Here is a 51,252-nt window from a genome sequence, read left to right as displayed (position 1 = left end):
GGTCAAAAGTGATCGCCGTGACGACGACAGGCTTTTTGCGGAAATGTGTCATGGTTTGCTTTCGGTGGCGCCAGCTACCGGCTGGCTCGGTTTCTTGGGCCAGGCCTGCTGCATCAGTCGAGCATCAGCCGCGTGCCCTTCAGCTTGTCGCGCGATTGCTGCACCACCTTCTGCCAGTCTTCCACCTGCAGCTGCCAGGTCCTCGAAGGCGGCTGTGCAGGCTGTGACGTACTCAGCTCGGGCGGCGCTGGAAGCTCGCTCGAGCCGGGCCGGCAGGTCGGCAAAGTCGCCCCGCAGCCCTGCAGTAGTGCCGCGCAGATCGCGAAGGCTGCGGTCCAGGTCTTGCTGCGCCGCAGCGTTGCGCTTCCCGGTGGCTTGGAAATTGGCGAGTGCATCGTTCAGTCCTTTCTGGAAACTGGCCATGTCTTTCACGGCCTGTCGTTCGCCGACCAGCTCTTCGGTGGTGGCTTTGTGCTTGAGGGTTTCGATCTGCAGGCCGTAGCGCTGGGCCTGCACGTAGGCCGCGCCAGACGCGCCGATGGCCAAGGCGGTGCCGGCCGCGATGAGGTGGGTGTAGATGGATGGGATCACAGCTTCATCCTTTGGCAACGAGTGAGATGACCGCCCCAAGCACGGAAAGCACGAACACGGTTTCCAGCAGCACGCGAGCTGAGCAGGCCTGCACCAGGATGCACAGCACCGCCAGAATCAAGAACGCCGTGCTCACGGCAGAGCCCTCCAGGTTCGGCAGATTTCGTCGTTGGAGTCGCCGCGGATCTGCAGGCCGGGCAGTACCGTGGATATGCCCTTGACGGTGCCGCGGTTCCAGCGGGGGTTCTCGCGGCATGCGCCTTCGAGGTCTCCCGCGTTCGCTCTGCGCAGCATGGTGCTGGAGGCCAGATTCGCCGCGCCCTTGTTCCAGGTGAAGTCGATGAACGTGCCTTGGACGAACGGGTCGTAGGTGCTCCAGCGCACCAGCAGTCGAGATGCATCGCGCTCGGCCTGGATGTACCGAGCCCTCTCCAGCCTGTAGCAGTCCCCCGGGCCGTACCACTTACCCGGCACCACCTCTGGGCCCGTGACGCCGTTGCAGACGGTCAGCGGCTCACCCTTCCCGTTGCGGTCGATGTAGGGCGTGCCGATGTGTTTGCCGCTGCTCTCGTAGTAGCTGCCCATGACCATGGCCACTTTGACCCCGGCGCTGGTCTCGGGGTCCGCTGCCACGGTCTGGACATACTCGTCCCGTTGGGCCGCCTCGGTGGCCTTGCCGGCGTAGTAGGAGCCGCTACCCAGGCCGGCCATGACAACCAACGCAGAGAGGCTCTTCACGAGAGCCGGAGGGATCTTGGAATCGCTCATTTGCCCTGCTCCGCTTCCAGCTCGCCGAAGTCGGTGGAGACTTGCCGCGCTATGTCGGCCGGAACAGGGAAGACGGGCACGCCCGTGGCATTCATCAGGCGGATGCGCGCACGGATCTCTTCCTTCTCGAGTTCGGCCAGGTCGACACGCAGCCGGGCCGCCTTGCGCTTGAAGTGCACGTTGACCAGCACGCCAAACAGGGCGACCAGCACGCCCAGCAGCCCCACAGCGTTGGATTCCAAAAAGGCGGCAACGCCGCCCGCTGCCCCACCGACCAGGGTGGCTTTGTTGCCTATGGAGGCGACCTGCTCGATGGTTTCGATTTTCATGCCCCGGATGATTCCGGGAGGCGGGAAATCGCGCGAACCCTACAGGGGGGCGCCACGGGCCGTGACCGCATGCAGGACGCACGGGTCGAGCCTCCATGGGTCGGAGTAGCCCAGCGCCGCAGCCACGGCTTCCGAGCAGGACCAGCGCGAGGCCTTGCCCGGCACCACCCACGCCACGAACCCCAGGATGAGCTGCCAGTCGTAGAGCGCCCCCTCGTGGGCGAGGAACCACTCGGCTGCTGCCCGCGCGTTCCCAGCCACCGGCACCACGTCCCATCGATCGCCGTTCAGCACCACGCGCTTGAGGCGCACGCCACCGCTTCTGCCGGCGCGGCGCGCTGAGTGAGCAGGCAGCACTTCCGAGGCCACACTCGATGCACACCACAGCGCGCCGTGGGCGTCCGGCTCGCACGTGCCGTCGGGCATCAGGTGACCCACGCCATCACCGGCTTCGAAGACCAGCTCCGTGTGGCTGTGTGGGCCGCGAAGACGCAGGCGAATGGCGCGGTTGGCCAGGCCCTGCAGACCCGGGCGGGTGTAGCGGTACGAGGCAAGTTTCACAGCTTCTCCGCGGCGATGAAGATCGCGTCCAGGGCGGCAGCGTCCAGGCCGATCGACGGCCCGATCATGGCAACGAACCCGTTGTGCCGCAGCACCTCGTTGCTGTAGTCCCACTCGATGCGGGCGGCCGTCTGCGGTGGAGCCGGCAACGCAGCGATCGCGGACTCCACCAGTTGCAGCTTGCCGGCGGCGAGCAGCGCCAGCCTGGCCTGCCGCATCGTCACCGAGGCGGGAACCACGGCGGGGCCAGCGATCGCGGGGAGCGGCACCCCGCCAGCTGCCAGCCAGGCCGTGTACGCGAGGTACTCGGGATTCAGGTTGGGGAAAGCGGCGGATTCCGTGATCGGCACCTTCGTCACGCCGTCACGGATCACGTAGCCTTCGCCGGACAGTTGGTAGGTCGTCATGAGTACCACCCAGGTGAGTTCACGGTGCCAGCGGCATTGCCAGGCAGGTATGTGGCTCCGGCGCCGTTCACGAAGATCCCGCCCCCGTTGTTGACCGTGTAACGCGGGCCCGTGGCCGACCCGGTGAACGTGGTCGAGAAGATGATCACCTGGCCCAGCCGGGAGCCGGCCGCGTACGCGCCGAAGGCTGGTGTGCCCGTGAGGGTCACCGCCCCGTTCTGGTTCCGGAAAATTCCACCGTCAGAGGCCTCGACGTGCGAGGGTGCGCCCCCTGAAATGGTGTACGACGCGCCGGCCGCGCTGATGGTGCTGCCGCTGCCCGCCGTGATGTGGCCAGCCGCGCAGGGGCCGAAGTTCAGGTTATTGAATTCGAGGTAGTTCAGACCACCGTACAGCGCGATCCCGTACCCGGAAGTGGTGGTTTGCAGCTTTAGCCACTGGAGCCGGTAGTTGCCGATCACCGTGGCCTCAGAGATGATGCAGGTGCCACCCGACACCGAGATCACGGTACTGGTCAGATCACCCGCCGCGCCCACCACCGCAATTTTGCCGCTGCCCAGGAACGACCTGAGCCGGAATCCCGAAGAGTACGTTCCGGCCCCGACACTGATCGTCACGTCGAAGCCGCCGTTGTCAAACGATGCCGCGACGTCCACGGCTTTCTGAAGCGTCAGGAAGGCGCCACCAGCAGTGTTGGCCAGCCCGGTGTTGCTGTCGCTGCCATCGGTGCGGACGAAGTAGGTCCTTGCCGCGCTGAGTTTCTCCCGCACGGCCAGTGCGTCGCGCGCGCCGGCTGCGGTCGATGATCCTGTCCCCCCTTGAGCGATCGGGATCACGGTCGGCGTCTTTGTGCGCACCCATCCGATGCCGTTCCAGGTGAACCGGCCGCTGTTTGAGGTCTGCCCCACGGTCGGGCTGGCGGGAAAGTCGATCGCGGCCATGTCACTTCCCCGTGATCGTCAGGCCCACCGCGCTGCCGGTGTCGGCTGCCATAAAGGGCGAATACACCAGGCTCAGGGTGATGGTCACGATGTTGGCCTTGTAGAACCCGTGGGTGACCGTCTTCAGGTTGCTGGTCAGCGCCTTCGGATAGGACATGACCGCCCCGGCCGGCGCGGAGGCCGTGCCCTTGCTGTACGCGCGGTTGTCCCAAACCTCCGTGAAGATGGCCTCACCCGTGGCCGTGTTGTCCAGCGTCAGGTTGAACGCGCAATCGCTGGAGCTGCTGACCACGCCGCTCGCGATCAGGGTCTTCACGCCCCAGAGGTTGGTCAGTACACCCTGCGGGAGCTGGCGCACGCGCTGCGCGAACCGCAGCCAGCGGCCCGTGGCCGTGTAGCTGGAGGCCACCACGTTGAGGAACGCCGTGTCTTCCGCCGCGGTACTGGTGGGGTCCCAGCGGTAGAGGCCGCCCTTGTCATCGCCCAGCACCGTGTCGCACACGGTCAACACCAGAACGTCGGCATCTACCGGCTGCAGGCGCAGGTCCGCAGTGGTGGGCACTTGCAACGGGGAACGGGTGATGGTCATAGCGATGCGACGACGAGGGCGCCCGAGTTGTTGACGGTGACGCGCCAGCGCGTGCCGTTGGGCGAGCGCAGGATCAGGCCTTTCGTGGCGTCTGTGATCTCCACATCCCCGCTGGTGAGGTAGGGCGCAGCGGACTCGTCCGCGTTCTCCCAGGCCACCCAGCACGAGGAGCTGGTGCCGATGTACCACTCGTACATCACCCCGCCGGTACCGTCCGCGCTGGTCTTGCGCCACAGGTCGCCCACGGCTCGGGCATCGCTCGGCGCGGCCTCCTGTTCGTAGTATCGTCGGTAGCCGAGCAGGCGATCGGCGGCCGACAGCTCTCGCGGGCCTCCGCTGACAAGAACCAGTGCGCGGCGATCTGCCATCGATCAGGCCAGGACGATGGGGAGTTGGGACTGGAAGTTCACCGACGTGGCGCTGGTGGCGTAGCCCAGGTTCTGCACGACGTTGCCCGTCGCCGCCGGCACGGTAGCCGCGCCCTTCCCTGCCGTGGTCTGCAGGAACACCGGGCCCGGCGTCTGGGCTGTCACCTGGGTGTTGGTCCCCTCGAAGTACACCGTCGCCGCGGCGCCGCTCGACACGGCGGAGAGCACAAACCCGTGGGCCTCCTTTCCGGCCACCGTGGCGTCGGCCTTTCGCACAGCGAAGGCGCTGGAGTTGTTCCAGATGTTGACGTAGTCGCCAGCGGCGAGCGCCTCGCTGGCGGTGATCGACGCCGTGTCCGCCCCGATGCCCACCGGCATGACGCTGGGGTCCAGGCGGCCCGTGGCGTCCAGCGCCGGGATGTCGCCATCGTTGGCGGCGCCCGTGGAAACCACCACGCCAGAAACGCGGGTCAGGATGCCGTTGATGAGGCGGATGAAAGTCTTGGCGGCCATGGTCGGCTCCTATGCGATGGTGATGGGGGGTTGCACGTCCACGAGGACGCGCGTGGCGGAAAGGGCTTGGCCAAGCGCTTGGCTGAACAGCGCGCCAATGGGTAGGTTCTGGGTGGGCTGGCCGGCCGTGCCGACGAACACCGGGCCGGGCGCCCAGGTCCAGCCGGCGTGTTCCAGCACGTAGGCGGTCTGCACCACGGCCTCGTCGCCAGGGCTGTAGGCATCCGCCACGAGCCCCAGCACGGCGCCGCGGTGAGATGGATTCGTGCAGTCGGCGGGCACCAGCAGGCCGGCGCTGTTGCAGGCCACCGCACTGTGGCCGCTGAGTGGCACGGCGCCGACGGTCACCAGCGTGGCGCCGCCTTCCGGCCCGGGAAGCCCGCGCGGGCCCGGCGGCCCCTGATCCGCCACGGCCAGTATTTCGATGGTCTTGACCTCCTCGGCGAGGATCGAGCTGTCGGCCTGCTCCGCCAGGATCTGCGTTTCCTCGACCACAACCAGATCAGACACGGGTGACCTCCGGGGAAACGGAGATCGAGCCCTGGGCCAGACGGGTCACATCGCCGCCGGGGTGCGCGATCTCGAGATCCCAGACCCCACAGCCCCAGGTGAGCGGCGCCGTGTCTTCGTCCGAGACTATCAGATCGATCGTTCCGGCCGTGCCGCCCAACGCGATCCGGCCGTCCTCCGTGGTGAGCGTCAGCAGTACGGCGGGAGACTCCACCTCGGCGCGCACCTGCATTCGGGCAGTGCATCCACTGAGGTCAATCGGCGTGCGGTCCGGCTGCAGCCACTGCAGGCGCTGGCGGAACGTGGCGCCCTGGTAGATGGTGAGCTTGAGCTTGGCCGGGGTGGTCATGACCGGCACTTTGCCGGCCTCCGAGCAGCAGGTCGAACCCTAGCAGGGGGTGCTAGAGTTGCTGCAAGGAGAGGAAGATGAACATCTACAAATTGGGATGCGCGATTGCGCTCGTGCTCTCTTGGCCACCAGTGCAGGCACAGGTGTTCAAGTGCAAGTCTGCATCGGGACAGGTTGTTTACTCCGACAGCCCATGCCCCGCGGGCACCGCAGGTCAACAGCTGCAGAGGCAACGAACGTTCGAAGAGATTCAAGATGAACGCTCGCAGGCCTGGGAGGCTGAGAATCGAAAACGGGCGAAGCAGCGCTCCGAAGCCGCGCAAGAAGCCGCGGCCAAGGCTCAGGTGTCGGCGTCGCAGAGTGCACCAGATACCGCCGCAAGCAAACACAAGGGCTACGCCCAGCGGCTGGCCGAGCGAAATGCCGTCACGAACTCAAACCTTGTTCCCTACCATGCACGCGTACCATCTAAGCGGCAAAGGGTGGAAGAGGCAGAGTCTCCTCAAGTTCCTGAGTCATTCCCGACGAACAATCGAATTCATCGCTGCACGGGGTCCGTTTGTGATGATTGGAACGGCAACCGGTACAGCCAGGATCCATCTGGAAGTGGTTTTACATCCACCGATGGCAAGAAATGCACTGCTGTCTTCGGAGAGATGCGCTGCTGATCTGGTCCTATTTTCTTCGCCCTGATACATTCCGCCAATGGCCTACGAACCACCCCGCGATCTGCAAGAGTCGGAGCAACTCCTCCGCGGCGCCGAAAACTGGGAAGCGACGAAGCGCGGGTGGGTCACGGACTTCGCCATTTGGGCTCTCGTGGCGGTAGCAGTCGCAGCGGCTGGATTCGCATTTTTCGGCGTGGCTGCCGTCGCTGGTCCGATAGTGGCGGTTGTGGCGTTTGTTATAGCCGTGTTCCTCTGGCACGACCGCAAGTAGCCTGCTGCGGGTCGCTCAAGGGCTGCTCACAGGCTCCTGTCCGAGGTAAATCCCTGGATGATCCAGCACACGAGCTTGTGCCCCCCATAACCCAGCCCCAGAGAGACCACAACACCAATCAAGGTCACCTCAATGGCTTTGGACATGTCCCCGGCGCGAAACGGATCTGAAGCAACGGCCAAAGTCATCATCAGGCCAATGATGGCGAGCCCCGTCCAAATCGTCGCGCTCAAGCGCTGCAGCCCTCTCCGAATGTTCATTTCGCACCTCCTGCAGAGACTCTAGCAGGCCAACCGTGGGCCAGGAACAGCGGCTGTTTTTCGAGCTACCGGGGCTGAACGTCAAAGCCTCCCGGCACTGGAACGACCACACCCCCTGACGCCCTCGCCGCAGCGCCCGCCTGCAGTCGATTCCGATACTGGGGCTGCTGGTCTTGCTCCCCTGCCCTCCCCGCAACGCCCGCCGCGATTCCTGCTGCCCCTTCAGGCAACCTCTGGACCTCGGTGCCAGCGGTGCGGATGGCCAATCGCTGCATGGGCGATGAGAGGAGCCCGGCCCTGACTGCCGGTCGAGCCACCACAGCGGCCAGCGGCAACACGTTTCCTGTCCCTGCAGCTGCTGCTGTACCCCCAAACCAATCCAGCGGGCTGGTGGCCTTGGGGGCCTCTTTCAATGCTTGGGTCGCCTTGGGGAAGGCCCGCCCCGTCTCAGCGATCGTGCGCAAATCCCCCGATAGAGGCCGACCTTTCGCGAGGTCTGCGGCGAGCTTGATAGCGTTCACGGCCCCGGTTTCGCTGTTGAGTGCTCCCTGGACGCTGTAGGTTTTGGCTATGGTCTGACGGGCATCTCGAAAGCTTTTCAGCAGGTCACCACCCGGCTGTCCCAGCCCTTTCAGGTGGCCCTCGATCGCATCTTCGAGAGCCCCGGCGGCCTGCTTGTAAGCCTTGCCGGCGAGTGCTTCGCCAGCTCGGTAGGAGATGTCCGCCGACTCGCGCATGGTGCGGATCATGTTCAAGGCGTCGCCGGCGTCGAACTGGCCCGTCCGAAGCGCGTTGATATCGTCCACGACCTTTGGCACCCTGGCGCCGGGGAAGGAACTGCCCTGGCTGGTGAAAGGGCTCAGCGCGCGATCGAGGGCGGCACCGTACGATTTTCCGGGGATGACCGTCCCCGAGCTGGCCACGGGCGCGTACGCCTGCGCCGCAGTACGGCGAATTCCTTCGAGGGTGTCGACGTTGAGGTCCACGTCGTCACCTATGCCAAGCGCGCGCCGTGCAAGGCTGTTCGAAACGGTCTGGTTTCTGGCGCTGGCTACTTGGGCGGTTTTAATCTTGCCGCTGAAGCCGGATAGCGCTTCGGTCAACAGGTTCGGGCTGAGGTCTGCTGGCGGAATCACGTAGCCTTCAGCAGCAGCGTTCGATGCCGCCGAGCGCGTCTGCCGCCCTGCATCAGTGACCACTCGGCGTGCAGCGGCCGCGCCCGGCAGCACGGCGCCGAGCACGCCAGCGGCCAACTGAGTAGCAGCCCCGCCGCCAGCCTCTCGCGTTGCCCCGGAAGCCCCGCCGCTCGTCGCCGCACTGGTCAATTGAACGCCTGGGCCTTTTGCCAATGCATCGCCCACTGCCCGCGCGGTCGTGTTCGCTGCTGCGCCGCTGGCCAGCGCCTGCCCGGCCTTGATCACGCCGCCGGCACCGGCCAGGGCGGAGGTCGCATCGCCCACCACGCGCTCCTGCGCCGTCTCGGGGGTGGGCAGCCCCAGGTTGGTCAACGTGTCATCCAGCGCCTGGGCGGACTTTTGGAAACGGAAGCCGTTGCCCTGCCCTCTCGTCTTGTTGAGCACCGTGTTGGCCACGCCGGTGACGGCATCGGCGGCCATGGCCGGCAGCGCAGCAACGCCGTTGATCGCGTGGCGCGCCGTGAGGCCGACTTGGCGGCCGACCTGCTCGCCAAGCGTGCGTTGGGGTTGGGCCGGTGCTTTCGCCGGTGCCGGCGTCACGATCTCATCCGCATCCCAAGGGTTGGCGGCAGCTGGCGCTGGCGCTGCTGCGGCTGCTGGTGGCCGCGCGATGCTTTGCGCGGGCGCGGCCGGCGCTGGCGCGGGCGTCACGATCTCGTCGTTGTCCCATGGGTTGGCCATTACTTCTTCCTCCGCACTTCGCCGCTTGGCGTGGTGTACAGCGCGCCCGATGGCAGCGCCTGATAGCTGGCCGCGTCCGAGACCTGCACGGAGCCGCCGGCGGCGGGCGCGGCGGTGGCCGGCCGCGGCGCGGGTGCGGCGCCGGAATTCGGGGTGATCGGCGTGCCACTCAGCACCTGGTTCACCCGCTTCTCTGCATCGGGCACCTCGGCCAGGATTCCGTTCGTCGCGATCTCTCGGTTGCGGCGCTTCTGCGCCACCACCTCGGGCGTGTCTCCCACCTGGGGGAAGTACTGCTGCCGTGCGTTCGCGAACTCGCTGTCGGCAATGGCAGCGCCGGACTCGCGCCGCAGCACTGCGTTGATGAAGTCGCGCTGGGCCTGCTCGACCTGCTGCTGCTGCGGGCTCTGCGTCCAGTTGGCGGCCGCGCCCAAGCCAACGGAATCCGCCACCCGCTTGAGGTCGCCCGGTCGGTCCACGCCCTGGGCGGCGAGGCCATCAAGCACTTGGCCAGCAGTCTGCATCCGGGTGCCGAACTGCAGCGCCTTCGACTGCACGTCGTTCAGCGGTGCGCGCGCGCCGCGGACGTTGGGATCGGCTGGGCCGCCCTGGATCGCCTCGAGCGATCCGCCTGCGGTCCACCGGTAACCTGCCGGGGCCTGTTGAACCGCCCGCCCCTGCGACGCTGCCGCCACCCGGCCCTGCGCCTCGATGGCCGCCCGAGTGTTCGCCCCGCGCTCCTGAATGCCGGCGCGCGCCGTGGCGCCGCCGTCCTGCAAGCGTGCCACATCCAGAGCACCCTCGTTCCGAATGCCCATCATGTCCTGCGCGCGGAAGTTGTCCACGGCGGCCTGCCCGCGCGCTGCGGTGCCGCGCTGGATGGAGGTGGCCTGCGTGGCAGCGTCCTGGCGCTGTTGCTCGGGCGTGCGAGCCCACATATTGCCGTTGCTCACAGGTTGCCCGATCGATCCGGAGAACCCTGCTGGCGCGCCGGGTAGGCCGAGGCGGGCGAGCGATTCGGTTGCGGACCGTGCCGCGAGGTTGTCAGCCGCGGCCATGGCGCCGGGCGTGGGCACGCCGCCGCCGGGCAAGGTGGCGAGCTGAGCCGCCGCACCGCCGGGCGCGAAGCCCGCTGGGGCCGAACGCGAGGTGCCGTCGGCGTTGCGGATGTCGACGTCACCCGAGATGCCGGCCGGGCCGGAATAGCTGTTGCCGTTGCGCGTGATGAATCCCTGCGTCACCGGTGGCGAGGCGAGCGTTGCGGCGGCCGATGGTTGGGCAGGCGCTGCTGCAGGTGGCGCGCCGGCAATGGCCGGTGCCGGAACAGCAGCAGCGCCAGCCGGCTGCGAGTCCGCCCCAAGCAAGGCGGCGGCGCCCACGCCCGCCGCGCCCAGGCCTGCTGCCCGCCCCACCCCGCTCGCGCCGGCACCCGCTGCCGCAGCACCGCCGGAAGCGGCCGGCGCTCCGAGGGCCGCGGGCTCCACAACGTCGGCCCATTGCGTGGCCTGCCGGGCACGGCCGGCGAACCCCGCAGCCTCGCCGACCTGGCTGGCGCCGCGCTGGGCCAGCTGGCCGGCAGGCGCTGCCAACTGCTGCGCCGCGCTCGGAGTGGCCATGCCGGCGGCGCGGGTCAGGGCGCCGCCAGAGTTGCCGCCGAGTTGGGCGAGCCGCTGGGCCGCGTCCCCGCCACTTCGGGCCAGAGTGCCCCCCTCCTGAACGACCTCCCACGCCGCAGGCGCAGCGCGTTCTGCCTGGGCAACGCCACCCACAGCGCGCGCCGTCGGCGCAGCAGCCCGCCCGGCGAACCCTGCAGCTCCAGGCAGGGCCGACAGCGTGTTCAGCGCGTTGCGGCCCACGTCGTTGTTCGTGAGGGGGTTGTTCTGCGAGCCGTCCGCCGCCGGCGCCTGCATGCCGCCGCTGGGAATGTCGGCCACTGATCCCAGGCGCTGCGCGGCGGATGGCGCTGGCGCTGGCGCTGCCGCAGGTGCTGGTGCTGGTGCGGGCGGCGCTGCGGCGCCCACCTGCGTGACGCCCGGGCTGGCAGCGGCCGCAGCCGCATCGCCGAAGCTGTTCGGGCGCCGGCGCGGGTCATCGACGAGGCCGCCGTCGGCGTAGCCGGGCCGGGCCGGGAGCGTGCTCAGTGCCGCCTGGGCCGGCGGGATGAACGACAGAGTGGTCATGTCGGCCGAGGGCCGGGGTTGCGGCACTGCTGGGGCGGCCGCGCGCGGCGCGAATCCTGCCGGGTTCTCCGAGTAGGTGCCGGCGGGCGCCTGGCCGTTGATGGTCACCGCGCCGCCCACGTTGCCGCCGCTGTAGCTGTTGCCCACTCGGGAGACGCTACCCAGCGCGCGCGCCGCGGGCGAGTCCACCAGCCCACCGTCGGCAAAGCCCGCAGGTCCCGCGAAGCCGACGGGCTCGGAGCTCGCCGCGCCTTCCTGTTCGGTGGGCTCGTGCGTGACGCCGCGCAGGATGTCCAGGACGCTGGCGCCGATCTGCTGCACCTGCTCTGGCGTGACGCTCCACTCGCCGTTGCTCAGGGCCACCGGCACGCCGCTGCTCAGCTTCTCAGCGGCGCTGCCCGGGGCGAGGCCCAGGTCCTGCGTGGTGTCGGCCGGCAGGATGTAGGAGCCCTGCGGCACCTCGGCCGGGATGGAGTCGCTGGTTCCGGTGCCCGGCCCGCGGATCAGGCCGCCAGCGGCAAAGCCTCGGGGCCCGGGCTTGGGGAGCTGCGCCATGCGCTGCGCAGCAGGGGTAAATCCGTGCATGGGAGTCCTTTCGGGAGATTGCCAGCAGTCTCCCCCGCACCACGCCCCATCACAAACCCTATCGGGGGTGCCGCTACACGTCCTCGCGGTTGATGTTCTTCGTGACCGAGCTGCTCCAGGACGCGCCGAAGGACGCGCGGAGCCGGTTGTAGGAGCCCGCCAGTTGCACGCTCAGCGCCTGCAGGTCGGACACCAGGTAGTCCAGCTGGAGCTTGGTTTTGTCCAACTGCGACACCACCGGCGCGAAGGTCAGGTCGCGTTTGGCACCCAGCGCAGTGCTGGCCAGCGCCAGGCCCCGCTGGTCGAAGTTGGCAAGCTGGGCGGCCACGGCCTGCACCTGCTCCGCCGCGGCCGCTGCGCCACGCAGCGCAGCGTCGTCGTGCGAAGCCTGTGCGGCGTACAGGGGATCGTCCACCGCACTGATCCACCGCGCGAGCGCACGCTTGGCGTCATGGTTCAGCCGCAGGCGCTCCTCGATGAGCCCGAGCATGAGGGCGAACTCTCGCTGCAGGCCCTCCCCACCCAGCTTTCGCAGCTCGTCCCGGATGGCTTCGTGGGTCCGCTCTTTCAGCACGGCGATCTGGTTGTACACCGCGCCGGACATCCGCGGCGTGTTCAGCCGAACCCCGGCCGCCAGGATCTCATCCTCCTGCCGATGGTGGGCCAGCATCAGCCGGTGGCGGATCTCGTTGGCCTCCTGCTGGTTGAGGTCGATGTAGTCCTCCATCAGCCCGGACACCGTGCCGCCTTCCAGCTTGGCCAGCGCGTCGGAGAGCAGTTGGTCGGTGGTGGGCGTGCCGAACCACTTGTCGAAGAACGTCTTCCCCCGCTGCACGGTGCCGGAGTACTCGGCAGAGTCCAGTGCGGCGAAGTCGATCCGGCGATTGGTCAGCGCCGCCGGCACTGCCGATCCGAAGCCAGGCGCCACGGAGACCGTCGAGAACTGGTCGCCCCGATACATGGGCTCATCGGTGAGCCGGGGCGCTGCAGGCGTGGTCAGCGGCACGTTGTAGCGGGTGGCCAGCGCGCCGGCCTGGGCCGCGAAGGTGGACTCCAGCGTGGTGGCCTCGGCCAGCACCGTCTGCGCAAACTCCACGAAACTCGTGCTCATGTCGCGACCCCGTTCTCATCGATGTTGATGGTCTTCCAGCGCTCGGCCAGCGATCCGGAGCTGCCGATGGAGCCGCTGCCGCTGACGGCGTTGAGCGCGGCGCTCAGTTGGCGGGACACCTCGCCGGCGGCGGCCACGATGGCGCGCGTGGCCTCCGCGAAAGCCTGGTTCTTCAGGTCGTGGTCCAGCTTCCAGCTCGTGTAGGTTTCGCGCATGGCGGTGTTGTTGCGCTCACCGTTGGCGACGACCTTCCCAGCCCGGGTCTCGAACGCCGTCTGGTAGATGCGGGCGTACCGGCCGGCCAAGTCCTCCTGCGTCGGCCGGATGCCCTGGGCCCGCGCATATGCCGGCACGGCCACCTGCCCGGTGAACATCATCGTGGTGGCGAAGGCCTCGCCCATCTCCCCATAAAGCGCCTTGGCCGCACGCAGCCGGATCTGGACCAGCTCGTCCTGCAGGCCTCGGTCGAACTCGAGGAATCGTCGCTCCATGGCGCTGAGCGCCACCGTGGCCAGCGTGTCGATGCGGTTGTCCGCCCGGTCCACCGCTGTGTTGCGAGCATACACAGGCACCAGGTACTCGCCGGCGCGGGCCAGCCCCTTGGCGCGCGCCACTTCGGCGTCCATCAGGGCCTGCTGCGCAGCGCGCGCGAAGTTCTTGTCACCGACCACGCTGATCGCTTCACGGGGGTCGATGAAGATGTTGGCCAGCCGCTGCATCATGGCGCTGCGCTCGCCCTGGCTCAGCCCCAGCGGGCCGAAGAAGGCATCCGAGAGCGCGACCGCGGCGCCGTCGAGGTCCATGCCGGCCACCCTGGCCAAGCGCTGCGCGTCCCCCGTTGCCATGCTGGCGTGCAACGATGTCCAGCCCGAGGCGAACCCGGAGTCTTGCGAGTCCCTGAAGGTCGAAGACTGGACGCTGAGGTCACGGTCGATGTAGGGCTTGGCCGCGGCGATGATCACATCCAGGGCGGCCTGCCGCGTGTGGGGCGCCTGCTCCAGCTTGTTGACGACGTTGCCAAGCGTCAGCCGGTCCTGCTCGAAGACGGGAAAGTCGGCCATCAGATCCTCCGGGTGGTGGGCAGCACGACGAACTCCACCGAGTCGAGGTCGAAGTCGGCCCCGGCCTGGTTGAAAAGCTCGAACTCGTAGTAGGAGGCCCGCAGGCCCCGGCCGAGGTCAAACCGCTGCGTCCTGGTGTGGGCGTCCACGCGGCGCGGCCGGTAGGTGAAGGTCTCCTTGCCCGTGCTCACGCGCAGCAGCAGCTCGCCGGTGGAGGCCAAGCCCGCGTAGAACGTGGGCAGGTGTTTGAGGGCCGATGTGCCGAACGTCTGTTTGCCGAAGGAGACGAACGCATCGATCGGCGCCCCGGCATCGGACTCACCGGCGAGCAGGTAGACGGCCGTGCCGCGGGTGCCGTAGTAGCGGCCCTCGCGCTCGTACATCTGGTCGAAGTCGAAGCCCGAGTACTCCGACGTTGCGCCCGTGCCGTAGTTGAAGACCCAGGTCTTCGAGTCCTCGGCGCGGCGGCTGCCGGTGAACTTGGTATTGCCGGCTTGGGAGCTCAACGCCATCTCGCTGTCGAAGCGGGCAGCCAGGACGCTACTCAGCCCGGCCGAGAAGCTGGCAAGCACGCCCGAGTCCATGGTGGCGGAGAGCACCGTCTGCACGCCAAGGCTCCCGATGACCGCTGCGCTGCTGGTGAAGGAGACGGCGAGGTAGGTGAACGGCGCCAGCCCATCGGCGCACACCAGCAGCGAGAGCATCTCCGCCTTGTCCTCCAGCGGCCCGCCCTGGCCGAACGCGAACCATTCGGCACCGATGTTCGATGCTGAGCCCGAGGCGCCATAAGGCGCGTCCGCGCCCAGCGCCAGCAACGGCTGCATCGTCGCGCCACCTCCACCCACGCCACCGGTGAGCCCCTGGCCGCCCGACAGGAACAGGGCCAGCCGCGCCGTGCCGATCCCGAAGTCCGGTTCGGGGAAGCCCGCCTCGCCGGCCACCGAGAAAAGGCCCAGAGCGCCCTCACCTGCGCCATAGGCGTAGTCGCCGCCCCGGGACAGGAAGCGGCCAATCGAGGAGTTCACCCGCCAGATGTCGTAGCCTTCGCCCGACGCCTTGAACACGCCCAGGCTGGCCGTGCCCTTCGCATATGGATCGCCGCCGGCGGCCTGGATCGGCTCCATCGTGGCGGCGCCATGGCCTTCGGCGCTCTGCGTCATGCCCAGGTAGACCACGGTATCGCCCGCGGCGTACAGCGCCGCATCCAGAGAGACGGGCCCCGAGCTGGGTGTGGAGCTCGTGTAGACCACATCCCCAGCGGCAGAGATCTTCACCACGCCCGCCGACCTGCTGATCCGGTACGTGGTGCCGGGCACGTGCACGCCGCTGACGCCCTGGTACACGCCGCCCTCGGTCACCCGGTACCGCCCGGAGCCGAACTGCAGTGCGTGCGACGCCTCTGCCGGTGACGTCGTGGAGTCGTTCGCCGCCAGCCCCACCACTGCGCCAGATGCCTGCGGCACCGAGAACGCGAATGCACCATCCTCGGTGAGCACGTCCACCGTGTGGGCGCCGCCCGTCCACCCGAGGTTCAGTTCGGTGCGTGAAGTACTGGGTGTGCTCGGCGTGCCGGGCGTGGGTGCGATGTACGGCTGGCCGGGCGAGCGGTTGATCACCTGGACCTCCCGGCAGATCCGTACAGTGCGGCCGATCTCGTTGCGGGTCCGATCGTCCGAGTACTGCCCAGTGCCGAGGAACACCCAGTTGCACACGACCGCAGTGGTCACATAGTCGCTGGGCGGGATGTAGGGCTGGCCAGGGCTGCCGGGCGTGCCTGGGGCGCCGGGCGTGACCGTCGTGCGCTCAATGAGCTTTTTCGTCAGGGTTCCAGACATCGGGCGCTTTCATCGGTACAACCACGGTGCGCCAGGGTATGCGCGGGCCGCCGCGCCTTCAAACCTCAACGGGGTGACCACGCTCGGGCTCACGTAGGCCAGTTCGTCGCCTTGGTCGGGCCGGTACTGCTTGCCAGCGATCACCGCGCGCTCCGGTGGATAGCTCGGCCCCGTGTCGCCGTCATAGGCCATGCGCGGCGCAGGGCACTTTCGGGTGAGGACGGCCGCGCGGCGCCAGGTCTGCCCGAGATCGGTCGACCGATAGATGTACCACCCTCCCTCCTGGCCGGCTGTGGCCGGTTCGTAGACCGCGGTCCCGATCGCGCGGCCCTCGTTGTCCAGGCAGAACACGGATGGCGACGCTCCGCTGCGCAGCCGGCTCCACGGGAATGGCCGCCGCAGGACGGTGCCGTCCTCAAGCACCACGATGACGCCCGCGTGCTCCAGGTAGCCTGCCGAGTCATCGATCAGCACCGTACCGTCGAGAGACAGGCGGGCGTAGAGGTAGGCGAACTCGCCGGTGAGGTATTTCGGCGGCTGCCCTGGGCCCACCACGCCGGTCGTGGTGTTGTTGAGCGCGGTGTCGAGGTGGGCGCGCGCGTAGTAGCTGATCACGGCCCCGCCGCGGGGGCGGCAGGCGCTGCGCAGGTCGATCTGGTACCCCGGCGCATCGACCTCCGCCACCTGCATGGTGAGATCCTTGCCCGCGCGGAAGATGCGCCAGGCGCCGCCCTGGGCCGCGTTGGACGCGTCCATGAAGAACCCCGCGAGCAGCGCAGAATCCGGCGTCCAGGGCACGCCCAGCAGCCCGGCTCGCAGCGCCTGGGGGTTTGTCAGCGTGGGGTTCTGCCCGATGGTGAATCCCCCGCTCGTGAGCTGCCATGGCTGGTAGAGGGTCATGTCCCAGCCGGCACCGGGCCGCTCGAGCCAGGTCACGCCCTCGTCCTCGGTCCAGTAGATCCTGGGCGAGGGCAGCGCAAGATACCCGAACCGGGTGCCGCTGCTGTCCCTTGAGCCGGGGTCCAGGTTGCCCCGGCCCCGCACCACCACCGCGACCATGCTCTTCTTGGAGGCAGCCACCACCAGAGGCGCGAGGTAGGCATCATTGTGGTCGGCGATCACGGCCGCGCCGCCGGGGCCGACCGCAGACGGAATGTCAGCGAGCGTGGTGTTGCCGGTGCTGGGCAGCGTGCGCACCACCGGCGCCCGGTTGCCCGAGAAGAGCGCGATTTTCGGGGGATCGGAGAACACCGCGGAATAGTTGCCCGAGCCCGTGGGACGGGCGTAATTCGCGCCCACGAAGCCGATACCCCAGGTCTCCCGGCCCGGCTGTCCGTGGAGCGCGAACGGCAGCACGAAGGGCTGGTTGCTGGGCGTCTCGTCGTGGTTGATCACGTAGCGTGGGGCAGGAAAGGCATGCCGCAGGCGCAGCGACTGGCGCTCCAGGTCGACCGAGTAGACGTTGGTGCTCAGCGATGACACGTACAGCCCTGGCGCGTCGGGCTTGGGATTGATGGCCTGGGGCGTGCCGCCGTCGATGGTGATGCTGATCGCGAGCTGCCCGTCGCCGACGGCAACGTCCAGCGGGTAGGTCACGCAGGGCCCTGATGGTGGGGTGCCACCCCGGGGCCAGATGCTGGCGGCCACCTTGGTCTTCTGGAAGGCCGCGCCCAAGTTCCGCGAGCGCTCAACGACGAAGGGGGCGGTCTCTACGCCCCGATCCGCGAATGAGGGGTCTCCGAAGGCCGCCGCGAGCAGCGTTTCGCCTGGGTCGGTCGGGTCAGGGGTAACGGTCACCCGGGTCCAGTGCCCATCGATCCCGTTGCCGGCCTTGTCGGTGGTGAGACTGCCGCCCAGGACTGGGCGGGCCTGTGTCATGTGGTCCAGGCCGACGCCGGCCTGACTGACCACGTCGCGGGTGTCATCGGCGCCTTCGCGGCGCGTGAACCCCGCCATGGCTACAGCGTCGGCGCTGCGACGACGTAAGAGTTGATCGTCTGCGTGGCGCCATTCACAAGAGCGACAGAGCTCAAATTGAGCTCCGCGCCGAGCACGGCCACGGCGCCCTGCATGCGCACCTCGGTGGTAGAGGCCGCCCCGGTGTCGCCCGTGGCTACGTGCCGGTAGTAGGCCGCCTGACCCGTTGCCACATTGACGCCGGACCAGACATCGACGTCCTTCGCGAGCACGCCACCGGCAGCCGTGGCCTCGAAGGTGAGAGTGCTTCCAGGGGTTCCACTTGCCGCAGAGCCCTTGGTGATCACGCACAGCAATGTGCCCGTTTCGGCCGCATCCGCGGTGTTTGGCACCGGGCCCGTGAAGATGCGGATGCAGCCACCGTCGCCGGCTTCCAGCAGGGCTTTCAGGGAAGACTGTGCCAGCAGCTTGTCGCGCAGACCAGTCGAGAGTTTGAGGGTCATGATGGTCCTTTCAGGCAGACACGAGAGTCAGGCCGCCGGTCACTTCCAGGCGCGAAGTGGCATCGACGTTCTTGACGGTGGGGAACTTGACGACCGAGAGCAGGACGCCCGCGGGCGCACCCTTGGTGGGGGACGAGGACAGGAAGCCCCCGTAGATGGTTTCGGTGGCCGAGAAGTTGAACTGCGCCACCGAGGCCGCGTTGTTCACCACTCCCACGCCGGCGTTCTGCGGCACGAATGCCGGGCGCGTGCCCTGGCTGTAGGCCAGGGACTCCACCGCCAGCGCGTTGATGGTCGCTGCGCTGACCGTCGGGGTGGGTGTGTAGTTGGTCTTGTACAGGCCCAGGTACCACTGGGCAGGGATGGCCGCGCCGAAGAAGAGCGCGTCCGAGATTAGCGAGACGCCTTCGGCCGGGACCAGGTTGGTCGCCGTTTCCACCTGCACGAGCTCGCCACCCTTGAAATGGCGGAGCCGGTAGACAACCGCGATGCGTTCAATGTCCATGTCCATAATTCACCTCGTTGCGGATGACCTCCGCGTCCATGAAATCGGATGACACCGCAGCGCTGGCATCCGGCGCGCCGTGCAGGGTCATGACAAGCTGCCGGACGCCGCCGGCCACTCGGTAGAGCGACGCGCCGGTCAGCGTGGGCGGCAGGAATCCCGTCTCCAGGTGGTCGGCGGCCAGGGCCTCTACCTGCCCTCCTGCGCTCCCTGTCACAGGGCCCTGGCTGGAGATCCATGCGAAGCGCTTTTCCTTCGGGATGGCGGTGACGCTGCCCTGAATGATCTGTGCGGGGTGCACCTGCAGCGGTGCCGATCCCTGCACGTCGCCCGCTATGAAGTACGTAGCATCGGAGCCAACGTAGAGGCCATCGTCGGTGGAGAACACTGCAGTGATCTGCCCGCGAAAGGGCAGGAAGTTGCGGTCCGCCGTGGTGCGCGCGCCGCGGCCGAATTCGTCGCCGTCGAGGTAGGGATCGCTGAAGAAAAGCGTGTCCCCGAATGCCGCCACATACCGCCCGAAGTGCTTGCAGCTCAATGCCCGCGGCTGCGGGTTCATGAGGTCGCGCAGATCGTCGTTGGACAGGATCTCTTGGCCCGAGGTGGAGTGCGTGCGGACAATCGGCAGTGCGACCGGGAAATCCTGCGGCACCGATTCGCCCGCGGCCAGAGCAAAGCCCTTGCGCCGGCGCAGCCGACCTTCGTCGGTCACGTCGACGTTCGAAGCGGAGCGCAGCAGCGCACCACCCCGCTCGCTCCACAGCTCCTCGTCGCTGCGGCGGTTGTCGGCGCCTCCGGGGAAGGGCCCGATGCGGACTGGATCGGTCATCGCTCCTGCGCCTCCACCAGTCGGGTCCACGCCAGCGGCGCAGCCTGGCCCTGCACGGTCACCCGGCTCAATGCCCAGGCGCCAAGCAGCTTGAAGGTCAGCCTGAGCTTCGGGGAGAGCGGCAGGGAGGCGGATCCAGAGTAGACGGGGATGCCGTCGAGCTCCAACGACTGAGATCCGTTGCTGGCCGTGAGTCGCACCTGTCTCTGCACGCCCGGCGAAGGGATCGCCGGTCGGATTCCGGCAGAGCCTCCGCTGCCGGGCCCGTATGCATAGCCCGTGCACAGCGGTGGGTCGTACAGGGAACTGCCAGGGCTGTAGTAGAGCGCGGCGCCCACTTCCAGCACCACGTCGTCACTCTCGACCAGCGTCATCTGCCCCACCAGTTCAGCCCGGGCATCAACGCCCTCCAGGCCGATGAAGTCAAACTCGGCGACGAACGTTGCATCCGTGAGAACCTGGGAGCCGACGAAGTCCACGTAGACCAGGTTGAATCCGGCCCCGAGCTGCACCTGACCCCCTGCAAGGCTCGTGGCCGCCGGTGGGTATCCATCCTGGTGGTGCCAGACGCCTGCGCCAATGGCAGGCGCGTGTCCGTCGACACTGCCGGAGCCGTTGAAGTCGTCGAGGAAGATGGTTGCCATGGCCGTGATGGTCACGGCTGGGCGCGTTTTCGGGAAACCCTATCGGGGGGCCGGCTCAGGGCCAAAAGACCTTGTTGGTCTGGGTCTCGTCGTGCCGCGTCGACCTTCGCAGATCGGAGTCTGGCCGCGGGCCGAAGTAGGCTGTGAACGCCTGTTCGGCCGAGGCGGCGCGGCCAGGGTCGAAGGCGTCCGAGTCGGGCATGCCAAAGGCACGATGAAGCGCCCAATGCACCAAGAGATGGTGGTGGGCCCCATTGATCTCCGGTTTATCGCAGTCGTTCACCAAAGGCTTGAGCGGTATGCGGTAGCCCTCGATGAACAGCACGCCCGCCTCCCGCGGTGGGCTGACCAGTTGAATGCGGGTGTCATCCTGAATGGCGAATTGCGTACGGTCCTGCCGATCCCGCCAGTCCGGGCAAATGCGGCTCAGTTCTTCGCGGGTCTTGAGGTGCACACGCTCAGAGCGCATTGCACCGTTTGCCTTGAACCGAAGGTCCACCAGTTCGTACAGAGATGGGTGCAGGGGATATACGGCTACCCCGGCTTCCACCAGGACCTGGCAGACCCGAGGGTCTGCTGCCTCGAGAATCAACCGGCCACGGATGGCAGCTTCTGTCACCGCCTCCGAAAGCCAGCCCACAACCCATTCGTCCTTGAAAAGATGGGGTTCTTCCGTGTCCAGAGCATCCACACGGAATTGGCAGAGCAGTTGCTCGAGGTTCATGGCGAGGGTGCGCCGAACTGGTCCACCAGGCGCGTAACTTCTTGACGAAGGGCTTCCACGCTGCGGCGCTTGTCCAGATTCTGGCCGAAGTTGGTCTTGGCGTAGCCCTCCAGCGCATCCTTGTCCATCGTCTGGATCACCATGTCCAACTCCTGGCGGGCGATGTCCTGCACCGGTGGCGGCGCCTGTGGCGCTGGAACTGCCTCCCCGCTGTAGTTGGCCTCGCAATAGACGTCCCTGTTGATGGTCACCATCTTGCGGGCCACGTCTGCCGGGACAAGGCGCACAGCACCGGGAGCGTCCCACTCGATGCGCGTACCGTACAGGCCGTCGGTGTGTGGGGCGCGGCGGCCGGTGTATTCAACCGGAAGGAAACCCGCTGGCACTGGCTGAGCTGCTGGCGCAGGTGCTGGGGCCGCGGTATCCGCAATTGGACTTTCACCCTGCGCCTGGTCATCCTGACGAACAGGTGCCTCTGGTGGTGGGGCTAATGGCTGCGCTGCTGGCGCAGGTGCTTCCTTGCTTTTTGCCATTGGGGTCTCCAAAAAGAGCACAGGGGCCGGAGCCCCTGTTGAATCAGCGATCGATCAGGCGACGCCGACGTGCGTCACACTGACCAGAAAGTCCGTCTGCGATGCCTTGGCGTTTGCAGCCGTGCCCGTGGTCACGATGAGATACGCATCTTTTGGCAGCACCACGGGCCGGACTGCGACGTTGTTCGCCGGGTAGCGCCCGGCTGTGGCCAGGGCCAGGCTGGAGTTGAAATAGTCGTCATCTTGTGGAACAGCTGCGACGTCGACGCCGTCCACGTAGGCGAAGCCCAGCTTTCCGGTCACCGTGGCGGTCCAACCAATGGAGACGGCGGTGAGCGAGTCGTTCAGGCGCATGCCTGCAGGCAAGATGCCGACACGCACGACATCACCAGAGGCGACGGCGGCGGTAGAGCTGCCCCCCACGACCGAGCCGTTCGCGGCAGTGGCCAGCGAGTAGTGCAGCGTGGATGCAGTGCCGTAGGGGGCGGTTGTCGGCAGCTTGTGCGTGCCGAGAGTGTCTTTCGTGATGGTGGCCATGTGAGTTCTCCTGAGTGAGTGAGATGCGAAGCGGGCCGGATTGCACCAGCCCAGCCCCGTCAGCCAGCAACGCCCAGCTTGACCGCCGTATCGATGGCCATGATGCCGTGATCGGTGATCTGCTTTTCGCTGCCGTGATCGACTTCGAAACGCACCTTCGAGCGGCCATTGATGGCGCCCACCAGCAGCTCGAGCTTGTCGTCGTGGTCCAGTTCCTTTTCGCTCCAGAAGAATGGATTGCCGGTTTTGCGATGCTTCCCCCAGGCCTCTGCCAATGCCTGGCCGCCCAGCAAAATGGCGCGATCCACCGCGTGGGTTGTGCCGAACGCAGCCGGGACCAGGTCGGTGGTGGTCTCCACGTCCGACGTGTACGACTGGCACCAGTTGATGGGCTGGCCGGCGTAGAAGCGAATCGGCTTCGGCATTTTCACCAGCAGGATGTTCTGCCAGAGCGCGGTATCGCCGCCCGTGAAGAGCGGGTGGTTGCCCATCTGCTGACCGCGTGCGATGGCGTTGGCCAGGTAGGTGCGGTATCCGGGCGACTGGGTGAACCCGTTGAACTGGTCCGCCGAGCACAGCAGCACCCGCAGTGGTGAGTCGGCGGCCAGCTTGTCGCCATCGAATTCCACCGCGGGAGGCGGCAGGGGCATCGTGTCCAGGGTGGCGCGCAACGCATCCACCAAGTCAGCGTTGAACACGTCGGTCGTGGCCAGGCTGATTTCGTTGCCCGAAGCGGCAACACGTTCCAGGCCGGACCCCGTGCTCATCAGGTGGCGGTTCTTGGATGGGGCGCGAACCGGGTTCACCAGGATTTCCGCGAAATCGGGATCGTTGGCAAGTGGCACGGCCCATTCCACGTTGTTGTGGAAGCCCCGGGCACCCGCCATATGCACCAGCGACAGCTGATCCTGGAGGCGGTTCATGTAGGCCTCGCCCAGCGTGCGACCCAACTTGCGCAGCTCGTGAGGAGTGCGCTGCTGAGTCATGGTATCGCCGGCACTGATCGGGTAGCGTGCCTGGTTGATGCGCAGCCGATCCTGAGCGAACGACATCGGTTTCCCGTAGCCCTCGGCATTGCGCGACCCCATGATCGGCTTGCCACCCATGTGGTTGATGAAGTCGAAGAGGACTTCGTCGCCGGCCATCTTCTGCAGGTCCATGCAACGCACGATGGGCATGCTGGTGCTGGTCTGCTGGCGGATGGTGGACTCGGTTTCGGCTTGTTGCGGGAATTTGCCCGTCAAGCGGTTGATGGTCGTATTGCGCTGCGTGTTTGCAGCGAAGAGACCGGCGCTCTGCAGCTTGTTGGCAAGCGGCGAGCCGTAGGGGATGTTGGTACCCATTGCTGACTCCTTCGAAAGGGGATGGGGCGTCGCTTCACAGCGATGCCGTTTTCAAAACTACAGGCCTCAAAGAGTCCTGTCCAACAGCGCGCGGATCTGCTCAGGACTTTTGCCCATGAAGCTTTTCAGCGCGTTGCTGTCACTCATTTCCATCAGTGCCTCTGCCTCGTCGTGATGCGCCTTGGAACCCGCCGGTATTTCCGACAGACTGGAGGGCACAGGCGTCTTGGCCTTGGCAAGTGCAGCTTTCGCCGCGTCTGCCACGGCAGCCGAAGCCACCGCGGGTTGCTGGCTGGTCTTTCCCGTAGCCGCTTTGAACGTGTTGAAGAATTCGATGACCTGCTCGGCCGTGCCTCCAACGCCTGGCTCCAGGCTCAACACATCGCGATACGCTTTGCGGGCAAACGCGGGTTGCGCTTCGATCCACTCGTGGAGCTCCTTGCTTTCGACAAGGGAGTCGGCATCAGGGTGAGCCGCATAGATCGCACCGAGGTGCGCATCGGTCGCGGTCTTCGCATGGCGCTGCTGGATGGGTGCAAGTTCTGCCTTCAGCTCGGCTCGCACTTCATTCAGCAACTCGGCCTTAAGCTGCTCACGCAGCGTTGGAGCCGTTTGGTCCACCAGCGCTTTCAGCCCCTTGGCAATGGACGCTTCGGTGAAGTCGCCGAAGATGGTCGGGTCCACACCTCGCTCGATCACTGCCGCCGCCGTAGCGACCGCTTGGTCTTGCTTGGTCGGGGCCTTGCCTGCCTCTGCACGCTGCTCAGCTTCGGCCTGGAGGGCCGCCAGCTGTTGCTGCGCTGCAGTCGCCTGTGCCTTCCAGTGCTGCTCGCCTTGGCGCGCCTGCTCCAGTCGCTCGTAGGGGATGGTGTGGACACCATCCTTCGCCATCACCACGGCCTTGGAGGGGTCGGGTTCGGCAGGAGCCTCTGGCGCCTTCGCGCCTTCATCGGTCTTCGTTTCGTTCGTTGCGTTTTGCGCTTCGCCCGGCTTGGCCTCGGCCTCAGGTGCTGCGGCATCGGGCATGCCGCCTTCCAGCAGTGCGCTGGTATCGCCCGCGGGCAGATTCATCATCTGCAGCATCTGTGCGTCAGTCAGGTTGCCGTCAACGGCGTGCGCTTGGAAAAACTCTGCTTGAGTCGTCATTGCATCCCTGCCACATGTCGGAGTGGCGCCAAAGGTCTGCATTCGACTGGCCGCGCAAGCCCGAAGGCCTGCGCCGGTCAATCTCCAGCATTGGGAAGGTGCGACCTCTCACGAGGTTGCCGTTTCACCCGGCGCTTCACAGCGGGGGGCTTGGGGTGCACTTTGCCGGGTCTGGCCTGGATATAGAAACCCTACTGGGGGGCAGCAGAATCAATCGGCTGCAGGTTGTCGGCGGGCGTTGCAGTTTCAATCCCTTCCAACGGTGATGCTCCATCACTCGGCACGGGGGGGAATCCTGGGCTGGTGTTCTCGCGCACTGAGGGCGCGGGAGCGAGTGCTGACAGTCCGGCGGGATCGGCTGGCACCGCCTCGGGCACCGGGAAGTTCGGATCGTCGCCGCCGTGCTCGGGGGCCTGGTACCCGGCCGCCTTCATCAGTTCGTCGGCGATTGGTGCGATCTGTGGCATCTGCGCCACCTGCGTGCCTCCCTGCATGGCGCTGAACTCAGCCTGAACCCCGGTCAGCACCCGCTTGGCATTGAGGACGCCGATCTCGGCTTCCGCCTTGCGCGCCTTGATGTCCAGTTCCAGGGCCTTCTCATCCTTGTTGGCCTGCGCGAGTGCAGCCTGCACAGCCTGGTCGACGCGTTCCTGGATCTGCTCTGGAGTCACCTGCTGCCCGGCCTCGCGCACCGCTTTGATGATCTCTTCCTTGTCGGGCAGGTCCATCAGGGCCAGCATGTGCGGCAGGGCCACGATCTGCATGTTCTGTGGCATCGCCTTGAAGGCCTCGCTGAGCGCGGAAAGCTGCTGGACCCGGAAGCTGCCAGAGCTTGGCACGTCATCCAGTGCGACCTTGAGTCGGGTGCGCTGGACATCGTTTGTGCGATATGCCAGACCGGTGAATTCGTCGCGGGCAGGCGAGTTAAGCACAACCGTGCGGTCTTCACGGATGGCATTGCCGGGGATCAGAATCGACTCCTCCTCCTGCATGTCCTCGATGATCAGGGCCAGCAGCAGCTCGCCCACCTTGGTGCGGGCCAACTTGAAGTTGTCCATCAGGGCGGCCAGCGTCTGGGTGGACTGCTCGACCTGGGTCTGCTCCTGCACGCCGCTCGTTGCATTGCCGACTTGCCCCATGAAGCCAGACGTGATGCCGCTGGCGCGTTCGATGCCAAGCCGGCTGTCCTGCAGCATCTTGTATTGCTGCTCGTTCAACTGGAAGTCGCGCGTGACTTTGAACATGGCGCCTTGCTTGGCCATGTGCTCCTGATCCAGGATGATGTCTGCATCCACGCGACTCACCTGCTGGCGCAGTTGGGCATCGCTCATTTTGGTAGCACCCTTCGTCCGCTCTGTGCGAGTCGCGGACAGACCCCAGCGGATTTTGCTGATGGCGCTGTTGACGTTGTCCTGCAGGTAGACCATGCCGCGCACTCTGCCAAATGGAATGTTCGTCCGGTCTTCACGGTGGCCCCAGAAGGGCACGTAGGGGAAGTCGTGATGGCTGTAGGGCGTCTTGCCGTCGTGCAGCTTGTGTGGGCCGGCCCAGAACGAGACGTACATGCGGGGCATCGTGGCCTTGAAGGCCCGCACGGCGCCGGTGGCCAGCAGGACGTCGTGCGCGGGGTTCCTGCGGTTGTACTCCACCACTCGGCCATCCTTGGCCTTGAGCACGGTGACCTGCTCCCACTTCCGGTACCACATCTCGAACAGGCACACCCGCCCTGTTTCGCAATCACGCCACTGCTGTTCTTCAATGCTCCAGCCGCGCTCGTCCAGGAGGTTCATGGCCAGGCCGGTAGAAGAACCGCCATCCAGGTTCTGCGCTGTCAGGTCAGTCCAACGGCCCATGGTTTGCCGCAGCAACTCGGCGTGCTGGGGGAACTTCAGGATGGCCTGCTCGGCATCGGTCCACCGGCGGCGTAAAAGGTAGCGAGCGTCGCTCATGTCGGGTTCGACGCTGAGGTGGTCCCAGTAGATCTCGTTGCGATGAACGGCCCGGCAGCGGTAGGGATACTTGAAGGGGTCCGTCTCACGAGCGACTTCCACCCAGCCGATACCGACGCAGACCTGAGGCCGAAACGCACCTGTGCACGCTGCGTCAGCCTTGCTGTTGCGCTCAGCTTGGTTCAGCCTGTAGTTCAAGGCCGCGGCGACATCGTCGCCCTGCCCTGCGCGGTCCGGGGTGATGCGCCAGTCCGTACGAGTCTTGGCCTCCAACCCCAGCACAGCCTCGATTGCTGGCCCTACCAGCGGCTCGATAGCAGGGGGCATCCCCAGCGATTTCTGGCGCTGCAAAACCTCGGCATCCAACTGATTCCCGTCCACATAGTCCATCTCGCGGTCTGCACGGCTGCGCCAGGCCGGTTGGTTCTGGATTTCGAGCATGAATCGGGTGAAGGTTGTCAGAGACAACCCCGTGTCGGCGCCCTTCTGGCCTGCAGGCTGATCGGATGGGGTGGTGTAGATGGTCATGGTCATGCTCGCCAGTCGGGTTCGTCGGGCTCTTCGTACTGGTTGCGCGTGGCGCCAGGTTCCGGGATCCCTTGCACGAATGTCTGCGCCACGCTGTCGCCCTTGTCGGGGCTGCGGCCCAAGGCTTCGCGGATCTCGTCCTTGCTGCGCATCTGGATCGCAGCGACCTTGCCCATGGTCACGACCTTGTACCGGACCGCCGTGAGGTCCGCCAGCAACTCCTGGTCGGGGTGCAGTGAGATGGGATCGGGGTTCGTTGGGTCCAGGGCCTCACGGAAAAGCCAGTACATCTCGGCCCGGCGGTTGCGGAAGCGCAGATTGCCGGCCTTCGTCATGGCGTTGCTGCTCTCGGAGCCGTTGACGCCCATCACATTGAGGTTGAGGCCCACAATGAAATCCAGAGCGCTGGAGCCGATGCCGATCTCGTCCACCACGATGCAGGCGCCATTGCGCACCAACGGGACCACAAAGGCCGCAGCGCAGGGCCCGTCTTTGGTTACCACTCCAGGAGCCGTGACCAGCTCATCAAACCATTGGCCGTGGCGCCGCGCAGCACTGGTTTTGTCGATGCCGCCGCGAGCGGGGTCCAAGCCAAGGGCTGTCATGTCACCCTTCGCCTCTCGCGGTTTCCATCGAGCCATGGCCGCCTTGACCCATTCGGTCGGCAACACCTGCCAAGCCGGATCGGACGCGCCAGCGTTGAAGTCGCCGCGCAGCATCTGGGAGCGCAGCGGCTCGGGCAGCGCCTGCAGGGTGGACTTGTAGCCCGTCGTCGTGAGGAACAGGTTGTCGTCGACGCTGGAGGGGATGAATGTGCGGCTCTTCGGGCTCATGGCCTCGCCGCCAACCATGACAGGCTGCGGGCCCGGTACTTCCTGGTCCTCGCCCTTTTCGTTCGTTACGTACCAGCGCAACTCTCCCGGCTTGGCTGGGTTGGGGTGCTGTGGATCGAGCCATGCGGCCCAGTACCGTTTCACCCACTCGCCCTCGGCCGTGGTTGGTGGGTTCCCAGCGGCCACCACCCGCTGGCGCACATCCGGGTTATCAGTCCGCATCCAGCCGATCAGCGTGCGGAACTGCATCTCCGTGAAGTGGGTGATCTCGTCGAAGCCTTTGAAGTCGTGCGGCCGCCCTTGGTACTTCATCCAGTCGTCAGGCTCTTTCACGCTTCCGAGCTCCAGCGCCTTGCTGCCGGGGAGCCTCCAGATGCCATCCTGGGAGTTGTAGCCCTTTCGCGTGCCCAGGATCTTGGTCATGCGCTCTTCGATCCCCAGCAGTTGCACCGCCTCGCGCCGAAAGATAATGGAGTGCTCCTGCTCTGTGAGGCTCAGGCCCAGCAGCAGGTCGGTCTTTCCGCCGCCCGCGGCGCCGCCATAGAAGACGATGTCCGCGGCCGAGTAGTAGGCGTTGTACTGTGGCCCGTCCTGCGGCACCCAAATCGGTGCCCCAGCAGACATCAGGATGCGATCCAACTCCGCTTTTGCTTCGGGATCCATGCGCGCCAGCATCTGCAGCATCTCGGCCGAGGTCAGCGTGATGTCGACCGTCATGACGCGCGCTTCACAACCGCCAGCAAGCCGGCCAGGGCTTCCGGGTTGCCATTCAGCAGGCGGGACAAGCGCACGGCGCGTTCCGCATCGGTCATGGCCCGGGAAAGGCCGACGGTTGTTGCTGCCGCATCCTCGCCGGTTGGATCGTCCAAGCCAAATGCCTGGCGCTCCAGCAGCACCAGCACCCGCAGCGACTCGCCGAGGTCCTTCATGGTCTTGGCGCGGCCGGGCAGGCTGATGACCTTCTGGTACAGGTCATTCAGCTTGTCCTGGCCTTTTTCATCCTCCTTGCGCAGAACCTCTCCCAGCTCGGCAAGCAAGGCTGCGTTGTCTGGGCCGGTCTGCTGCTCCAGCTCGTCCAGCAATCGCATCACGATGGCCCGGCTGCGCTGGATGTCTGCGCGCTGGCTGAGCCGAATGCGCACGATCGCGTCTGCATTGGCCTCGACAACCTGCCGTTCGCTCGCCTGACGCTCTTTGGAAACCTCGGTGGAAACCGCCCGCCTGGAAACCTCGGCTTCGGCTTTGGCCAGGATCTGGGCCTTGAGGTCGCGCTCCCAGCCTTCTGCTTTGGCGCGCTTGTTGATGGCGGTGTGAGACACCCCGTACAGGGCGCCCAGCTCTCTGGTGGAGAGGATCCCGGCGCGGTAGTCGCGGCTCACGGCCTCCCAGTCAATCGCCCGCCGCCCAGGGGCAGCTGCGCCGCCCGCGCCGGCGGTGTGTGGTGCTGGGGTGTCGGGGGTATTGGTTGCCATTGCCCCCACATGGTTGCGGAGGTGGCAACTTCTGGCGAACCCTAGAGGGGGGAGCGGCTACTGCCCGAAGACCCGGTTTCTGCCCAGTGCGGCGCCGCTATTCCGGCAGGGCAGCATCTGAGAGAGGAATGACAAAGCCTTCGGCTCGCCCCGTCATGTGGCGCTCCAGCCCGTCGTGCCATCGCTGGTGGGCATATATGCCAACCGCCGCAAACATGAGGGATTCGAGCAATTGAGCCATCTCGAGCTCTTGCTCCGGCGTCTGGGGCATCCAGGTCGGAGTAGCCTCAGCGTTGTTGGTGGTCATGTTGTCAATCTCCTGCGGTTTTCACTTGGGCTCCTCCAGCAGATGCTGGGCAACTGGCCCACTCTGCCACTCCTCCAGTCCTGCGGCCAGGGCAGCGCATGCCAGCGCGGTGCGGCGTTCGATGGGCGATTTGCCGAGGACCATCTTGGCGTAGCCGGCGCGGGACAAGCCCAGGGCCTCCGCCGCGTAGCGGATGGTCAGCTCTGCAGCAGGCTCATCTGGGGGGTCGGCTGGGGGGCCACGCCGCGCACGGCGGCGTTGAGCTGTCGCTCCAGGTCTTGTATCCGGGCAGACATCTCCCGCTTGGTCGCCAGAAGGTCGGCTGCCAGCTCCGTGGCCAAGGTCCCCGCCTCAACGCCCGCCTGGATGTTCGAGTACTGGACCGCATCCCCGACGAGGCGCTTGGCCAAGGCCCGGTATTCACGAGGCCACAGGTGCAGGACCACGTCTCCGATCTCCAGGAGGACGGTGCCGTCAGGCATATCCGTGGTGGAGACGGCCCGGGGCTCCGGCATGGCCGCGATCGGCGCAAACACCCCGGCGCGCAGTCGGCGCAGGCGCCCGCTTTCGATCATGCGGCCGACGTGATCGTCGACGATGGTCATCTTCAGACCGGTGAGTTCGCACAGCAGCTCACGGGTGGCCACCTGGCCCTGTTGGTGGAGCCCCTCGATGGCATCCCAGATGATCTGGGCGGTGGTCTTTTCTGCGGTGGACATATCAGCTCCCGGTGGATTTCATGGCCTGGTTACGCTCGTACTCGGTCTTCACAGCCTGGTGGCCGGCCTGCACACCGTCTTCCCCGAACGCGGACACGAGCGCCGCACGGTAGCCGGGGGTGATTTGGGACGCGCAACGGGATTCCCAGAAAGCAGGGCCGGTGGCCAGGGCCCGGACGGTGCAGCCTGTGCAGTGGGCGCGGAAACCGCCCCAGTGCTTGGAGGTTTGCGCTTGGGCGCAGTCGGGGCAGGTGATGGTGCTCATGCTGCGATGACCTCCACGTCGTGGGGAAGGCGCCTGCCGGCCAGGATCTCGTGCAGCCGCTTCTCGGTCAGCCGATGGCAGCGGATCATGGTCCGGGCTGGCAGCACAGCGATCACCTCTGCATAGTCCTCCAGCACAGCGCGCACAGCCCGCATGCCCGGGCCTGAGAGACGCAGCGGGTGTCCTGCGCGATGCCGCTTGCCGGCCTCGGCCAGGGCGGTGATCGCGTCCATGAGCAGGCCCTGCCCATCCTCCACCTCGCCTTGGGCCACGAGGGTTTCCATAAGGTTCACCGCATCGGAGCACACACGCCAAGCGCTGGTGTCAGGGTTCGGCTGCTGCTCCATGTCACGTAGACCGTCCCACATGCTGGTGAGCTGCGTGCGTTGCCATTCCTTAGGCAGCGGCTGGATCGGGCTGGCGCTGATCTCGTGCAGCAGGGTGTAGTGGCGGGTGTAAGCGGGCTGGCGGCGCTTCTTCATGGCCGGGCTCCCAGGCGCGCGAACGGGTTGCTGTAGTCCTTCCAGGCCTCGCCGCGCTTGATGCTGTTGACTTGGCTGCGGTGGATCTTGTATCGCTCGGCGAGTACGGGCCCTGACTCTGTGCTGAGCCGAATCTCTTGGGCCTGATCCAAGGTGAGCTTTACCCCAGATGCCGCCCGACGTGCAGCCGCGATCTTCGCCCCACGTGCCGGGGATGAAAACGCTCCATTGGCCGCTGCGCGCTTCCCCACCTTGCTCGGAGTGGACAGCCGAAGGTGCTTCGGGCTGCAGCAGCGCTTGTCTTCACAGGCGGCCGTGACGGGCTGCCTTGCTGCGGGCGGCCTGTTCGTGAGCTGCATCACCACGCGGCGCACCAGCAAGCAGGGGCCGCCATGGCGCTTCATGATCGGGTAGCCGGTGTCGCTGGTGGCGCCCTGCCATATCCAGCAGTCCCCGACCTCTTCACATCGCGAGTAGATCTGATCGAGGGTGATGTTCATGCATTCGCTCCTGATTTGATAGCTTCAAGGCCTTTTATTGATTGCTCTGGAGGCATATGCGGCAGCGCATTCAGCAGGGCCAGCGCCCACTGCGCTGCGGCTCGGTCCTTCGCTGATTCGCCGTCCATTGCGATGGCGCGCCAAGCCAGCACCTGGCGAAGGTGGGCGGCCATGAAGGCCGATTCCTTGCGCGCCCGTGGCGCTGGGCCCTGGTCCAGCCAGCGGTGGCATGCCGCGCAACCCCACACGCTGTACTCGTCGTCGGCCTTGCGGGCGCCGGCCTTGCCATGGATGCCCAGGTTGCTGTGGCAACAGACGACGGTGCTGCTGTCCTGAGTGCACACGCCCTGCACGCGCAGGAGGCAGGGCATGCCGCGCGCCATCGCGCGCAGGTGGCTGTTGAGGTGCGCCACCGACTTGGCCTGCGGCCGCGCAGCGGTGGTGCCGTTGATCGCTACATATTTAATAGCTACTCGCATCGATGGAATAAGCGCTGGAGAGCGTTTTCCCGCAGTTTTCACAGGATCGCAAACCGCTCCATTTTTCATAGCGCTTTGCGCATGTTCTTCAGGGCGCTGCGCCCGATTTGGCTTTGATTTCGCCGTGGTGCTGGTGGTGCGCAGCCAGGCGGTGCGCTTCATGGGAGTGCGCTTCATGCTCGGCCACCCTCTTCCCGGTCAGCCAGCACGCTCTCCAGCATGGCGGCCCTGCCAGTCGGGTGGAGGTGGGGCCAGAGGTACTGCTGCGCCCGCGGCGTGTGCAGGAAGGCGAGCATGGCCTCGTGCACCTCACGCATTTCATCGTCGCTGCAGGCGTCGTAGCTGGTGGATCGCGGGGTGGGCACGATCCCGCCCTTGGGGCTGGGGTGCCAGTCAACCCAGCCCGCCCCAGTCTTGAGCCAGTCACGCATGGAGGTCAACGTCAGCCACCGCTCCTGATGGTCGAACAGGTTCTGCTCGAGAGCCATGTGCCGGCGGTGGAACACGCCGGAGCGCTGGACCACGCTGTTGAGTTGAAAAACCTCGCCCGGCTCCGCGCGAAGCAGCCGGTTCATGAAGCGGCGCCAGCGGCCATCGTGCGTGCGGTCCAAGCCGCCGATGGCGTCCATCAGCACGTGGCGCAGCGTCGCGCGCTGCTGCTCAGGGAGCATGGCCAGGGACGCGCGCTTCGTGATGAGGATGGGGCTTGCTTTGGTCATGGAAGAACCTTCGAAATTCTGAAAAGGACACCGCCCAGCTCGATCCGCTGTCCCACCCGGAAGAACAGCGGAGCCGTGCGGTCGCCGTCGATCCGGAGGGTGGTCGTGCGCCATTGGCCGCGGCCGGGCGGGACAAGGATCAGGGTCACTGCAGGCTCCACTTCACGCAGCCGGCGCTGGCGCAGCGGGCGGAGGTCATGCCCTTGGTGTCGACCGTGTAGTTCAGGCGGCCACCGCACTTGGGGCATGCGATCTGGTCGGCCACGGGCGCATCCGGGGCATAGTTGGGCGCCGCGCAATGGCGGCGCTTCACTGCGGTCAGGGCCTTGAGCACGAAAGGCTGCATGCGGCTGAAGGCTTCGGTGGTCATGCGAACTCCATCTGCGCATAGCGCGCCAGCAGAACCGCCTCGGCACGGTTGTGGTCCTTCGCCCGGGCGAGGTCAGTGCATGACGGAAAGCAGCGTCGGGCCGTCTCCAGCGCCCTGGTCTTGCGGGCCGTGTGCTTGAGATTGGGGTCGATCAACCCGTAGCTGCGCTTCCACGTCTGGGGCGCAACGTAGACCACCTTGCACTTGAGGCACTCGGCCACGGTCTCGATCGCGCCCAGCGAGCGCAGCAGCGACCCTTGTGTCTGTACCGCGTTGTTCGCGCCCCCCATGGTGCCCACGGCCTCGATCACGATCGTGGGCCGAGCCTCGCCTGCGGGGCAGGTCTTGAGCAGCAGGTCCAGCAGCGCGCGGCCGTCGATCTTGCGCTGCACCAATGCCTTCGGGCCCACGCCCGGGATCGGCATGGTCGGCAGGTCGAACACGCCGCGCAGGCCTTGCGGCCCGAGCACGGCGCCCGCCCCAGTGAGGCCAGGATCAATGCCAACGAACAGCATGCTCAGCGCTCGTCCGATTCCAGCGCCGCCGACTGCTCGTGAGCATCCTGGTCGCTGCTGGGCCCGCTGGCGAAGATGTCGCCGGCCGTCAGCGGCGGCTCGTCCGCCTCCTGCACCGGGAATGGGTTTTCCATTTCCTCGGGCTCTTCCACCGGTTGGGTCACAGCTGGCGGCCACAACTGGATGGTGACCTCGCCGCCCTCCTGCTCGATCAGCTTGCCGATGGTGCTGCCGTCGGCGCGATCGCCGCCGTAGCTGACTTGGATGAACACGCGGACGGTGCCGCCTTCGTTGGTTTCTACCTTCTGGATCTTCAGCTTGCAGCAGTCGAAAAGCATGTTGCTGATGTCATCGCCCAAGCCAAACTGCACGCCCAGTTCATAGCCTGCGAAGGCGTCCTTCTTCTTCATCAGCGTGAAGCTGCCGCCGTTCAGGTTGGGGTAGCGCAGGTTTGGCAGAGGTGCATCAACACCATCCAGGTCTACCTGACCGTTGTCCGCGTCGCGGTTGCAATACAGCGACTCCCGCAGGCCAGGCAACAGGCTGTCCAGGAAGGTGTTGGGGCGATCGAATTCGAAGTTCAGATCGATGCCTTGCACGGTGTCACCGCCGCCGCCGTGAAACTGCTTGCGGTGGTTGACATGCGTCAGCAGCACATCGGTCGGTTCGCGGAAGGCGATGGGAGTTACGGAATTGCCCATGTGGATGTCCTCTCAGGTGGTTGCAGGTTGGTGGTGGGTGGGGATCAATGGAACGCGGAGGCCTGCGCATCCAACGTCACGCAGGTCGGTCGGCCGCCTTGGAATTCGAGGAACTGCTGGGTGTCCTTGTGGAACCAGAAGGCCCAGCTGCCTTCCCACTCGAAGTGGCGCTGCTTGGCGACGCGCACGTAGGCGTCGGGGTCGCTGTTCTGGTCTTTCTCGTCCTTCGAAGTCTTGCGGACGTTCTTCCAGACGATCACGATGTTGTCGGACATGTCGGCGATCTCGCCGGCGCCCTTCACGTCGAACTTGTCCGGGGCTTTTGTCTCGGCTTCGCCCTTGCGCATGTGGCACACCAGGTGGATGTGCAGCCCGGTATCCATGGCAATGGCGCAGAGGCTGTCAACGAAGTCCTTCTGCGCGGTGTAGTCGTCAGTGCCAAGGCCGCACTTCATCAGGCTGTCGATCACCAAGTGGTCGATGCCCAGTTCCTTGCGCACGTAGGTGGCCACTCCCAGCATCCGCTTCGGAGCCACTTTCCCGACCTTGTCGAAGATCCACAGGCGGCCATCGGTCCACTTGTGGAAGGCCCGGATGTATTCCACTGTGGGCTGGCCTGTGCCGATGGCCTGTCGAGCCATCTTGGCCATGCTCACGGCCGGCTTCATTTCCAGCGACGCCAGGCAGACCTTCGCACCGTGGTCGTTCATGATGTTGAGCATCACGTTCGACAGGAAGGTGGTCTTGCCGTGACCATTGACGCCCGCCCAGATCGTGACTTCGCCCGGCCTCAGGTCGAAGAGGCCATTCGTCTTGTTCCAGCCGATGGACTGCCAACTGCTTTGAGAGTTGGCGCCATGAAAGCGGTCGATGACCTGCTCGCACCACTCACTAGCGGGCTTCACCAGAGCGGCATCGTTCTGCTGCTCGTCAAAATAGTCCTCGAAATTGGTGTTGTCAGCGATCAGCTGCATTTGCGTTTTCCTCCTGCAGTTGGGCTGCACAGCGCGCGCTTGAGCCGGTAGCCCAGGGCGCTGCCGCAGACGTTGATGGGGAGCCAGAGAAAGGAGTGCTCTGGCTGGATGCCCACTTCGGGGGCGCCGTTGTGGTGGTTGCCTGAGCCAACGTCGATGTCGTGCACAGCACCGGCCTCCATGAATCGCAGCAGCAGCCCCGAAGGCATGGCGCGCGAAATGGCGACGGTCGTGTCGATGACGCGGGAAAGGGGCACGGAGCGATCAGCCCACACCCACACATCGACGTTGACCAGCATTCGCCAATCCAGGTCGTTGGGCATGTCGTCGTGGACGTACAGCGTGGTGCCCGCGAAGTTGTCTCCAGCCAAAGCCACGTTGACGGGATTGCTGGGACGGAAGCCGTTCTGGCGTGTCTGCAGCAAATTGCGCGCGTTGACGGCGAAGCGGGGGAAGTTCATTGCGCCCCCGATGTCCAGTCGCTGCCGGCAGGCGCGCCATTGCGCCCACCTGGAGCAAAAACGCCAGACCAGCCGTTCATCACGGACGCCTGCAGCACAGCCGCAGGATCGTGCCCCTGCTCCCGGAATTTCTCCAGTTCGCGGACGATTCCCTTGGCGGCTGCCACCGTGAACGGGGCGCGCTTGCCCTTGGCCCTGCGCATGGAAACGAAGTCTTCCCACGGCTGAGCAGGCATCCACTCGGGGATTTCGAACTTCACACCCGAGGGGGATGGGGGGGGCTCGCCCCCCTGCACCCCCGTAGGGGGTTCTATATTCTTCTCTTCTCTTCTCTTATCTGTGGTGACGGCGTCACGTGACGCGTCACGTTTTTCCGTGACGCCGTCACGTGACGAATTTCGTGACGGCGTTGCACTCTCAGACTTCTGGCGATCCCGGTACTCCTTGGCCCGCACTGCCGGCGTCTTTGCAGCTGTAGAGCGGCTCTCCTTCACGGTGTTGTGCTCATGAAAATTGGGAAAGCGCACACCATCAGGCGTCTCGAAAATCCATCCGACCGCCCGCATCGCATGGCCGAAACCTGGCACGCCGGCCATCGCGTCGACCTCGAACAGGGTCGTTTTATGCAAGATTCCATCCTCTGCGGCGCACTCATTGACCATCGCCCACAGTGGAACCAGCGCGCCCACAGTGACGCGCGTCACTACCGTCACGTGACGCATCGTGACGGCGCGTGACGATTCAGCCGTGACATCGGTGTGGCCGTACCAGTCCAGAAAATCAGGGTCCGCCAGCAGCGCGCGCGCCATGGCGATCACCCGAGGGTTGGTTGGCAGGCTTCCGCGCATGCGAATCCAGGATTCAGCCATGGGGCAACCCCCTCTCCGCCGCCATGCGTGCACGCACGTGCTCGGGCCGCTGCTTGATCAGTGCTTCCATCTGCGCGCGGTGGTGGGACGCGGCGCCGTGCGCATCGAACTCGCCAGTGCGCTCCCATGCCAGCATCTCGGCCTCCATCAGCTGCCCGTGGGCACGGATGCGCAGCTCGCGCTCCTGGTCCTCCGGTGCGAGAGGCTCCACGGCCGCGCCGAAACAGACAGCGGTGACGAGATCGACGCGGGTCTCGCCAGTCGCATGGGTGCGCACCGAGACGAGGGTGTCACTGGCGCGCATCACGCCACCTCGCACTCGCCGAGCGCTTTGGCATACGCGGCGTTGAACTCGCTCCACAGCGCCGAGCCAGGTTCGTAGTGATTGGCCTCGGCCAGGGGGACGCCCTGCTCGGCTGCGTCGCGGGCGTGCTGCTGCAGCACTGCGGTGGTGAGGGGGAAGATCGTCATGCTGCAATCCGTTCGTATTTCTCGAGTTCTAGGAGCCGCGCCCGCAGCAGGTCGGCTTCGCGGCGGGCGTCGTTGCGGACCGTGAGTTCGCAGCCCATCTGCTCCGCCATCCACTGCAGTGGCGCCAGGCTGTTTGTGGTCCGCATGAAGGCCACCAGCCGCTTGGCCCACTGCTGCCCCACACCGCGCATGAAGCGGCTCATGTAGCCCGGGGAGATGTGGATCTCGTCCGCGATCTCCTGGTCCTCCTTTCCGCTGTGGCGCACGGCTTCGTTCATGCAGCCGTTGAAGGTGGCGCGCTGCAGCACCGGCAGGTCCAAGAGCTGGGCCCGGGGCACAAGACCGATGAGCGGCAGGGCCACTTGCGAGTGCTTTCCAGCACTTGCTTCCGGTTTCCATTCGACTGGGGCAAAACTGCGATCCATGATTTATGCGACTCCCATCGCGGTGATTGAAAAAATAGACTTGGTTGCACGCCCTGTCGGATCAGCCCCTTTGCGGGGGAGTCGGCCGCTCGTGGGCCTCACCGAAGGACGTGCAACGAAGCCCCCTCAGGGGGTGGCCTCCACGTGCGAAGAAAAGCCCGCCGGCGCACCAAGCGCCGACGGGAAAGCCCGTGCCCCAGAGAGGGAGGAGGTCGAGGAGGAGCACGGGGGAAACTGGGAACCGGACTGGGACGCGTGGCTCTTGGCCAAAGCGCAGCGGCGCGAGGCCATGCGCACGCAGGAGCCCAACGGTTTGGGCTGTGGCGCATGAAGCGGCAGTGGGGCGCCCACCCTCCCCGGCTTACGATGGCAGTCGCTTACACAACCATCGCCAAGGAGGGCGGACATGAAAGAAGCCAAAGTCTTGCTAGAGCTGACCATGGTCGAAAACCCGGATGGGGAAATCGACCTCATGATCGATCCCGACGAGTTGACGGGTCACCACCTCGACCAGTTGGTGAAAGCCATCTGCAAATTCCGAGGGCAATACAAACCGCCAGTACCCGAAACACCACCGCAGAACCTGTCCGAGATTCCTGTGGTGTCTGGTGCTGCGGCTTTTCTGGGCGAGGTGTTCCCCCACGGATCGGTGATTGGAGTTCGACACCCTGCCCTGGGCTGGGTGGCGTTCCAGGTGTCTCCGGAATTTCTTGCGGCGGCCAATGGATCTTCATCAGCGTCCCCATCGAAGGATGGGCCGAAGCACTGACACCCGGGCTGCAGTTCGATACGGCGGTATCCGGCGCGGTAACACGGATCCCCGTCGATATCTTGAGACGGGCGTCAGCCATGGGTGGCCTCCGCCTTGGAGGGGGACTGCTCCGCGCCGGGTGCGAGCTCTGGCCAGATCAGGTGCCAGTCGTCAGGGCGAAGGTCACGGCGAGAGACCGCCGCCCCGGTAGCCCGCTCGATCGAAAGGCAGTGCTGAACCGGCACTGGACGCGATCCGCTTCGCCACTGATGGACAAGGGCAGGAGCGACCTCTATTGCTTTCGCGAGAGCAGCTTGGCTGCCAAGCGTTTCGCACGCCAGGAAAACGGCTTGTTGGTAAGTCATGGCCGAACTTTAGCATTGCTAAAGATTGAAAGCAAGCCATGCTAAACAGCTATTTCAATAGCATTGCTACATGAATCACGAACTGACGCCGGAACAGGAGGGCGCCCTTCTGGCCTCCCTGTTGAAGGATCGAAACAAAGCCCAGTTCGCGCGGGATAACAAAGTGCCGGGTGGCGCATCAATGTTGTCCCAGCACTTGAGCGGACATAGACCAATTGGGTTGAAAGCGGCTGCAGCTTATGCGCAGGGACTGGGCGTTCCAGTCGAGGCATTCAGCCCGCGCCTAGCCCTTCAAATCCGTGCAACTGGGCCGACACCTCCCCCGTCGCCCAACGCGTCGGAAACCAGCGCCCCCGAGGTGTCTTCCAGCATGAAAAGCGAGTTTGTGGAGGTACGTCGGGCCGATGTTCGGTTTTCTAACGGTCATGGCCAAGTGGTGCTGGCAGAGGACGGTATGCCGCCATTGGTCTTCCGGTCCGACTTTTTGCGCCGCATGGGGGTTGCGGCCGGTGATGCAGTGGTGGTCGAAGCGGAAGGGGTGAGCAACGAGCCGCGGATTCCTGACGGCGCCGTGGTGCTGGTGAACCGCGGAGATCGCGAGCGGCTGAACGGAGAGCTGTTCGCCTTTCGCTGCGATGGGGAGTTGCTCATCAAGCGTCTTGAGCGCATCGATGGCGTTGGCATCCTAGCCACCGCTGACAACCCGTCGTTCAAGCCGAAACAGAAGATCTACCAGACGGCAACAGACTTCGAAGTCATCGGGCGGGCAGTCTGGACCGGAGCCGTTTTGTGAGGAGACAGAGATGAAGCAGATCGCGTGCAGAGTTTGCGGGCACCTTTTCGACAGCACGAGATGGGCATGCCCAAATTGCGGCGCGCCTGCTCCGCTTGACGATGGCAGCGTCTCTTGCTTGGACCTTGAACCGACTTCAATTCCTGAACCGCCACCGCTGGTTTCTACAAGCGGATGACCTCAAAGCGCAAGAAGAAGCCGGCCCGAGCGTCGGCAGCCACCCTGATCCATCGCACCTCCGGCAAGGCTCGCCGGCTGCTGATCTCTCTCTTCGCCTCGGCGGTGGTCGGCCTGCAGGTCACGAGCTGCGGCGTGGCACCCGGCGTGGCGCCCGCCCAGGCCCGGCCACCCTCCTCTACCGGCACCGGCTTTGCGGCCTGCCCCCAGCACTTCGCTGGCGGCGTGCCGCCCGTCACCCCGGCAGCGCCCAAGCTGCGCGAGCTGTGCTTCGACTCGTTCGCCGTGCTCCACAGCGGGAACACGAAGACCCCGGTGTACGTGGCGCAGCGGCTCAACCGCCAGATCCTGCAGGCCCAGGGCGTGAAGCGGACCGACCGGTTCTACCCTGAAGCCCGCCTTCCAGCGGACGAGCGCTCCACGCTGGCCGACTACAAGGGATCCGACTGGACCAAGGGCCACATGGCCCCAGCAGGCGACATGCGGACACCCGAGGCAATGGCCCAGTCGTTTTCGTTGGCGAATATGGTGCCCCAGGACCGCGCGCAGAACAGCGGGCCGTGGGCAAAGATCGAAGAGGACACGCGGCGCTACGTGATGCGCGCCCGGGGCGACGTCTACGTGATCACCGGGCCGGTCTTCGAGGCGGGCGCGCAGCGGATCGGCGCCGGCGGCGTGGCCGTGCCGTCGCACCTGTTCAAGCTGGTCTACGACCCGAGCACGGGAAAATCCTGGGCGCACTGGCAGCAAAACGCACCCAGTGCACAGACGGGGCGGCCGATCAGCTACGAAGAGCTGCGCAGGTCCACAGGGATGGAGTTGCTTCCCGGCATGCATTAACCGAGCGAAACCGGCGCGCCCTGCGAGTGCCACGGAAGCCCTAGCCCAACACCGGCGGCCTCATAAGCCTGCGAAAAATCAAACGACCTGCAGGTTTATTGACGACCTGCGGCGAAATTGATAACCTGCAGTTTCTTCAACGACCTGCACAATTTAGCCATGGCATCTGGACTCGACCGCATCATTGCGAATCACGACAAATCCATAGAGGAGGGATATGAGGCGGTGGTCAAGTTCGCCCGCCGCTCTTACGCCGTTTCCAATCTCCGCGGGGGTATCGGCAAATCCACTCTCAGCTTCAACCTTGCCTGGCTGTTCACGAGGCACAACGCCACAATGGTTGCTGATTTGTGCCCTCAGCGAAATTTGACCGAATCTCTGATGCGGGGCCAAAAGCCCGAGATCACAATTGGCGATGCTCTGCGCCCCAAAGTCTTAGGGCCCGCTTTCGGAGACGTGCCAGGAGACATCTCATATCGGATCAGCACCTACAACGACCATTTCAAAGGCGCAAAAGCAGGCTTTTTTGTGCCTGGCGATGGTCAATTGTTCTCCTTCCCCTCTGCGCTGTACCAGCAACTTCAACAGGCCATGGCTGCCGGCAACAAAAAGGCAGTGAGCAACATTTTGCTCAGCCTCAAAGTTGTGCTCAACGATGAGGCGAAGTCCAAGAACTGCAGCAAAATCCTGATGGATTGCAGCCCGTTCTATGGCGGTGGAACTCACTTGGCTTGGTGTGCGGCTGATGCCCTCATCATCCCCGTGCGTGTGGACGAGCACTCCATTGAATCCTTGGATATCACACTGGACATGCTCTCCAATCCAGCCAGCGATTTCAATGTCTGGGGCGACCGAGCTGGGGGGATGGAAGCTCCCAAGGTAGCGGCCATCGTGATGACCATGGTGGGCGCTCGCAGTCCAAAAAAGGGCGTGAAGGATCGCGCTTCGCAGATGTACGTGGAGCGCGCGTACAGCACTGCCGCCAAGTATCCCGACCTGTTCGACGTAGACGACCCAGCCGATGCTTTCGTTATTACGGATGACTTCATGTCCGCCGGGCGGATCAGTGGAGCCGAAGGTATCCCCATTCCGAAATTGAAAGTCGGCCAGTTTCATACCGTGAACGGCAGCCGGCTTCAGGTCAACCAATCCCAGACCAAGTACCGGAAGGAGCTGGAGTATCTGGCTGCAGTGCTCTAGGCCCCACACCACCTAGCCCGCCCCGCGCGGGCTTTTTCACGCCTCCACGGGCCCAGCGTCGTACACCTCAACCGGCGCGAGCCGCAGCAGCGCCTGCGCGTCCTTCACGGTGCCGGCCAGCCACTGGTCGTAGTCGGCGGGGTCCAGCGGGATGACGCTCCGCTTGTCCTGCTGGTCGGGCGGCAGCTTCTTGTCGGGCTTGTGCATCCGCGACATCAGCGGATCATGGTCCGCGTTGATGGTCAGCATGGTGTAGCTCTCCACCTGTTCTCCCGTGGCCTGGTCGGTCCAGGTGTTCCACAACCCAGCCAATCCCCACAGCTGCCCGTCGGCGCGCCGGAAGCGCCACCATACGTTCCGCCCGGTCTCCCAATTGGGCTCGTCAAACCACTCAGCCGGGATGATGCAGCGCTGGCCGCGGGCCCATGGCTGCTTGTAGCTGGCCTTGGCCGCCATCTCCTCTGACCTGGCGTTGTTGGTGGGGTATTTCAACTTCGGCTCTTTCGCGAACCAGGGGATCAGGCCCCACTGCCCTACCACCAGCTCGCGCGAGTAGCCGGCGTCCTCACGGCCGCGCCGCAGGAATGGGCCCAGGCCGCGCGGATACAGCACGTCATCCCACCAGCGCCCGTCCCCGGTCTTGTTGCTGATCTCCCAGCCCTGTTCGATCGCCCGGGCGTCGGCCGGCGGCTTGTAGGTGTTGCACATGCGGCCAGCATGCGTCCGCTCGGCACCGCAGCATGTCGGATCATGCGCACTTTCCACGCTCAGTTTTCTGAAGCATTCCCCGTTGGCGCCAAGCGGCGAGAGGCTCAGAAATGCCACCAAGGGCGCCGCCAACGATGGTTGCTCCACCCCAAATCACTGTATAGATTTACAGTCTTTTGGAGGAAGCATGCGAATCGAAATCACACATCGGTGGCGCTACCAGTGGGGCGGTCGGTGGGTCACAAGCCGATGGGAAACCACAGAACAGCAGATCCGCAAGGAGCACCCGGAAGCCGTGGCCGTGCCGGGCACGAGGCGGGAAAAGCGCCAACTGGACCAGCCAGCCGAAGTGGACTATGCCAACAGCTGCTCCCAATCCCAATTCGCCAGGGCGCCCTATCCATCGGTGCTGTACTGGCCATCGGACATCCCGGGCCACAAAGGCGAGATCCCCCTGCCGGCAGCAGTCGCCGAATACTCGGTGCTTGAGGTCGATGGCTGTTGGACCGTTATCCAGGCCGGCAAGCACCCGCGCGAGGTCTACCGCGGCCCAGGCCCGGTACGTGTGGAGGCCGCGCCATGAGTCTCACACCCGACTGGGTTCGGGAGGGCCGCCACCCAACCCTGCTCAACATGCCCCAGTGGGGCTTCCAAATCCCCTCTGTGGAAATCCTGCCTCTGCCCGCTGACGCGTACGAGGTTCGCCAAGTGCAGACCGATTGGTTCGAGGTCCGGGAGCGCGAGGGTGGTCGCCTCATCTGGTCGGGGATCGGGCCTGTGAGCGTCGAAGTATCACGCGCCCCGTTCTGAAAATATTTAGCATTGCTGTTGACTCTAAAATTTAGCATTGCTACATTACACCCATCGCACCAAGCAAACCGCCTGGACCGCGATGGGGCCAATCCATCGAGAGCAACCCGACATGTAGACCAACGCAGGTGCCGGGTGAACCGGTGTGCAGCGGATGTGAGTCCTGGGATCGAGCGCGTGGGCGCTGACGATGGAGCAACTCAGTGGGCCGCCCTAGCCTCAACAGCTTTGAAGCACATAGACGCTTTCAACGTCGCGCGCTGGGTGCTGTCCCCAGCGAGAGCTAAAAAGACAGGCGCCAAGATCGTGGCGCGCAAAGTATTAATTGAGGTGAAGGCCGCCAAGAACAGCAATGGCCACGCCGGTTGGAATCCCGGCAGATGCCCTCCCCGGAGGGCCATCACGCATGCTGGTTGACCTGTCTGCAGTCGTGATGAAAAACCAATGCGAGACCCTGCGCGACCAGCAGTCTGAGAAGCTGCACCGTAAGGTAGGGTGACACCTCGGAAAGACGAGGACCATCATTGAAGCGGCGGCAACAAAGTTCTGCGGGAACGCAGTGCACAGGGTTGCGAAACTGCCAAAACATGCGAGGGTTCGCGACCTCGGGCGGAAAGTGCTGTGACGGTCCTGGCGGGACTTCGGTTCTGGATCGGTTCATATGCGGGGCACGTCAGACAGTGCTATAGCCGGGACTGGCCGTCCGGCCCGCTTCAATGATGGTGAGCGCATGACTGAAAGCCCAGGTCCTCACGAGGCTCAGGCGGCAGACAGACCTGTGACGGCGCGGCGCGGTTCTTGTGACCAAGCGGCCTATGGAAAGCAGCCCGAAAAATGCGGAAGGTAGCCCGCTCATCATCTTCATGACCACACGCCCTCACCCCGAGGGCGTTTCCTTTTCGGCGTCCCCGCTCAGGGCCGCCCTTCACCGCGCCGGAACAGGACCACGAACCCTGATCTGACAGCCCTTCAGGGCAGCGGTCTTTCTTTTCCTCCCTGGGTGCCCCCACAGCGCCCTTGCCCGCTTCGGCGGGCTTTTTTATTCCAACTGGCCCGCCACTGCGCGGGCTTTTTCTTGCCCGAGGCATTCATGCAATCCAACGACCTGGACATTTTCAGAGCCATCCTGCCGGAGATTGAGCAGGCCGCACGAGACGATGCACCGCAGCTGCGGGCTGTGGTGGATCTGCTCCGGGCGAGGATAGCGCGAGGTGACGCCAGCAGTGTGGCAGCGCCGAGCGAACATCAAGGTCAGCATGACCGAGACAGCATAGAGCTGCGCGACCTGTGCCAATCACGCGATGATGCTCGCCGCGAACGGAATGCATGCAAAGCTGAACTTGCGGGGGCAGAGTCGGCAAATTTTCACCTCTCCGCCATGGTCGATGAATTGCGGGCGCTGCTTGCCCAATCCATGCGAGTGATGCGGCAACTGCATGGTGCTGCAACACCTGACGAAGGGCGCGAAGACTGCCCTCCGGTCATCTCTGCCGAGGCATTCGCTCGGTTCGTGGATCAGAACGCCGCGCTGCGGCATGCAATCCACAGCAGCGGCCACAAAGCCCCCGCTGCAGGCCAGGAAGGCAGCGCCCGATGACTGCCGTGCCCATCACCACGCTGACACACCGCTGCTGGCCAATCGACCCATCCCTGCTGATCGACAACGACGAGCTGGACGAAGCGCAGCGCGAGCGGGCCTACCAGCGCAGGCTGGCTGCACATCCGGACCCGCGGGACCCCGATCACCCCGAACCCGTTGAGCCATGAAGCGCAGCCCCGCCAAGGGGCGCGCGCCACGCCTCACTCTGGCCGACCTTGCGCCAGCGCAGCGCATCGACTGCATCCGCTGCGAGCAGACCAAGCCGGCCGCCGGCGCCACGAAATTCCGAGCCCGCGACGTCTGTGCCGAGTGCACGGCCGCGCTGCGGGCGCTCTCTACCTCAATGCCCAAAGAGGCCAAAAGACCATGAGCCTTCCTCCAGGACTTGCCGCAGCGAAGCGGCAAAACGACCTCATCCGCAAGCACAACCTCGCCCGCCACATCCCCACGGACAAGCAGAGGCTGGACTTCCTCGACGCCCAACCCGTGGACGTGATCTCGCTCGTAACGGGCGGTGTCATCGACGTCCGCAACGGCGGGCGCGGTGTCCGCGCGGCGATCGATGAACACCTGCATGTTCCAGCGGAGGTTCCACACGAGGCGCTGGTCATCGGCGCAGACCTCGACCCCGCATCCCTCGAGCAGGGTGACCCCGCATGAAGCACGCACTCATCTGGCTCGCAGCGAGCGTGCTGACGCTGGGCGTGGGAGCCCTGGCCGGCAATGGCCACGCCGAGGCCGAAGCCGACCGAGAAGACGAGGCCGCGCTGCACTCGCGCGCATGGGCCGCTCAGCGGGCGTGTGGGCCCGGCCGCGAAGCGGAATGGCTGGACGACAAGTCGATGCGCTGCCTGCGGCGCGTGGAGGTGGCGCGATGACGGAGCGACCAATCCTGTTCAGCGGGCCCATGGTCCGCGCGCTGCTGGATGGCAGCAAGACCCTGACGCGGCGGGCTATCAAGCCACAACCTGAGAACGACCCGAGAAAGCATCATCCGATTGTCCCGTATCACAACGGGCAAGGCGGATGGAACTGGGTGCTTGCGGCAACCGGGCACGGCACTGGCGATCCGTTTCCTTGCCCATACGGCCAGCCTGGCGACAGGCTGTGGGTGAAACATGCCGCCAACCTGTTCCCCGTGTATTTCAAGCCGATTTCCGGGTGGGAGGGGATCTACGCGGCGGGCACCGACGGCGTGATCTATCGGATGGACCGCGGCGACCCTAAGCCGTTGACGCCATCGCCAAACAGCAAGGGCTACCACACCGTTTGCCTGAGCCGAGGCGCAAGGGAGACGCACGCGGTACATCGACTGGTCTGCGAATCGTTCTACGGGCCTCCACCAACGCCTGGCGCGCAGGTCCGCCATCTTGATTGCGACCGCGCTAATAGCACGCCGGCCAACCTCGATTGGGGCACCCACGCTGACAACTGGCAGGACCGTAAGGGTCACGGCGGAGGCATGGGCGAGGCGCACCACGCCGCCAAGCTAGACGGTGCTGCTGTTGCTGAGATTCGATCTTCAGCGCTGTCTCAACGCGATCTTGCCCGCAAGTTTGGTGTTTCGCAGGCCACGGTGTCCGACGCTCGGCTTGGCAAGACGTGGGGCGAGCACCAGTGCGGCGAGCGCAACGAGAAGCCCTTCTCGCTGTGGAAATCGCCTATCCACATGCCCCGGTGGGCCAGCCGCATCCTGCTGGAGATCACCGACGTGCGAGTGGAGCGCCTGCAGGACATAAGCGAAGCGGATGCTCAGGCAGAGGGCACAAAGCCGATCCCCGACCCGTGCGACCACGTTCGACTTTCCTGCGCTGACATCGGCTGCAGCGGGCCGCAGCCCTACCGCGTAGGGTTTCGCTCGCTGTGGCAGGAAATCAACGGTCCGGATTCCTGGGACACCGACCCCTGGGTGTGGGTCGTCACCTTCCGGCGCACCCCATGAACTTTCCCCTCGCCCTTGCCGCCTGGCTCCTATCCGTGTCCCTCGCCATGGCTCTCTACATGGCGTGGCTGCACCAACCTTTCATCTACTGAGCAATCCATGAGCACACAACAAACCACCGCCCTGGCGCAGAGCGGCGCCCAACTCCCCGTCACCATGGGCTTCGGTGACCTCGCCAGCTTCGAGTTCCTGCAGCGCACGGCCAAGGCCTTCGCCAGCAGCACCATGGTTCCCACCGCCTACCAGGCCATGGTCACATCAGGCTACGGTCAGAACCAGAAGATCGAGCCGAACCCTGCAGCGATGTCCAACTGCATGATCGCGCTGGACATGGCGCAGCGGATGAATGCCAACCCGCTGCAGGTGATGCAGAACCTGCACGTCATCGAAGGCAAGCCGAGCTGGTCAAGCCAATTCATCATCGCCGCCATCAACAGCAGCGGTAAGTTCAGCCCCCTGCGTTTCGACCTCGAATGGCTGGACGAAATCGACGCGACTTACTCGACCTTCGAGTGGGAGAACCGGCAGAAGATCGAGAAGAAGCACAAGATCCGCATCAAGAACGCGCGCTGCGTTGCCTGGGCCACAGAAAAGGCCACCGGGCAGCGCCTGGAGTCAGCGCCTGTGACGATGGAAATGGCCGTCAACGAGGGTTGGTATGGGAAGAACGGCAGCAAATGGCGCTCCATGCCCGACCTGATGCTGCGCTACCGCAGCGCCGCGTTCTTCGGCCGAATCTACGCGCCGGAGCTGCTGATGGGTCTGCCCACCGCAGAGGAGGTGCAGGACGTTTTTGTACAGGACGGCGCCGGCAACGTTGTGCACACCGGCAGCCATGTCGTGCCACCGAGTTCCGGCACGCTGGACCCGACCACTGGCACCGTTGCGGAAGACGAGAAGACCTATCCGGACGCCGAATTCAAGAAGGGCATGCCCGGCTGGGCGAAGGCCATCGCCGCCGGCAAGAAGACGCTGGACGCAGTGATCGTCACCTTGGAGTCCAAGGGCTCCGTGACGGGCGAGCAGCGCAAGGCCCTGGCGGATGCTGTGGCAGCGCTGGCACCGCAGGACGCCATCGTGAAGGAGCACGCCGAAGCCGTAACGCCGGACGCCGACGCGCCGACCGTTGACGCCGACACGCTGGCCCAGCGCCTGCGCGAAGCCAAGGACACGGACGCGCTCTACCAGGCCGCCGACCTGATCGACACGCTGCAGCACGAGCACCGCAGCGCACTCAACGACATCTTCAATTTGCGCTTGGCAGAGCTGGGAGGCTAAATATGCGCCACCTTCGATTGACGCAGGGCAGCCCCGAGTGGCTCGCCCACCGCCGCACCACGCGCAACGCCAGCGACGCGCCGGCCGTTCTGGACTGCAGCCCGTACAAGAAACGTAGCGAGCTGGTGCGCGAGCTGGCCACCGGCATTGGGCAGGAGTTCAGCCCCGAGCAGCAGGCCATCCTGAGCAGCGGCCACCTATTCGAGGGCTTGGCCCGCCCGCTGGCCGACACCATCGTGGGCGAGGAGCTGTACCCGGTGGTAGGCGTGCACGACGACGGCGTGTATGGCGCTAGCTTCGACGGGCTGACCATGCTGGAGGACGTCGGGTTTGAACACAAAAGGTTAAACGCTGCCTTGCGCGAGGCAATGGTGCCAGACTGCACGGGCGAGGATCTGCCGCTGTGCTACCAGGTGCAGTGCGAGCACCAGGCCATGGTCTGCCCCACCATCGAGCGCATCCTGTTCATGGCGTCCGAATGGCGCCTCAACGGCGAAACGGGCGAGTGGGAGCTGGTGGAGGAGCGGCACTGCTGGTACACGCCGAACCCGGCGCTGCGCGGCAAGATCGTGGCCGGCTGGGAGCTGTTGGAGAAGGACGTGGCGGCCTACACGCCGCCCAAGGCTGAGCCCGCGGCCGCCAAGCTCCAACAGGCCCTCCCCGCGCTGCGCATAGAGGCCAGCGGCGCCATCACCGCCAGCAACCTGGATGAGTTCCAGGTGATCGCACTGGCCCGCATCAACTCCGTGAACATGGAGTTGGTGACCGACGACGATTTCGCCCAGGGGGATGCCGATGGCAAGTGGCTGCGCGAGGTGGCCGATGGGATGAAGCTGGCCGTGAAAGCTGTGCGCGCCAACATGCACGACGTGGACGAGGTGCTGCGCGTACTGGAGCAGTTGGACAGGATTGCCACGGATAAGGCCATCGCCATCGAGAAGATGGTGAAGACCGAGAAGGTTTCTCGCAAGGAGGCGATCCTGGCGAAAGCCGACAAGGATCTGGCAGAGCACATCGGCAGCCTGAATTTCCAGCTCGACGCGAACTACCTGCAGGCACCACGCGGATCTTTCGAGCCCGTAACGAAAGGGCTGAAGTCGCTGGCCAGCATGGAAAACAAGGTGAAGGCGGCACTTGCCAGCGCCATGGCGGATGCTTACGTCGCCGCTGCGCGGCTGGCCGCAAACCGCGCCCACTTGAAGCAGGAAGACCAGGACTGGATCACCCTGTTCCCGGACTTCGCCGCAGTAGGCACGAAGGCGGCCGAAGACTTTCAAGCGCTGGCCGCGCTGCGCATCGGCAAGGCACGACAGGCCGCCGATGAAGCGGCGAAGCGCCAGCAGTTGATCGACGCGGAGAAGCTGGCCCAGGAAGGCATCGCCGAGGCACGCGCGGTCGAAGCACTCCCTGCGCCACTGCTTGACGCATTGAGCGGCCTTGCCGCCGACCTCAAGAACGATGCAGTCTCGGAGATCGATGCGCGCCATGCCATCGGCGCTGCACAGGCGAGCGCCTCCACAGTCGAGGACGACACCATCACGTTGGGTCGCATCAACACCTTGTTGGCGCCGATCAAGCTGGACGCCGCAGGTCTCGAAGCGATGGGCTTCACCACGACGCGCGTCAAAGCCTCTGTGCACTTCCCTGCCGCCTTGTTCCCAATGCTGTGCCGCGCTGTTGCGCGACGAGCCATGGAGGCGGCCCAAGAAGCCACCGCAACGACCGCCGCTTGAAACGCGAATCCTTCCCTTCCCCAACCCGGGCCCGCCGATGCGCGGGCCTTTTTCATTTCCGGAGAACTCACCATGCCCCGCCCAACTTCCGCCCCTGCCGCTTTCGCCGACAAGCCCTACGTCGCGATCCCAATGGCACCTGTCCAGTCCAACCAAGTGGGCGCCGTGGGCTACGACCCTGCGACCAGCACCCTGGCCGTCAGCTTTGCCCGCGGTGCGGGCGCCATCTACCACTACCCGGACGTGAGCCCCGAGCTGTATGCCGAATTCATGGCGGCGGATTCCAAGGGCACGTTTTTCGGCAAGCGCATCAAGGCGCTCCCGTTCGACAAATTCCCGGCGCCGAAGCCCGAGCCCGAGGCTGACCCAGCCAACGCCTAACCCCCGCCGTTCCTCCACCCAAGCCCGCCGCATGCGGGCTTTTTTACATCCACCACCAGGAGCAGCCATGCACATCACCATCAACAACCCGGTCTTCAACTTCCACACGGCGCAGCCTGCCATGGCAAGCGCACTCTTCGCATCGCTGCTGCGCGATGGAGAGGATGAGCCATCAGCCACCGAGGGCCCAACCAACCGCCCCTCCATCGGCGAGTACTGGGCTGGCCAGGGCGGGATCTACGCAGGCGACTTCCAGGGTGATGACGGCGTGCCCTTCGGGCTGATCGTCGCTGCGGAGCAGGACGTGGGCCGGGCCCGCTGGGCGCCCGATGGCGAACGGGAACTGTCCGACTGGGACGGGCTGGAGAACACGAAGCGCATCCGCAAGGAGTGCCCCGCCGCAGACCTGGCCGCCAAGTACGAGCGCGATGGCCACAGCGACTTCTACCTGCCCGCGCGGCGCGAACTGAATTTCGCCGGCGCCACGCTGCACAGCACCTTCGGGAAGGACAGCTGGTACTGGACCAGCACGCCGTACTCCGAGAGCTACGCGTGGGCGGTCGATTTCGGGATCGGCGCCACGGACTGCCGCTACCGGAGCAGCGAGTACCGAGTCCGCCCCTTCCGCAGATTCATTTATTGATCCCTTCGTCCCTTTTCTTTACCACTCCACAGGAGCATGCAAATGGAAGCAGCAGTACAGACCGGCGTTCCCGCCATCAACCAGCCGTGGCCCGCTCAGGGCGGCATCTACATCGGCTCACGCCTCATCAACGGCGTTGTGCACCACGTCGTCATTCCCGGCGGCGTGGAGTTCGACCACGTTTATGTGCCATTCAGCCGCGTTCAGAAAGTCGTGGCCGAGGGCGATGAGCTGAACGGGTTCAGCGACTGGCGAGCCCCAGACCAGGAAGACCTGATGCTGGCCTACATCAATGCGCGCGAGCACTTCGCTCCCGAGTACTACTGGAGCCGCAGCGAGCACCATGGCTATCCGTGGGCGGTCGATTTCGAGAACGGCTACACGCACAACCGCTACCGGGACAACGAGTTCCGAGTCCGCCCCTTCCGCAGATTCATTTATTGATCCCTTCGTCCCTTTTCTTTACCACTCCACAGGAGCATGCAAATGGAAGCAGCAGTACAGACCGGCGTTCCCGCCATCAACCAGCCGTGGCCC

The 51,252-nt window shown here is 65.4% G+C and carries 70 protein-coding genes (1 of these 70 only partly in view); 18 read left to right on the top strand and 52 right to left on the bottom strand.

The window, feature by feature from the left end; all coding sequences use genetic code 11:
• The 13 genes in view from AVTE2539_RS18000 to AVTE2539_RS17940 are tightly spaced (at most 39 nt apart) and all read right to left on the bottom strand, a layout consistent with a single transcriptional unit that may run on beyond the window.
• Positions 1–52, bottom strand: partial view of a Gp49 family protein gene (locus tag AVTE2539_RS18000; RefSeq protein ID WP_284412676.1) — the start only. Its footprint begins 599 nt before the window's first position; 52 of the gene's 651 nt are visible here — the first part of the coding sequence; its start codon is at positions 50–52; its stop codon lies off the left edge, out of view.
• Positions 49–591 carry a hypothetical protein gene (locus tag AVTE2539_RS17995; protein ID WP_284412674.1) on the bottom strand — a complete coding sequence of 181 codons (543 nt, stop codon included), beginning with the start codon at positions 589–591 and terminating at the stop codon, positions 49–51. The genes AVTE2539_RS18000 and AVTE2539_RS17995 overlap by 4 nt, the downstream gene beginning before the upstream one ends.
• 4 nt (positions 592–595) lie before the next feature.
• Entirely contained in the window at positions 596–727 is a 132-nt protein-coding gene (locus AVTE2539_RS17990; RefSeq protein ID WP_284412672.1) for a hypothetical protein, read from the bottom strand.
• Positions 724–1,329 carry a lysozyme gene (locus AVTE2539_RS17985; RefSeq protein WP_284412670.1) on the bottom strand — a complete coding sequence of 202 codons (606 nt, stop codon included), beginning with the start codon at positions 1,327–1,329 and terminating at the stop codon, positions 724–726. The genes AVTE2539_RS17990 and AVTE2539_RS17985 overlap by 4 nt, the downstream gene beginning before the upstream one ends.
• Before the next feature lie 26 nt (positions 1,330–1,355).
• The gene (locus AVTE2539_RS17980; protein ID WP_284412668.1) at positions 1,356–1,688 is read right to left on the bottom strand and encodes a holin; all 333 of its coding nucleotides are present in this window, start codon (positions 1,686–1,688) and stop codon (positions 1,356–1,358) included.
• A gap of 39 nt (positions 1,689–1,727) precedes the next feature.
• On the bottom strand, positions 1,728–2,249 hold the full coding sequence (locus AVTE2539_RS17975) for a hypothetical protein (RefSeq protein WP_284412666.1): 522 nt from the start codon (positions 2,247–2,249) through the stop codon (positions 1,728–1,730).
• Positions 2,246–2,656, bottom strand: a complete 411-nt coding sequence (locus AVTE2539_RS17970; RefSeq protein WP_284412664.1) for a hypothetical protein — start codon at positions 2,654–2,656, stop codon at positions 2,246–2,248. The genes AVTE2539_RS17975 and AVTE2539_RS17970 overlap by 4 nt, the downstream gene beginning before the upstream one ends.
• The gene (locus AVTE2539_RS17965; RefSeq protein ID WP_284412662.1) at positions 2,653–3,597 is read right to left on the bottom strand and encodes a hypothetical protein; all 945 of its coding nucleotides are present in this window, start codon (positions 3,595–3,597) and stop codon (positions 2,653–2,655) included. The genes AVTE2539_RS17970 and AVTE2539_RS17965 overlap by 4 nt, the downstream gene beginning before the upstream one ends.
• A 1-nt stretch (position 3,598) precedes the next feature.
• Positions 3,599–4,186 carry a hypothetical protein gene (locus tag AVTE2539_RS17960; protein WP_284412660.1) on the bottom strand — a complete coding sequence of 196 codons (588 nt, stop codon included), beginning with the start codon at positions 4,184–4,186 and terminating at the stop codon, positions 3,599–3,601.
• On the bottom strand, positions 4,183–4,554 hold the full coding sequence (locus AVTE2539_RS17955; protein ID WP_284412658.1) for a hypothetical protein: 372 nt from the start codon (positions 4,552–4,554) through the stop codon (positions 4,183–4,185). Before AVTE2539_RS17955 ends, AVTE2539_RS17960 begins: the two co-directional genes overlap by 4 nt.
• 3 nt (positions 4,555–4,557) lie before the next feature.
• On the bottom strand, positions 4,558–5,067 hold the full coding sequence (locus tag AVTE2539_RS17950; RefSeq protein WP_284412656.1) for a hypothetical protein: 510 nt from the start codon (positions 5,065–5,067) through the stop codon (positions 4,558–4,560).
• Between the two features lie 9 nt (positions 5,068–5,076).
• On the bottom strand, positions 5,077–5,577 hold the full coding sequence (locus AVTE2539_RS17945; protein WP_284412654.1) for a hypothetical protein: 501 nt from the start codon (positions 5,575–5,577) through the stop codon (positions 5,077–5,079).
• Complete coding sequence (locus tag AVTE2539_RS17940) at positions 5,570–5,926, bottom strand: hypothetical protein (protein WP_284412653.1); 357 nt, start codon at positions 5,924–5,926, stop codon at positions 5,570–5,572. The genes AVTE2539_RS17945 and AVTE2539_RS17940 overlap by 8 nt, the downstream gene beginning before the upstream one ends.
• A gap of 77 nt (positions 5,927–6,003) precedes the next feature.
• On the opposite strand from AVTE2539_RS17940, the gene AVTE2539_RS17935 reads away from it, so the two are divergent.
• On the top strand, positions 6,004–6,594 hold the full coding sequence (locus tag AVTE2539_RS17935) for a DUF4124 domain-containing protein (RefSeq protein WP_284412650.1): 591 nt from the start codon (positions 6,004–6,006) through the stop codon (positions 6,592–6,594).
• 297 nt (positions 6,595–6,891) lie between these two features.
• On the opposite strand, the gene AVTE2539_RS17930 is transcribed toward AVTE2539_RS17935, so the two are convergent.
• The 37 genes from AVTE2539_RS17930 to AVTE2539_RS17750 form a co-directional block, all read right to left on the bottom strand.
• Positions 6,892–7,125, bottom strand: a complete 234-nt coding sequence (locus tag AVTE2539_RS17930; protein ID WP_284412648.1) for a hypothetical protein — start codon at positions 7,123–7,125, stop codon at positions 6,892–6,894.
• Between the two features lie 65 nt (positions 7,126–7,190).
• Positions 7,191–9,002, bottom strand: coding sequence for a TrbL/VirB6 family protein (locus tag AVTE2539_RS17925; protein WP_284412646.1), 1,812 nt, complete (start codon positions 9,000–9,002; stop codon positions 7,191–7,193).
• Positions 9,002–11,767: a hypothetical protein gene (locus AVTE2539_RS17920; RefSeq protein ID WP_284412643.1), complete on the bottom strand. Its 2,766-nt coding sequence runs from the start codon at positions 11,765–11,767 to the stop codon at positions 9,002–9,004. The genes AVTE2539_RS17925 and AVTE2539_RS17920 overlap by 1 nt, the downstream gene beginning before the upstream one ends.
• Before the next feature lie 73 nt (positions 11,768–11,840).
• Entirely contained in the window at positions 11,841–12,878 is a 1,038-nt protein-coding gene (locus tag AVTE2539_RS17915) for a hypothetical protein (RefSeq protein ID WP_284412641.1), read from the bottom strand.
• The gene (locus tag AVTE2539_RS17910; protein ID WP_284412639.1) at positions 12,875–13,939 is read right to left on the bottom strand and encodes a hypothetical protein; all 1,065 of its coding nucleotides are present in this window, start codon (positions 13,937–13,939) and stop codon (positions 12,875–12,877) included. The genes AVTE2539_RS17915 and AVTE2539_RS17910 overlap by 4 nt, the downstream gene beginning before the upstream one ends.
• Complete coding sequence (locus tag AVTE2539_RS17905) at positions 13,939–15,774, bottom strand: hypothetical protein (protein ID WP_284412637.1); 1,836 nt, start codon at positions 15,772–15,774, stop codon at positions 13,939–13,941. The genes AVTE2539_RS17910 and AVTE2539_RS17905 overlap by 1 nt, the downstream gene beginning before the upstream one ends.
• Before the next feature lie 9 nt (positions 15,775–15,783).
• Complete coding sequence (locus tag AVTE2539_RS17900) at positions 15,784–17,730, bottom strand: hypothetical protein (RefSeq protein ID WP_284412635.1); 1,947 nt, start codon at positions 17,728–17,730, stop codon at positions 15,784–15,786.
• 2 nt (positions 17,731–17,732) lie between these two features.
• Positions 17,733–18,194, bottom strand: a complete 462-nt coding sequence (locus AVTE2539_RS17895) for a hypothetical protein (protein WP_284412633.1) — start codon at positions 18,192–18,194, stop codon at positions 17,733–17,735.
• A gap of 10 nt (positions 18,195–18,204) precedes the next feature.
• Positions 18,205–18,705 carry a hypothetical protein gene (locus AVTE2539_RS17890; protein WP_284412631.1) on the bottom strand — a complete coding sequence of 167 codons (501 nt, stop codon included), beginning with the start codon at positions 18,703–18,705 and terminating at the stop codon, positions 18,205–18,207.
• Positions 18,689–19,528 (bottom strand): hypothetical protein, encoded by an 840-nt coding sequence (locus tag AVTE2539_RS17885; RefSeq protein WP_284412629.1) that lies wholly within the window; start codon positions 19,526–19,528, stop codon positions 18,689–18,691. Before AVTE2539_RS17885 ends, AVTE2539_RS17890 begins: the two co-directional genes overlap by 17 nt.
• Entirely contained in the window at positions 19,525–20,172 is a 648-nt protein-coding gene (locus tag AVTE2539_RS17880; RefSeq protein WP_284412627.1) for a hypothetical protein, read from the bottom strand. Before AVTE2539_RS17880 ends, AVTE2539_RS17885 begins: the two co-directional genes overlap by 4 nt.
• Before the next feature lie 55 nt (positions 20,173–20,227).
• Entirely contained in the window at positions 20,228–20,896 is a 669-nt protein-coding gene (locus AVTE2539_RS17875; protein ID WP_284412625.1) for a phage adaptor protein, read from the bottom strand.
• Positions 20,893–21,282, bottom strand: a complete 390-nt coding sequence (locus AVTE2539_RS17870; RefSeq protein WP_284412623.1) for a hypothetical protein — start codon at positions 21,280–21,282, stop codon at positions 20,893–20,895. The genes AVTE2539_RS17875 and AVTE2539_RS17870 overlap by 4 nt, the downstream gene beginning before the upstream one ends.
• A gap of 201 nt (positions 21,283–21,483) precedes the next feature.
• Entirely contained in the window at positions 21,484–21,966 is a 483-nt protein-coding gene (locus tag AVTE2539_RS17865) for a hypothetical protein (protein WP_284412621.1), read from the bottom strand.
• Positions 21,967–22,025: 59 nt separating this feature from the next.
• The gene (locus tag AVTE2539_RS17860; RefSeq protein ID WP_284412619.1) at positions 22,026–23,309 is read right to left on the bottom strand and encodes a phage capsid family protein; all 1,284 of its coding nucleotides are present in this window, start codon (positions 23,307–23,309) and stop codon (positions 22,026–22,028) included.
• Positions 23,310–23,375: 66 nt separating this feature from the next.
• A complete protein-coding gene (locus tag AVTE2539_RS17855; RefSeq protein ID WP_284412617.1) occupies positions 23,376–24,455 on the bottom strand; it encodes a hypothetical protein in 1,080 nt (359 codons plus the stop codon).
• 191 nt (positions 24,456–24,646) lie between these two features.
• Positions 24,647–26,932: a portal protein gene (locus AVTE2539_RS17850; RefSeq protein ID WP_284412615.1), complete on the bottom strand. Its 2,286-nt coding sequence runs from the start codon at positions 26,930–26,932 to the stop codon at positions 24,647–24,649.
• 2 nt (positions 26,933–26,934) lie between these two features.
• Positions 26,935–28,482 (bottom strand): terminase, encoded by a 1,548-nt coding sequence (locus tag AVTE2539_RS17845; RefSeq protein ID WP_284412613.1) that lies wholly within the window; start codon positions 28,480–28,482, stop codon positions 26,935–26,937.
• Complete coding sequence (locus AVTE2539_RS17840) at positions 28,479–29,144, bottom strand: hypothetical protein (protein ID WP_284412611.1); 666 nt, start codon at positions 29,142–29,144, stop codon at positions 28,479–28,481. The genes AVTE2539_RS17845 and AVTE2539_RS17840 overlap by 4 nt, the downstream gene beginning before the upstream one ends.
• 190 nt (positions 29,145–29,334) lie before the next feature.
• Positions 29,335–29,544, bottom strand: a complete 210-nt coding sequence (locus AVTE2539_RS17835; protein ID WP_284412609.1) for a hypothetical protein — start codon at positions 29,542–29,544, stop codon at positions 29,335–29,337.
• Positions 29,545–29,565: 21 nt separating this feature from the next.
• Positions 29,566–29,712 (bottom strand): hypothetical protein, encoded by a 147-nt coding sequence (locus AVTE2539_RS17830; protein WP_284412607.1) that lies wholly within the window; start codon positions 29,710–29,712, stop codon positions 29,566–29,568.
• A 29-nt stretch (positions 29,713–29,741) separates the two neighbouring features.
• Positions 29,742–30,263 (bottom strand): hypothetical protein, encoded by a 522-nt coding sequence (locus tag AVTE2539_RS17825; protein ID WP_284412605.1) that lies wholly within the window; start codon positions 30,261–30,263, stop codon positions 29,742–29,744.
• A gap of 1 nt (position 30,264) precedes the next feature.
• Positions 30,265–30,528 (bottom strand): hypothetical protein, encoded by a 264-nt coding sequence (locus AVTE2539_RS17820; RefSeq protein WP_284412603.1) that lies wholly within the window; start codon positions 30,526–30,528, stop codon positions 30,265–30,267.
• Positions 30,525–31,010: a hypothetical protein gene (locus tag AVTE2539_RS17815; RefSeq protein WP_284412601.1), complete on the bottom strand. Its 486-nt coding sequence runs from the start codon at positions 31,008–31,010 to the stop codon at positions 30,525–30,527. The genes AVTE2539_RS17820 and AVTE2539_RS17815 overlap by 4 nt, the downstream gene beginning before the upstream one ends.
• Positions 31,007–31,510 (bottom strand): hypothetical protein, encoded by a 504-nt coding sequence (locus tag AVTE2539_RS17810; protein WP_284412599.1) that lies wholly within the window; start codon positions 31,508–31,510, stop codon positions 31,007–31,009. Before AVTE2539_RS17810 ends, AVTE2539_RS17815 begins: the two co-directional genes overlap by 4 nt.
• Positions 31,507–32,151, bottom strand: a complete 645-nt coding sequence (locus tag AVTE2539_RS17805; protein ID WP_284412597.1) for a nuclease domain-containing protein — start codon at positions 32,149–32,151, stop codon at positions 31,507–31,509. Before AVTE2539_RS17805 ends, AVTE2539_RS17810 begins: the two co-directional genes overlap by 4 nt.
• An 11-nt stretch (positions 32,152–32,162) precedes the next feature.
• On the bottom strand, positions 32,163–32,708 hold the full coding sequence (locus AVTE2539_RS17800) for a hypothetical protein (RefSeq protein ID WP_284412595.1): 546 nt from the start codon (positions 32,706–32,708) through the stop codon (positions 32,163–32,165).
• The gene (locus AVTE2539_RS17795) at positions 32,705–32,857 is read right to left on the bottom strand and encodes a hypothetical protein (protein WP_284412593.1); all 153 of its coding nucleotides are present in this window, start codon (positions 32,855–32,857) and stop codon (positions 32,705–32,707) included. Before AVTE2539_RS17795 ends, AVTE2539_RS17800 begins: the two co-directional genes overlap by 4 nt.
• Positions 32,854–33,078, bottom strand: a complete 225-nt coding sequence (locus tag AVTE2539_RS17790) for a hypothetical protein (protein WP_284412591.1) — start codon at positions 33,076–33,078, stop codon at positions 32,854–32,856. The genes AVTE2539_RS17795 and AVTE2539_RS17790 overlap by 4 nt, the downstream gene beginning before the upstream one ends.
• Entirely contained in the window at positions 33,075–33,593 is a 519-nt protein-coding gene (locus AVTE2539_RS17785) for a RuvC family protein (RefSeq protein WP_284412589.1), read from the bottom strand. The genes AVTE2539_RS17790 and AVTE2539_RS17785 overlap by 4 nt, the downstream gene beginning before the upstream one ends.
• Positions 33,594–33,595: 2 nt before the next feature.
• Complete coding sequence (locus tag AVTE2539_RS17780; RefSeq protein WP_284412587.1) at positions 33,596–34,294, bottom strand: hypothetical protein; 699 nt, start codon at positions 34,292–34,294, stop codon at positions 33,596–33,598.
• Between the two features lie 44 nt (positions 34,295–34,338).
• Positions 34,339–35,268 (bottom strand): DnaB-like helicase C-terminal domain-containing protein, encoded by a 930-nt coding sequence (locus AVTE2539_RS17775; RefSeq protein WP_284412585.1) that lies wholly within the window; start codon positions 35,266–35,268, stop codon positions 34,339–34,341.
• The gene (locus tag AVTE2539_RS17770) at positions 35,259–35,729 is read right to left on the bottom strand and encodes a hypothetical protein (RefSeq protein ID WP_284412583.1); all 471 of its coding nucleotides are present in this window, start codon (positions 35,727–35,729) and stop codon (positions 35,259–35,261) included. The genes AVTE2539_RS17775 and AVTE2539_RS17770 overlap by 10 nt, the downstream gene beginning before the upstream one ends.
• Complete coding sequence (locus tag AVTE2539_RS17765; RefSeq protein ID WP_284412581.1) at positions 35,726–36,598, bottom strand: phage replication initiator YdaU family protein; 873 nt, start codon at positions 36,596–36,598, stop codon at positions 35,726–35,728. Before AVTE2539_RS17765 ends, AVTE2539_RS17770 begins: the two co-directional genes overlap by 4 nt.
• Positions 36,591–36,902, bottom strand: coding sequence for a hypothetical protein (locus tag AVTE2539_RS17760; RefSeq protein WP_284412579.1), 312 nt, complete (start codon positions 36,900–36,902; stop codon positions 36,591–36,593). The genes AVTE2539_RS17765 and AVTE2539_RS17760 overlap by 8 nt, the downstream gene beginning before the upstream one ends.
• Complete coding sequence (locus AVTE2539_RS17755; protein ID WP_284412577.1) at positions 36,902–37,069, bottom strand: hypothetical protein; 168 nt, start codon at positions 37,067–37,069, stop codon at positions 36,902–36,904. The genes AVTE2539_RS17760 and AVTE2539_RS17755 overlap by 1 nt, the downstream gene beginning before the upstream one ends.
• A complete protein-coding gene (locus AVTE2539_RS17750; protein ID WP_284412575.1) occupies positions 37,066–37,431 on the bottom strand; it encodes a hypothetical protein in 366 nt (121 codons plus the stop codon). The genes AVTE2539_RS17755 and AVTE2539_RS17750 overlap by 4 nt, the downstream gene beginning before the upstream one ends.
• 469 nt (positions 37,432–37,900) lie before the next feature.
• On the opposite strand from AVTE2539_RS17750, the gene AVTE2539_RS17745 reads away from it, so the two are divergent.
• The gene (locus AVTE2539_RS17745) at positions 37,901–38,263 is read left to right on the top strand and encodes a hypothetical protein (protein WP_284412573.1); all 363 of its coding nucleotides are present in this window, start codon (positions 37,901–37,903) and stop codon (positions 38,261–38,263) included.
• Positions 38,264–38,337: 74 nt separating this feature from the next.
• On the opposite strand, the gene AVTE2539_RS17740 is transcribed toward AVTE2539_RS17745, so the two are convergent.
• Positions 38,338–38,610, bottom strand: a complete 273-nt coding sequence (locus tag AVTE2539_RS17740; protein WP_284412571.1) for a transcriptional regulator — start codon at positions 38,608–38,610, stop codon at positions 38,338–38,340.
• Between the two features lie 70 nt (positions 38,611–38,680).
• Between AVTE2539_RS17740 and AVTE2539_RS17735 the strand changes: the two genes are divergently transcribed.
• The 3 genes from AVTE2539_RS17735 to AVTE2539_RS17725 all read left to right on the top strand — a co-directional run bounded on the left by AVTE2539_RS17735 (position 38,681) and on the right by AVTE2539_RS17725 (position 41,620).
• Positions 38,681–39,403, top strand: coding sequence for a S24 family peptidase (locus AVTE2539_RS17735; RefSeq protein ID WP_284412569.1), 723 nt, complete (start codon positions 38,681–38,683; stop codon positions 39,401–39,403).
• A gap of 174 nt (positions 39,404–39,577) precedes the next feature.
• A complete protein-coding gene (locus AVTE2539_RS17730; protein ID WP_284412567.1) occupies positions 39,578–40,420 on the top strand; it encodes a DNA/RNA non-specific endonuclease in 843 nt (280 codons plus the stop codon).
• 159 nt (positions 40,421–40,579) lie between these two features.
• A complete protein-coding gene (locus AVTE2539_RS17725) occupies positions 40,580–41,620 on the top strand; it encodes a ParA family protein (RefSeq protein WP_284412564.1) in 1,041 nt (346 codons plus the stop codon).
• Between the two features lie 36 nt (positions 41,621–41,656).
• Here the strand turns inward: AVTE2539_RS17725 and AVTE2539_RS17720 are convergent, their stop codons facing one another.
• Positions 41,657–42,328: an SOS response-associated peptidase gene (locus tag AVTE2539_RS17720; RefSeq protein WP_284412562.1), complete on the bottom strand. Its 672-nt coding sequence runs from the start codon at positions 42,326–42,328 to the stop codon at positions 41,657–41,659.
• A gap of 187 nt (positions 42,329–42,515) precedes the next feature.
• Between AVTE2539_RS17720 and AVTE2539_RS17715 the strand changes: the two genes are divergently transcribed.
• The 13 genes from AVTE2539_RS17715 (at position 42,516) to AVTE2539_RS17655 (ending at position 51,159) form a co-directional block, all read left to right on the top strand.
• Positions 42,516–42,911, top strand: a complete 396-nt coding sequence (locus AVTE2539_RS17715) for a hypothetical protein (RefSeq protein ID WP_284412561.1) — start codon at positions 42,516–42,518, stop codon at positions 42,909–42,911.
• Positions 42,908–43,138 (top strand): hypothetical protein, encoded by a 231-nt coding sequence (locus AVTE2539_RS17710; protein ID WP_284412558.1) that lies wholly within the window; start codon positions 42,908–42,910, stop codon positions 43,136–43,138. The genes AVTE2539_RS17715 and AVTE2539_RS17710 overlap by 4 nt, the downstream gene beginning before the upstream one ends.
• A gap of 1,090 nt (positions 43,139–44,228) precedes the next feature.
• On the top strand, positions 44,229–44,735 hold the full coding sequence (locus AVTE2539_RS17705) for a hypothetical protein (RefSeq protein ID WP_284412556.1): 507 nt from the start codon (positions 44,229–44,231) through the stop codon (positions 44,733–44,735).
• Positions 44,732–44,905 carry a hypothetical protein gene (locus AVTE2539_RS17700; RefSeq protein ID WP_284412554.1) on the top strand — a complete coding sequence of 58 codons (174 nt, stop codon included), beginning with the start codon at positions 44,732–44,734 and terminating at the stop codon, positions 44,903–44,905. Before AVTE2539_RS17705 ends, AVTE2539_RS17700 begins: the two co-directional genes overlap by 4 nt.
• Positions 44,902–45,108 carry a hypothetical protein gene (locus AVTE2539_RS17695; protein WP_284412552.1) on the top strand — a complete coding sequence of 69 codons (207 nt, stop codon included), beginning with the start codon at positions 44,902–44,904 and terminating at the stop codon, positions 45,106–45,108. Before AVTE2539_RS17700 ends, AVTE2539_RS17695 begins: the two co-directional genes overlap by 4 nt.
• Positions 45,105–45,398, top strand: a complete 294-nt coding sequence (locus AVTE2539_RS17690) for a hypothetical protein (RefSeq protein ID WP_284412550.1) — start codon at positions 45,105–45,107, stop codon at positions 45,396–45,398. The genes AVTE2539_RS17695 and AVTE2539_RS17690 overlap by 4 nt, the downstream gene beginning before the upstream one ends.
• A complete protein-coding gene (locus AVTE2539_RS17685; protein WP_284412548.1) occupies positions 45,395–45,616 on the top strand; it encodes a hypothetical protein in 222 nt (73 codons plus the stop codon). Before AVTE2539_RS17690 ends, AVTE2539_RS17685 begins: the two co-directional genes overlap by 4 nt.
• Positions 45,613–46,680, top strand: a complete 1,068-nt coding sequence (locus AVTE2539_RS17680; RefSeq protein WP_284412546.1) for an HNH endonuclease — start codon at positions 45,613–45,615, stop codon at positions 46,678–46,680. The genes AVTE2539_RS17685 and AVTE2539_RS17680 overlap by 4 nt, the downstream gene beginning before the upstream one ends.
• A gap of 99 nt (positions 46,681–46,779) precedes the next feature.
• Positions 46,780–47,958 carry a recombinase family protein gene (locus tag AVTE2539_RS17675; protein ID WP_284412543.1) on the top strand — a complete coding sequence of 393 codons (1,179 nt, stop codon included), beginning with the start codon at positions 46,780–46,782 and terminating at the stop codon, positions 47,956–47,958.
• A gap of 2 nt (positions 47,959–47,960) precedes the next feature.
• Positions 47,961–49,691, top strand: a complete 1,731-nt coding sequence (locus tag AVTE2539_RS17670; RefSeq protein ID WP_284412541.1) for a YqaJ viral recombinase family protein — start codon at positions 47,961–47,963, stop codon at positions 49,689–49,691.
• Positions 49,692–49,763: 72 nt separating this feature from the next.
• Positions 49,764–50,072, top strand: coding sequence for a KTSC domain-containing protein (locus AVTE2539_RS17665; RefSeq protein ID WP_284412539.1), 309 nt, complete (start codon positions 49,764–49,766; stop codon positions 50,070–50,072).
• Between the two features lie 67 nt (positions 50,073–50,139).
• Positions 50,140–50,715 (top strand): Lcl C-terminal domain-containing protein, encoded by a 576-nt coding sequence (locus tag AVTE2539_RS17660; RefSeq protein ID WP_284412538.1) that lies wholly within the window; start codon positions 50,140–50,142, stop codon positions 50,713–50,715.
• A gap of 42 nt (positions 50,716–50,757) precedes the next feature.
• Positions 50,758–51,159: an Lcl C-terminal domain-containing protein gene (locus tag AVTE2539_RS17655; protein WP_284412536.1), complete on the top strand. Its 402-nt coding sequence runs from the start codon at positions 50,758–50,760 to the stop codon at positions 51,157–51,159.
• Positions 51,160–51,252: the final 93 nt, after the last annotated feature.

Source organism: Acidovorax sp. SUPP2539 (assembly GCF_030158975.1).
GTDB lineage: Bacteria > Pseudomonadota > Gammaproteobacteria > Burkholderiales > Burkholderiaceae_C > Paracidovorax.
The sequence above is the reverse complement of the archived record's forward strand: the minus strand, read 5'-3'. Positions and strand labels throughout refer to the sequence as shown.

What these genes read in the sequence shown, in the direction of transcription:
- AVTE2539_RS17690 (WP_284412550.1), top strand. Translation starts at nt 45,105, where the DNA reads ATGAGCCTTCCTCCAGGACTTGCCGCAGCGAAGCGGCAAAACGACCTC.
- AVTE2539_RS17920 (WP_284412643.1), bottom strand. Translation starts at nt 11,767, where the DNA reads ATGCACGGATTTACCCCTGCTGCGCAGCGCATGGCGCAGCTCCCCAAG.
- AVTE2539_RS17760 (WP_284412579.1), bottom strand. Translation starts at nt 36,902, where the DNA reads ATGCGCGCCAGTGACACCCTCGTCTCGGTGCGCACCCATGCGACTGGC.
- AVTE2539_RS17905 (WP_284412637.1), bottom strand. Translation starts at nt 15,774, where the DNA reads ATGTCTGGAACCCTGACGAAAAAGCTCATTGAGCGCACGACGGTCACG.
- AVTE2539_RS17780 (WP_284412587.1), bottom strand. Translation starts at nt 34,294, where the DNA reads ATGGGCAATTCCGTAACTCCCATCGCCTTCCGCGAACCGACCGATGTG.
- AVTE2539_RS17810 (WP_284412599.1), bottom strand. Translation starts at nt 31,510, where the DNA reads ATGAACATCACCCTCGATCAGATCTACTCGCGATGTGAAGAGGTCGGG.
- AVTE2539_RS17665 (WP_284412539.1), top strand. Translation starts at nt 49,764, where the DNA reads ATGCCCCGCCCAACTTCCGCCCCTGCCGCTTTCGCCGACAAGCCCTAC.
- AVTE2539_RS17695 (WP_284412552.1), top strand. Translation starts at nt 44,902, where the DNA reads ATGAAGCGCAGCCCCGCCAAGGGGCGCGCGCCACGCCTCACTCTGGCC.
- AVTE2539_RS17855 (WP_284412617.1), bottom strand. Translation starts at nt 24,455, where the DNA reads ATGACGACTCAAGCAGAGTTTTTCCAAGCGCACGCCGTTGACGGCAAC.
- AVTE2539_RS17775 (WP_284412585.1), bottom strand. Translation starts at nt 35,268, where the DNA reads ATGCAGCTGATCGCTGACAACACCAATTTCGAGGACTATTTTGACGAG.
- AVTE2539_RS17685 (WP_284412548.1), top strand. Translation starts at nt 45,395, where the DNA reads ATGAAGCACGCACTCATCTGGCTCGCAGCGAGCGTGCTGACGCTGGGC.
- AVTE2539_RS17700 (WP_284412554.1), top strand. Translation starts at nt 44,732, where the DNA reads ATGACTGCCGTGCCCATCACCACGCTGACACACCGCTGCTGGCCAATC.
- AVTE2539_RS17885 (WP_284412629.1), bottom strand. Translation starts at nt 19,528, where the DNA reads ATGACCGATCCAGTCCGCATCGGGCCCTTCCCCGGAGGCGCCGACAAC.
- AVTE2539_RS17715 (WP_284412561.1), top strand. Translation starts at nt 42,516, where the DNA reads ATGCGAATCGAAATCACACATCGGTGGCGCTACCAGTGGGGCGGTCGG.
- AVTE2539_RS17925 (WP_284412646.1), bottom strand. Translation starts at nt 9,002, where the DNA reads ATGGCCAACCCATGGGACAACGACGAGATCGTGACGCCCGCGCCAGCG.
- AVTE2539_RS17950 (WP_284412656.1), bottom strand. Translation starts at nt 5,067, where the DNA reads ATGGCCGCCAAGACTTTCATCCGCCTCATCAACGGCATCCTGACCCGC.
- AVTE2539_RS17965 (WP_284412662.1), bottom strand. Translation starts at nt 3,597, where the DNA reads ATGGCCGCGATCGACTTTCCCGCCAGCCCGACCGTGGGGCAGACCTCA.
- AVTE2539_RS17815 (WP_284412601.1), bottom strand. Translation starts at nt 31,010, where the DNA reads ATGAAGAAGCGCCGCCAGCCCGCTTACACCCGCCACTACACCCTGCTG.
- AVTE2539_RS17785 (WP_284412589.1), bottom strand. Translation starts at nt 33,593, where the DNA reads ATGCTGTTCGTTGGCATTGATCCTGGCCTCACTGGGGCGGGCGCCGTG.
- AVTE2539_RS17930 (WP_284412648.1), bottom strand. Translation starts at nt 7,125, where the DNA reads ATGAACATTCGGAGAGGGCTGCAGCGCTTGAGCGCGACGATTTGGACG.
- AVTE2539_RS17825 (WP_284412605.1), bottom strand. Translation starts at nt 30,263, where the DNA reads ATGTCCACCGCAGAAAAGACCACCGCCCAGATCATCTGGGATGCCATC.
- AVTE2539_RS17745 (WP_284412573.1), top strand. Translation starts at nt 37,901, where the DNA reads ATGAAAGAAGCCAAAGTCTTGCTAGAGCTGACCATGGTCGAAAACCCG.
- AVTE2539_RS17820 (WP_284412603.1), bottom strand. Translation starts at nt 30,528, where the DNA reads ATGAGCACCATCACCTGCCCCGACTGCGCCCAAGCGCAAACCTCCAAG.
- AVTE2539_RS17980 (WP_284412668.1), bottom strand. Translation starts at nt 1,688, where the DNA reads ATGAAAATCGAAACCATCGAGCAGGTCGCCTCCATAGGCAACAAAGCC.
- AVTE2539_RS17915 (WP_284412641.1), bottom strand. Translation starts at nt 12,878, where the DNA reads ATGAGCACGAGTTTCGTGGAGTTTGCGCAGACGGTGCTGGCCGAGGCC.
- AVTE2539_RS17770 (WP_284412583.1), bottom strand. Translation starts at nt 35,729, where the DNA reads ATGAACTTCCCCCGCTTCGCCGTCAACGCGCGCAATTTGCTGCAGACA.
- AVTE2539_RS17675 (WP_284412543.1), top strand. Translation starts at nt 46,780, where the DNA reads ATGAGCACACAACAAACCACCGCCCTGGCGCAGAGCGGCGCCCAACTC.
- AVTE2539_RS17725 (WP_284412564.1), top strand. Translation starts at nt 40,580, where the DNA reads ATGGCATCTGGACTCGACCGCATCATTGCGAATCACGACAAATCCATA.
- AVTE2539_RS17765 (WP_284412581.1), bottom strand. Translation starts at nt 36,598, where the DNA reads ATGGCTGAATCCTGGATTCGCATGCGCGGAAGCCTGCCAACCAACCCT.
- AVTE2539_RS17710 (WP_284412558.1), top strand. Translation starts at nt 42,908, where the DNA reads ATGAGTCTCACACCCGACTGGGTTCGGGAGGGCCGCCACCCAACCCTG.
- AVTE2539_RS17940 (WP_284412653.1), bottom strand. Translation starts at nt 5,926, where the DNA reads ATGACCACCCCGGCCAAGCTCAAGCTCACCATCTACCAGGGCGCCACG.
- AVTE2539_RS17895 (WP_284412633.1), bottom strand. Translation starts at nt 18,194, where the DNA reads ATGACCCTCAAACTCTCGACTGGTCTGCGCGACAAGCTGCTGGCACAG.
- AVTE2539_RS17875 (WP_284412625.1), bottom strand. Translation starts at nt 20,896, where the DNA reads ATGAACCTCGAGCAACTGCTCTGCCAATTCCGTGTGGATGCTCTGGAC.
- AVTE2539_RS17900 (WP_284412635.1), bottom strand. Translation starts at nt 17,730, where the DNA reads ATGGCGGGGTTCACGCGCCGCGAAGGCGCCGATGACACCCGCGACGTG.
- AVTE2539_RS17720 (WP_284412562.1), bottom strand. Translation starts at nt 42,328, where the DNA reads ATGTGCAACACCTACAAGCCGCCGGCCGACGCCCGGGCGATCGAACAG.
- AVTE2539_RS17865 (WP_284412621.1), bottom strand. Translation starts at nt 21,966, where the DNA reads ATGGCCACCATCACGAAAGACACTCTCGGCACGCACAAGCTGCCGACA.
- AVTE2539_RS17880 (WP_284412627.1), bottom strand. Translation starts at nt 20,172, where the DNA reads ATGGCAACCATCTTCCTCGACGACTTCAACGGCTCCGGCAGTGTCGAC.
- AVTE2539_RS17890 (WP_284412631.1), bottom strand. Translation starts at nt 18,705, where the DNA reads ATGGACATGGACATTGAACGCATCGCGGTTGTCTACCGGCTCCGCCAT.
- AVTE2539_RS17845 (WP_284412613.1), bottom strand. Translation starts at nt 28,482, where the DNA reads ATGACGGTCGACATCACGCTGACCTCGGCCGAGATGCTGCAGATGCTG.
- AVTE2539_RS17970 (WP_284412664.1), bottom strand. Translation starts at nt 2,656, where the DNA reads ATGACGACCTACCAACTGTCCGGCGAAGGCTACGTGATCCGTGACGGC.
- AVTE2539_RS17860 (WP_284412619.1), bottom strand. Translation starts at nt 23,309, where the DNA reads ATGGGTACCAACATCCCCTACGGCTCGCCGCTTGCCAACAAGCTGCAG.
- AVTE2539_RS17955 (WP_284412658.1), bottom strand. Translation starts at nt 4,554, where the DNA reads ATGGCAGATCGCCGCGCACTGGTTCTTGTCAGCGGAGGCCCGCGAGAG.
- AVTE2539_RS17680 (WP_284412546.1), top strand. Translation starts at nt 45,613, where the DNA reads ATGACGGAGCGACCAATCCTGTTCAGCGGGCCCATGGTCCGCGCGCTG.
- AVTE2539_RS17755 (WP_284412577.1), bottom strand. Translation starts at nt 37,069, where the DNA reads ATGACGATCTTCCCCCTCACCACCGCAGTGCTGCAGCAGCACGCCCGC.
- AVTE2539_RS17960 (WP_284412660.1), bottom strand. Translation starts at nt 4,186, where the DNA reads ATGACCATCACCCGTTCCCCGTTGCAAGTGCCCACCACTGCGGACCTG.
- AVTE2539_RS17740 (WP_284412571.1), bottom strand. Translation starts at nt 38,610, where the DNA reads ATGACTTACCAACAAGCCGTTTTCCTGGCGTGCGAAACGCTTGGCAGC.
- AVTE2539_RS17935 (WP_284412650.1), top strand. Translation starts at nt 6,004, where the DNA reads ATGAACATCTACAAATTGGGATGCGCGATTGCGCTCGTGCTCTCTTGG.
- AVTE2539_RS17805 (WP_284412597.1), bottom strand. Translation starts at nt 32,151, where the DNA reads ATGAAGCGCACCGCCTGGCTGCGCACCACCAGCACCACGGCGAAATCA.
- AVTE2539_RS17910 (WP_284412639.1), bottom strand. Translation starts at nt 13,939, where the DNA reads ATGGCCGACTTTCCCGTCTTCGAGCAGGACCGGCTGACGCTTGGCAAC.
- AVTE2539_RS17835 (WP_284412609.1), bottom strand. Translation starts at nt 29,544, where the DNA reads ATGACCACCAACAACGCTGAGGCTACTCCGACCTGGATGCCCCAGACG.
- AVTE2539_RS17730 (WP_284412567.1), top strand. Translation starts at nt 39,578, where the DNA reads ATGACCTCAAAGCGCAAGAAGAAGCCGGCCCGAGCGTCGGCAGCCACC.
- AVTE2539_RS17670 (WP_284412541.1), top strand. Translation starts at nt 47,961, where the DNA reads ATGCGCCACCTTCGATTGACGCAGGGCAGCCCCGAGTGGCTCGCCCAC.
- AVTE2539_RS17660 (WP_284412538.1), top strand. Translation starts at nt 50,140, where the DNA reads ATGCACATCACCATCAACAACCCGGTCTTCAACTTCCACACGGCGCAG.
- AVTE2539_RS17655 (WP_284412536.1), top strand. Translation starts at nt 50,758, where the DNA reads ATGGAAGCAGCAGTACAGACCGGCGTTCCCGCCATCAACCAGCCGTGG.
- AVTE2539_RS17735 (WP_284412569.1), top strand. Translation starts at nt 38,681, where the DNA reads ATGAATCACGAACTGACGCCGGAACAGGAGGGCGCCCTTCTGGCCTCC.
- AVTE2539_RS17705 (WP_284412556.1), top strand. Translation starts at nt 44,229, where the DNA reads ATGCAATCCAACGACCTGGACATTTTCAGAGCCATCCTGCCGGAGATT.
- AVTE2539_RS17800 (WP_284412595.1), bottom strand. Translation starts at nt 32,708, where the DNA reads ATGACCAAAGCAAGCCCCATCCTCATCACGAAGCGCGCGTCCCTGGCC.
- AVTE2539_RS17790 (WP_284412591.1), bottom strand. Translation starts at nt 33,078, where the DNA reads ATGACCACCGAAGCCTTCAGCCGCATGCAGCCTTTCGTGCTCAAGGCC.
- AVTE2539_RS17850 (WP_284412615.1), bottom strand. Translation starts at nt 26,932, where the DNA reads ATGACCATCTACACCACCCCATCCGATCAGCCTGCAGGCCAGAAGGGC.